The sequence below is a fragment of the Mesorhizobium sp. Z1-4 genome (assembly GCF_004000235.1).
Lineage (GTDB): Bacteria > Pseudomonadota > Alphaproteobacteria > Rhizobiales > Rhizobiaceae > RCIO01.
In genome coordinates this window covers 568,632-625,415 of the sequence record NZ_RCIO01000003.1, presented here as the reverse complement: position 1 = coordinate 625,415, position 56,784 = coordinate 568,632, and the positions used below count along the sequence as shown (strand labels likewise).

At 61.3% G+C, this 56,784-nt stretch carries 54 protein-coding genes and 2 tRNA genes (2 of these 56 running past the window's edge); 16 read left to right on the top strand and 40 right to left on the bottom strand.

Going from position 1 to position 56,784, the window contains the following annotated elements:
* Positions 1-617 carry the 5' portion of a hypothetical protein gene (locus tag EP165_RS14445; RefSeq protein WP_206075913.1) on the bottom strand. 52 nt of this gene lie to the left of the window's left edge, so 617 of the gene's 669 nt are visible here — the first part of the coding sequence; it begins with the start codon at positions 615-617; the stop codon falls past the left edge of the window.
* Between the two features lie 318 nt (positions 618-935).
* Positions 936-1,011: transfer RNA gene (locus tag EP165_RS14440), tRNA-Thr, on the bottom strand.
* Positions 1,012-1,150: 139 nt separating this feature from the next.
* Here EP165_RS14440 and EP165_RS14435 point away from each other — a divergent pair.
* Positions 1,151-1,930: an NAD kinase gene (locus EP165_RS14435; RefSeq protein WP_127523496.1), complete on the top strand. Its 780-nt coding sequence runs from the start codon at positions 1,151-1,153 to the stop codon at positions 1,928-1,930.
* Positions 1,931-2,112: 182 nt separating this feature from the next.
* Entirely contained in the window at positions 2,113-3,591 is a 1,479-nt protein-coding gene (locus tag EP165_RS14430) for a DEAD/DEAH box helicase (RefSeq protein ID WP_501981681.1), read from the top strand.
* 9 nt (positions 3,592-3,600) lie between these two features.
* Here EP165_RS14430 and sufA read toward each other — a convergent pair whose 3' ends face one another.
* The 8 genes from sufA to EP165_RS14395 form a co-directional block, all read right to left on the bottom strand.
* On the bottom strand, positions 3,601-3,987 hold the full coding sequence (gene sufA / locus EP165_RS14425; RefSeq protein WP_127523494.1) for a Fe-S cluster assembly scaffold SufA: 387 nt from the start codon (positions 3,985-3,987) through the stop codon (positions 3,601-3,603).
* Between the two features lie 87 nt (positions 3,988-4,074).
* Positions 4,075-4,452, bottom strand: a complete 378-nt coding sequence (locus EP165_RS14420; RefSeq protein ID WP_127523493.1) for an SUF system Fe-S cluster assembly protein — start codon at positions 4,450-4,452, stop codon at positions 4,075-4,077.
* Between the two features lie 5 nt (positions 4,453-4,457).
* Positions 4,458-5,738, bottom strand: a complete 1,281-nt coding sequence (locus EP165_RS14415; RefSeq protein WP_127523492.1) for a cysteine desulfurase — start codon at positions 5,736-5,738, stop codon at positions 4,458-4,460.
* A gap of 61 nt (positions 5,739-5,799) precedes the next feature.
* On the bottom strand, positions 5,800-7,065 hold the full coding sequence (gene sufD / locus EP165_RS14410; RefSeq protein ID WP_127523491.1) for a Fe-S cluster assembly protein SufD: 1,266 nt from the start codon (positions 7,063-7,065) through the stop codon (positions 5,800-5,802).
* Positions 7,066-7,074: 9 nt separating this feature from the next.
* Positions 7,075-7,830: a Fe-S cluster assembly ATPase SufC gene (gene sufC / locus EP165_RS14405; protein ID WP_127523490.1), complete on the bottom strand. Its 756-nt coding sequence runs from the start codon at positions 7,828-7,830 to the stop codon at positions 7,075-7,077.
* A 52-nt stretch (positions 7,831-7,882) separates the two neighbouring features.
* Positions 7,883-8,041, bottom strand: a complete 159-nt coding sequence (locus EP165_RS20420) for a hypothetical protein (protein WP_164743044.1) — start codon at positions 8,039-8,041, stop codon at positions 7,883-7,885.
* Entirely contained in the window at positions 8,041-9,564 is a 1,524-nt protein-coding gene (gene sufB / locus EP165_RS14400) for a Fe-S cluster assembly protein SufB (protein ID WP_127523489.1), read from the bottom strand. Before sufB ends, EP165_RS20420 begins: the two co-directional genes overlap by 1 nt.
* Before the next feature lie 147 nt (positions 9,565-9,711).
* Complete coding sequence (locus EP165_RS14395) at positions 9,712-10,872, bottom strand: cysteine desulfurase family protein (protein ID WP_127523488.1); 1,161 nt, start codon at positions 10,870-10,872, stop codon at positions 9,712-9,714.
* A gap of 218 nt (positions 10,873-11,090) precedes the next feature.
* Between EP165_RS14395 and EP165_RS14390 the strand changes: the two genes are divergently transcribed.
* Positions 11,091-11,765 (top strand): alpha/beta hydrolase, encoded by a 675-nt coding sequence (locus tag EP165_RS14390; RefSeq protein ID WP_127523487.1) that lies wholly within the window; start codon positions 11,091-11,093, stop codon positions 11,763-11,765.
* Positions 11,766-11,791: 26 nt separating this feature from the next.
* Positions 11,792-13,045, top strand: a complete 1,254-nt coding sequence (gene tyrS, locus EP165_RS14385; RefSeq protein WP_127523486.1) for a tyrosine--tRNA ligase — start codon at positions 11,792-11,794, stop codon at positions 13,043-13,045.
* A gap of 12 nt (positions 13,046-13,057) precedes the next feature.
* Here the strand turns inward: tyrS and folK are convergent, their stop codons facing one another.
* From folK to folP, 3 genes are read right to left on the bottom strand one after another with little or no spacing between them, the layout of a single operon-like run.
* A complete protein-coding gene (gene folK, locus EP165_RS14380; RefSeq protein ID WP_127523485.1) occupies positions 13,058-13,570 on the bottom strand; it encodes a 2-amino-4-hydroxy-6-hydroxymethyldihydropteridine diphosphokinase in 513 nt (170 codons plus the stop codon).
* Positions 13,554-13,919, bottom strand: coding sequence for a dihydroneopterin aldolase (gene folB, locus EP165_RS14375; RefSeq protein WP_127523484.1), 366 nt, complete (start codon positions 13,917-13,919; stop codon positions 13,554-13,556). The genes folK and folB overlap by 17 nt, the downstream gene beginning before the upstream one ends.
* 5 nt (positions 13,920-13,924) lie before the next feature.
* A complete protein-coding gene (gene folP, locus EP165_RS14370; RefSeq protein ID WP_245440152.1) occupies positions 13,925-14,770 on the bottom strand; it encodes a dihydropteroate synthase in 846 nt (281 codons plus the stop codon).
* A gap of 82 nt (positions 14,771-14,852) precedes the next feature.
* Between folP and EP165_RS14365 the strand changes: the two genes are divergently transcribed.
* Positions 14,853-15,458 carry a DUF922 domain-containing Zn-dependent protease gene (locus EP165_RS14365; protein ID WP_245440151.1) on the top strand — a complete coding sequence of 202 codons (606 nt, stop codon included), beginning with the start codon at positions 14,853-14,855 and terminating at the stop codon, positions 15,456-15,458.
* A gap of 2 nt (positions 15,459-15,460) precedes the next feature.
* Here EP165_RS14365 and EP165_RS14360 read toward each other — a convergent pair whose 3' ends face one another.
* Positions 15,461-15,781, bottom strand: coding sequence for a 2Fe-2S iron-sulfur cluster-binding protein (locus tag EP165_RS14360; protein ID WP_127523481.1), 321 nt, complete (start codon positions 15,779-15,781; stop codon positions 15,461-15,463).
* Positions 15,782-15,859: 78 nt separating this feature from the next.
* Positions 15,860-16,240, bottom strand: coding sequence for an Hpt domain-containing protein (locus tag EP165_RS14355; RefSeq protein ID WP_127523480.1), 381 nt, complete (start codon positions 16,238-16,240; stop codon positions 15,860-15,862).
* A gap of 248 nt (positions 16,241-16,488) precedes the next feature.
* On the opposite strand from EP165_RS14355, the gene EP165_RS14350 reads away from it, so the two are divergent.
* The gene (locus EP165_RS14350) at positions 16,489-20,682 is read left to right on the top strand and encodes an apolipoprotein A-IV repeat region-like domain-containing protein (RefSeq protein WP_127523479.1); all 4,194 of its coding nucleotides are present in this window, start codon (positions 16,489-16,491) and stop codon (positions 20,680-20,682) included.
* A 106-nt stretch (positions 20,683-20,788) separates the two neighbouring features.
* Complete coding sequence (locus EP165_RS14345) at positions 20,789-21,274, top strand: hypothetical protein (protein ID WP_127523478.1); 486 nt, start codon at positions 20,789-20,791, stop codon at positions 21,272-21,274.
* Positions 21,275-21,309: 35 nt separating this feature from the next.
* Here EP165_RS14345 and EP165_RS14340 read toward each other — a convergent pair whose 3' ends face one another.
* The 4 genes from EP165_RS14340 to EP165_RS14325 form a co-directional block, all read right to left on the bottom strand.
* Positions 21,310-21,900, bottom strand: coding sequence for an ABC-type transport auxiliary lipoprotein family protein (locus EP165_RS14340; protein WP_127523557.1), 591 nt, complete (start codon positions 21,898-21,900; stop codon positions 21,310-21,312).
* A gap of 113 nt (positions 21,901-22,013) precedes the next feature.
* Positions 22,014-23,387 carry an MlaD family protein gene (locus EP165_RS14335; protein ID WP_127523477.1) on the bottom strand — a complete coding sequence of 458 codons (1,374 nt, stop codon included), beginning with the start codon at positions 23,385-23,387 and terminating at the stop codon, positions 22,014-22,016.
* 11 nt (positions 23,388-23,398) lie between these two features.
* Positions 23,399-24,226 carry an ABC transporter ATP-binding protein gene (locus EP165_RS14330; RefSeq protein ID WP_127523476.1) on the bottom strand — a complete coding sequence of 276 codons (828 nt, stop codon included), beginning with the start codon at positions 24,224-24,226 and terminating at the stop codon, positions 23,399-23,401.
* Between the two features lie 11 nt (positions 24,227-24,237).
* Positions 24,238-25,413 (bottom strand): ABC transporter permease, encoded by a 1,176-nt coding sequence (locus EP165_RS14325; protein ID WP_127523475.1) that lies wholly within the window; start codon positions 25,411-25,413, stop codon positions 24,238-24,240.
* Between the two features lie 56 nt (positions 25,414-25,469).
* On the opposite strand from EP165_RS14325, the gene dgcA reads away from it, so the two are divergent.
* Positions 25,470-26,453: an N-acetyl-D-Glu racemase DgcA gene (gene dgcA, locus EP165_RS14320; protein WP_127523474.1), complete on the top strand. Its 984-nt coding sequence runs from the start codon at positions 25,470-25,472 to the stop codon at positions 26,451-26,453.
* 14 nt (positions 26,454-26,467) lie between these two features.
* On the opposite strand, the gene EP165_RS14315 is transcribed toward dgcA, so the two are convergent.
* A complete protein-coding gene (locus EP165_RS14315) occupies positions 26,468-27,295 on the bottom strand; it encodes a UDP-2,3-diacylglucosamine diphosphatase (protein WP_206075912.1) in 828 nt (275 codons plus the stop codon).
* A 123-nt stretch (positions 27,296-27,418) separates the two neighbouring features.
* On the opposite strand from EP165_RS14315, the gene EP165_RS14310 reads away from it, so the two are divergent.
* The 3 genes from EP165_RS14310 (at position 27,419) to EP165_RS14300 (ending at position 31,796) form a co-directional block, all read left to right on the top strand.
* On the top strand, positions 27,419-28,198 hold the full coding sequence (locus EP165_RS14310) for an SDR family oxidoreductase (protein WP_127523473.1): 780 nt from the start codon (positions 27,419-27,421) through the stop codon (positions 28,196-28,198).
* Positions 28,199-28,242: 44 nt separating this feature from the next.
* Entirely contained in the window at positions 28,243-30,561 is a 2,319-nt protein-coding gene (locus tag EP165_RS14305) for an NADP-dependent malic enzyme (protein ID WP_127523472.1), read from the top strand.
* Positions 30,562-30,641: 80 nt separating this feature from the next.
* On the top strand, positions 30,642-31,796 hold the full coding sequence (locus EP165_RS14300) for a DUF2865 domain-containing protein (RefSeq protein WP_127523471.1): 1,155 nt from the start codon (positions 30,642-30,644) through the stop codon (positions 31,794-31,796).
* On the opposite strand, the gene gltX is transcribed toward EP165_RS14300, so the two are convergent.
* From gltX to EP165_RS14250, 10 genes are all read right to left on the bottom strand, one after another.
* Positions 31,714-33,087 (bottom strand): glutamate--tRNA ligase, encoded by a 1,374-nt coding sequence (gltX, locus tag EP165_RS14295; protein ID WP_127523470.1) that lies wholly within the window; start codon positions 33,085-33,087, stop codon positions 31,714-31,716. The genes EP165_RS14300 and gltX overlap by 83 nt on opposite strands.
* Complete coding sequence (locus tag EP165_RS14290; RefSeq protein WP_127523469.1) at positions 33,084-34,328, bottom strand: MFS transporter; 1,245 nt, start codon at positions 34,326-34,328, stop codon at positions 33,084-33,086. Before EP165_RS14290 ends, gltX begins: the two co-directional genes overlap by 4 nt.
* Positions 34,329-34,399: 71 nt before the next feature.
* The gene (locus tag EP165_RS14285) at positions 34,400-36,073 is read right to left on the bottom strand and encodes an NAD+ synthase (RefSeq protein ID WP_127523468.1); all 1,674 of its coding nucleotides are present in this window, start codon (positions 36,071-36,073) and stop codon (positions 34,400-34,402) included.
* A 66-nt stretch (positions 36,074-36,139) separates the two neighbouring features.
* Positions 36,140-36,859, bottom strand: a complete 720-nt coding sequence (locus tag EP165_RS14280) for a DNA-3-methyladenine glycosylase I (RefSeq protein ID WP_127523467.1) — start codon at positions 36,857-36,859, stop codon at positions 36,140-36,142.
* 51 nt (positions 36,860-36,910) lie between these two features.
* The gene (locus tag EP165_RS14275; RefSeq protein ID WP_245440150.1) at positions 36,911-37,501 is read right to left on the bottom strand and encodes a hemerythrin domain-containing protein; all 591 of its coding nucleotides are present in this window, start codon (positions 37,499-37,501) and stop codon (positions 36,911-36,913) included.
* On the bottom strand, positions 37,491-37,844 hold the full coding sequence (locus EP165_RS14270; protein ID WP_127523466.1) for a diacylglycerol kinase: 354 nt from the start codon (positions 37,842-37,844) through the stop codon (positions 37,491-37,493). The genes EP165_RS14275 and EP165_RS14270 overlap by 11 nt, the downstream gene beginning before the upstream one ends.
* A gap of 75 nt (positions 37,845-37,919) precedes the next feature.
* Positions 37,920-38,315 (bottom strand): GFA family protein, encoded by a 396-nt coding sequence (locus EP165_RS14265; protein ID WP_127523465.1) that lies wholly within the window; start codon positions 38,313-38,315, stop codon positions 37,920-37,922.
* A gap of 92 nt (positions 38,316-38,407) precedes the next feature.
* Positions 38,408-40,993, bottom strand: coding sequence for a PAS domain S-box protein (locus tag EP165_RS14260; protein ID WP_127523464.1), 2,586 nt, complete (start codon positions 40,991-40,993; stop codon positions 38,408-38,410).
* Positions 40,994-41,156: 163 nt separating this feature from the next.
* Positions 41,157-42,530: a class II 3-deoxy-7-phosphoheptulonate synthase gene (locus EP165_RS14255; RefSeq protein WP_127523463.1), complete on the bottom strand. Its 1,374-nt coding sequence runs from the start codon at positions 42,528-42,530 to the stop codon at positions 41,157-41,159.
* A 113-nt stretch (positions 42,531-42,643) separates the two neighbouring features.
* Positions 42,644-43,273: a gamma-glutamylcyclotransferase family protein gene (locus EP165_RS14250; RefSeq protein ID WP_245440149.1), complete on the bottom strand. Its 630-nt coding sequence runs from the start codon at positions 43,271-43,273 to the stop codon at positions 42,644-42,646.
* Between the two features lie 126 nt (positions 43,274-43,399).
* On the opposite strand from EP165_RS14250, the gene EP165_RS14245 reads away from it, so the two are divergent.
* A complete protein-coding gene (locus EP165_RS14245; protein WP_127523462.1) occupies positions 43,400-44,314 on the top strand; it encodes an alpha/beta fold hydrolase in 915 nt (304 codons plus the stop codon).
* A 9-nt stretch (positions 44,315-44,323) separates the two neighbouring features.
* Here EP165_RS14245 and EP165_RS14240 read toward each other — a convergent pair whose 3' ends face one another.
* From EP165_RS14240 to rpiA, 5 genes are all read right to left on the bottom strand, one after another.
* Entirely contained in the window at positions 44,324-45,217 is an 894-nt protein-coding gene (locus tag EP165_RS14240) for an ATP-grasp domain-containing protein (RefSeq protein WP_127523461.1), read from the bottom strand.
* A gap of 3 nt (positions 45,218-45,220) precedes the next feature.
* On the bottom strand, positions 45,221-45,910 hold the full coding sequence (locus EP165_RS14235; RefSeq protein WP_127523460.1) for a hypothetical protein: 690 nt from the start codon (positions 45,908-45,910) through the stop codon (positions 45,221-45,223).
* A 153-nt stretch (positions 45,911-46,063) separates the two neighbouring features.
* Positions 46,064-47,452, bottom strand: coding sequence for a glutathione-disulfide reductase (gene gor / locus EP165_RS14230; RefSeq protein ID WP_127523459.1), 1,389 nt, complete (start codon positions 47,450-47,452; stop codon positions 46,064-46,066).
* A 126-nt stretch (positions 47,453-47,578) separates the two neighbouring features.
* Positions 47,579-48,142 (bottom strand): DUF2059 domain-containing protein, encoded by a 564-nt coding sequence (locus EP165_RS14225; protein ID WP_127523458.1) that lies wholly within the window; start codon positions 48,140-48,142, stop codon positions 47,579-47,581.
* A 15-nt stretch (positions 48,143-48,157) separates the two neighbouring features.
* Positions 48,158-48,859 (bottom strand): ribose-5-phosphate isomerase RpiA, encoded by a 702-nt coding sequence (gene rpiA / locus EP165_RS14220; protein WP_127523457.1) that lies wholly within the window; start codon positions 48,857-48,859, stop codon positions 48,158-48,160.
* 148 nt (positions 48,860-49,007) lie between these two features.
* On the opposite strand from rpiA, the gene EP165_RS14215 reads away from it, so the two are divergent.
* A complete protein-coding gene (locus EP165_RS14215; RefSeq protein ID WP_127523456.1) occupies positions 49,008-49,691 on the top strand; it encodes an HAD family hydrolase in 684 nt (227 codons plus the stop codon).
* Between the two features lie 42 nt (positions 49,692-49,733).
* Here EP165_RS14215 and EP165_RS14210 read toward each other — a convergent pair.
* From EP165_RS14210 to EP165_RS14200, 3 genes are all read right to left on the bottom strand, one after another.
* Positions 49,734-49,808 (bottom strand) — tRNA-Val (locus EP165_RS14210).
* Positions 49,809-49,967: 159 nt separating this feature from the next.
* Positions 49,968-51,893, bottom strand: coding sequence for a L,D-transpeptidase family protein (locus tag EP165_RS14205; protein WP_127523455.1), 1,926 nt, complete (start codon positions 51,891-51,893; stop codon positions 49,968-49,970).
* Between the two features lie 183 nt (positions 51,894-52,076).
* Positions 52,077-52,994, bottom strand: a complete 918-nt coding sequence (locus EP165_RS14200; protein ID WP_127523454.1) for a bile acid:sodium symporter family protein — start codon at positions 52,992-52,994, stop codon at positions 52,077-52,079.
* A 146-nt stretch (positions 52,995-53,140) separates the two neighbouring features.
* Between EP165_RS14200 and EP165_RS14195 the strand changes: the two genes are divergently transcribed.
* A complete protein-coding gene (locus EP165_RS14195; RefSeq protein WP_127523453.1) occupies positions 53,141-54,760 on the top strand; it encodes a fumarate hydratase in 1,620 nt (539 codons plus the stop codon).
* Between the two features lie 9 nt (positions 54,761-54,769).
* Entirely contained in the window at positions 54,770-55,171 is a 402-nt protein-coding gene (locus EP165_RS14190; protein WP_127523452.1) for a rhodanese-like domain-containing protein, read from the top strand.
* Between the two features lie 2 nt (positions 55,172-55,173).
* Here EP165_RS14190 and EP165_RS14185 read toward each other — a convergent pair whose 3' ends face one another.
* A complete protein-coding gene (locus tag EP165_RS14185) occupies positions 55,174-56,094 on the bottom strand; it encodes an alpha/beta fold hydrolase (protein WP_127523451.1) in 921 nt (306 codons plus the stop codon).
* 47 nt (positions 56,095-56,141) lie between these two features.
* On the opposite strand from EP165_RS14185, the gene EP165_RS14180 reads away from it, so the two are divergent.
* Positions 56,142-56,594 (top strand): MarR family winged helix-turn-helix transcriptional regulator, encoded by a 453-nt coding sequence (locus EP165_RS14180; RefSeq protein WP_127523450.1) that lies wholly within the window; start codon positions 56,142-56,144, stop codon positions 56,592-56,594.
* A gap of 18 nt (positions 56,595-56,612) precedes the next feature.
* Here the strand turns inward: EP165_RS14180 and EP165_RS14175 are convergent, their stop codons facing one another.
* Positions 56,613-56,784 carry the 3' portion of a GNAT family N-acetyltransferase gene (locus tag EP165_RS14175; RefSeq protein ID WP_127523449.1) on the bottom strand. 332 nt of this gene lie beyond the right edge of the window, so 172 of the gene's 504 nt are visible here — the last part of the coding sequence; its start codon lies off the right edge, out of view; the stop codon is at positions 56,613-56,615.

Sequence of the window (56,784 nt, the reverse complement as noted above, 5' to 3'; positions counted from 1 at the left end):
GTACTGTTGACCGTCTCGTATCGCCGTCCGTCGAGTTGTTTGCCGTAATACTCCCTCAGCCAACCCAATAGCTTCTCCACCTCGCCCTCAGTCACCGGTTCGTCGGTGATCGTCAGCGTAATGCGCTTCAGCGACACGCCGAGACCGAAGCTGGCAGCTAGATTGTCGGGATCGACGCGCTTCACCGTCGTCGGATCGTTGATGTCGTCGAATGTGACCAGCAGCGGGTAGAGTTTCGGTGGCACCTGAAGAATACGCCTTGTTACGACGACCTCAGAAAAGGCCTCCTTGCCCCAGACACGTTCTGTCGTGTCCGCAAGCACACGGCTTGGCAGGTTCTCGGTATACTCCTGCCGGTTCGCATCGCTGAGAAGCGCGAACAGCATCCCTCGCTCGCCCAAATCGACAACAACGGCCTCGCCCTCAACCTCGGAAAGCCAATCAGGGCCGCCCCACCCTCCGGTACCGAAGAAATTTGGCCACCAGTGGACGCTACTGACCGCAGAAGCTAAGACCAACCGACCGTCGACTTCGACCTCGACTGTCATCTTCTGATGCCAACGCCAGTTATTGAATCCTAATTCGCCGCAGCCACCAAGCAGGATGACGGTTGACATCAGCAAAGTGACGCTGCTGGCTCGTGATAATCGAGCGGGAAGAGACCTAGCGGATGTTCGCCTGCAAGCCCGAGCTAAGAGATGAACGCGCTCCAGCACTGTGAAGAAGCGAGCCACCGCGCGCATTACAGTGGCGAAACGCAAACCTATTCCAGGATATGCTGGGGGCATGCGAACTCCTCGCAATTCTCAGTCTCTACGCGCGCAACGATTACGCCGCCGCACTGATTTGCCCCAGTGGCGCATAGCAACCACATCCGCCCGGCCCTCTCAAGGCCGGAAACGGCAAAAGCAATCCAGGGTGAACGATTGGAAAACTGGTGCCCCCGGCAGGATTTGAACCCGCGACCTTCGGTTTACAAAACCGCTGCTCTACCAACTGAGCTACAAGGGCACTTGGCGCCGCCTAGCACAGAAGATGGCGGCGGGGAAAGTCCGATTTCGCTTCCTACATAGGGTTCGCGTGGCCTTTGCACCAGCGGGTTCAGGTGCTACCCACTCGACGATAGGTCAGCGCCCGCGCCGGAGGAGAAATGGACGCTTCAGCCCTGCCGCAGTCCCTCGCCTTCGTGGCCGCGGACAACAGCGACGCCCGCGACGCGGCGCGGCGGCTCTCCGCGCTCTACGGCCAGTCCGACATCGCCGACGCCGATGTGATCATCGCGCTCGGCGGCGACGGTTTCATGCTGCAGACGCTGCGCGAGAACATCGGCCACCAGCGGCGCATCTACGGCATGAACCGCGGCACCGTCGGTTTCCTGATGAACGAATACCGCGAAGACGGGCTGCGCGAGCGCATCGCGGAGGCAACAGCCGACACGCTGCGCCCGCTGGTCATGAACGCGACGACCGCGGACGGCGAGACGGTGTCGGAATTCGCGATCAACGAGGTGGCCCTGTTCCGCCAGTCCGCCCAGGCGGCCAAGGTCCGCATCACCATCGACGGCCATGTGCGGCTCGACGAGCTGGTCTGCGACGGCGTGATGGTGGCGACCCCGGCCGGCTCGACCGCCTATAATCTGTCCGCCCACGGGCCGATCCTGCCGCTCGATGCGCCACTTCTGGCGCTGACCCCGGTCAGCCCGTTCCGGCCCCGCCGCTGGCGCGGTGCGCTGCTCTCCAATCAGGCCGAGGTGAGGTTCGACATTCTGGAGCCCGACAAACGTCCCGTGAATGCGGTTGCCGACCACTCGGAAGTGCGCTCGGTCGTGAGCGTGTCGGTTGCAGAATCGCACGAGCAGACGCTGCGCATCCTTTTCGACGCCAGCCATTCCTGGAACGAGCGTATCCTGGCCGAACAGTTCCGCTACTGACGATCTCGCGCTGAATTTACCGTTATTTCAAGAAATGCGCCCGATTTGCCGCATTTCCGGCGCCTTCGTGTTGACATGCACCCGTACGCACCGTACGCGACCCATGTTTTGGTGCCTTGCATCGAAGACCCGCCGGGCGAACCTCGTGAACCACGCCGGCCAGCACAAAGACAGCCAATAGAGTGTCAGACAACGACAATAAAGCAGTGGGCACGCCCACCTTTGCAGAGTTAGGCCTTTCGACGAAGGTGCTCGACGCCGTCACGTCGGCCGGCTACGAGACGCCGACGCCGATCCAGGCCGGCGCCATTCCCCATGCACTTGCCGGCAAGGACGTGCTGGGCATCGCCCAGACAGGCACCGGCAAGACCGCCGCCTTCGTGCTGCCGATGATTTCGCGCATCGAAAAGGGCCGTGCCCGGGCGCGCATGCCGCGCACGCTGATCCTCGAACCGACGCGCGAACTCGCTGCGCAGGTCGAAGAGAACTTCATCAAATACGGCAAGAACCACCGCCTCAACATCGCGCTTCTGATCGGCGGTGTGTCGTTCGACGAGCAGGACCGCAAGCTGGAGCGCGGCGCCGATGTGCTGATCGCGACGCCTGGCCGGCTGCTGGACCATTTCGAACGCGGCAAGCTGCTTCTGACCGGTGTCGACATTCTCGTCATCGACGAAGCCGACCGCATGCTCGACATGGGTTTCATTCCCGACATCGAGCGTATCTGCAAACTGATCCCGTTCACGCGCCAGACGCTGTTTTTCTCCGCCACCATGCCGCCGGAGATTACCAAGCTCACCGAGCAGTTCCTGCAGGCGCCGGTGCGCGTCGAGGTTGCCCGTCCGTCGACGACGGCTGCCAATGTCACGCAGCGCATCGTGAAGTCGAAGGGCAAGGCCTGGGACAAGCGCGAGACGCTGCGCAACCTGATCCGCGCCGAAGAGGCCGAACTCAAGAACGCGATTATCTTTTGCAACCGCAAAGTGGATGTGTCGGAGCTGTTCCGCTCGCTCATCAAGCACGAGTTCGACGCCGGTGCGCTGCATGGCGACATGGACCAGCGCGCCCGCATGGCGACGCTCGAAGGGTTCCGCGCCGGCAAGCTGAAGCTGCTGGTGGCGTCGGATGTCGCCGCGCGCGGCCTCGACATCCCCGATGTCAGCCATGTGTTTAATTTCGACGTGCCGATCCACGCCGAGGATTATGTCCACCGCATCGGCCGCACCGGCCGTGCCGGACGTTCCGGCAAGGCATTCACCATCGTCACCAGGTCTGACCAGAAATATCTCGACGCGATCGAGAAGCTGACCGGCCAGGATATCGAATGGCTGGATGGCGATCTGACGTCGCTTTCCACCGATGCCGAAGACGAAGCGCCGGCCCGGGGCCGCGGCCGCTCAGGCAGCAAGACGCGTGGCGGCAAGACCAGGGACGCCAAAGAGGCAAAAGAGACCAGGGAAAAGGCCGAAAAGGCTGCCGACAAGAGCGAACGGACCGAAAAGAGCGAGCGCAAGGACAATATTCGCGAAGCGAATGCCGCGCGCGCCGACAACGCCGACCGGAAGCGCGGTCAGCGCAAGCCGGATAAGGAAGATGGCGATGCCCCGCTCGGTTTTGGCGAGGACATGCCCGATTTCATGAAGATCGCCATTCGCGCCTGACCTCAGCGGTCAGGCGTTGCCAGCCGCGCGGGCTTCGGCCAGCGCCTTGAGGTCAGCCGGCTTCAGTTCCACCGATTCGCCACAACCGCAGGCAGACGACTGGTTCGGATTGTTGAAGACGAAGCCGGTGCGCAGCGTCGTGACTTCGAAATCCATTTCGGTGCCGAGAAGATAGAGCGCCGCCTCCGGCGCCACCCAGACATGCGAACCCGCATGTTCGACATGGTCGTCCTTGGCGTCCGGATCCGTCACCAGATCGACGGTATATTCCATACCGGCGCAGCCGCCCTTCTTGATGCCGACGCGCACGCCTCTGGCGCCGTCGCGCGCGTCGACGATCTCGCGCACGCGCTCCGCTGCCCGGTCGGTCATCGTGATGACTTCAAAACCCATCATTTGCTCCATTCGTCGCCGGTTCAAGGCCGGCGGAATGATTGTACCGTTAGTTGAAAATGGTGAAGAAACAGCGCAATCGCAAGGTCATCAATACCAGCCAACGGCAACCTTGGCTTCTTCCGACATTCGGTCGGGCGTCCAGGGCGGGTCGAAAACCATCTGCACATCAACGCCGGAGACGCCTTCTACTGTGTTTACGGCATCCTGAACCCAGCCGGGCATTTCGCCCGCGACGGGGCAGCCTGGCGCGGTCAGCGTCATGTCGATCTTGACCTCGCGATTGTCTTCCACATCGATCTTGTAGATCAGGCCGAGCTCGTAGATGTCGGCCGGGATCTCGGGATCGTAGACCGTTTTCAGCGCGCTGATGATGTCGTCGCTGAGGCGCGCAAGCTCGTCCGCCGGGATGGAGCTTTGCACCGTCGCCGCGTTTGGCGTTTCCGCGATTGTCTGTTCGTCGCTCATCTCGATCACCCGAAGAATTTGCGCGCCTTGTCGAGCGCCTCGACCAGAATGTCGATCTCGGCCTTGGTATTATACATGGCGAATGAGGCACGGCATGTCGAGGTCACGCCGAAACGCTTGAGCAGCGGCTGCGCGCAATGCGTGCCGGCCCGCACCGCAACGCCGGCGCGGTCGATCACCATGGAGACATCATGCGCATGGATGCCCTGCATCTCGAACGAGATGATGGCGCCCTTGCCCGGAGCGTTGCCGAAAATCCTGAGCGAATTGATACCGGCGAGCCGTTCATGCGCATAGGCGCGCAGCTCGGCCTCGTGCGCGGCGATCGCCTCACGGCCAACCCCTTGCATATATTCGAGCGCGGCACCCAGCCCGATTGCCTGCACGATTGGCGGCGTGCCGGCCTCGAAACGGTGCGGAGGGTCGTTGTAGGTGACGTTGTCTTCCGACACGTCCTCGATCATCTCGCCGCCACCCTGGAACGGGCGCATGGCCTCAAGCATCTCCTTGCGTCCGTAGAGCACGCCGATGCCGGACGGACCGTAGACCTTGTGGCCGGTGAAAACGTAGAAATCCGCGCCGATATCGCGCACGTCGACCGGCATGTGCACAGCCGCCTGGCTGCCGTCGATCAGGACCGGAATGCCACGCTCGTGAGCGATGCGCACGACTTCCTTCACCGGCACCACAGTGCCGAGCACATTCGACATGTGAGCGATCGCGATCAACTTCGTACGGTCGGTCAGGCGCTTTTCGAACTCCGCAAGGTCGAACGCGCCCTCCTCGTCCACCGGCACCCAGACCAGCTTGGCGCCTTGCTGCTCGCGGATGAAATGCCAGGGTACGATGTTGGAATGGTGCTCCATGATGGAGAGCACGATTTCGTCGCCCTCGCCTATGTTCGGCATGCCCCAGCCATAGGCGACCGTGTTGATCGCCTCGGTCGTCGATTTGGTGAAGACGATCTCGTCGACGCTTTCGGCATTCAGAAAGCCGCGGACGGTCTCGCGCGCCTTCTCGTAAGCGTCGGTCGCCGCATTGGAGAGGAAATGCAGCCCGCGATGCACATTCGCGTATTCCTGCGAGTAGGCGTGCGTGACTGCATCGATAACCGCCTGCGGCTTTTGGGCCGATGCACCGTTGTCGAGATAGACCAGCGGCTTGCCGTATACCTCGCGGGCGAGGATTGGGAAGTCGCGCCGAATGGCCTCGACGTCAAAAAAACGGCCGTCATCCTCGGGCTTGTCCCGAGGATCTATTGTCCTCTCACCGACAGATTCGACCATCGCCTTACTCCGCAACGTCGCAGATCCTCGGGACAAGCCCGAGGATGACGCTTTTGCCAATTCACCCGTGCTGCTCGAACCAGTCCTCAAGCCGCTGCTCCAGAACCGCGACGAGCGTTTCGTCGTCCAGTTCCTCGATCACCTCGGCAAGGAAAGCCTTGACCAGAAGGCCCCGGGCCTCCTTTTCAGGAATGCCGCGTGCCATCAGGTAGAACAGATGCGCATGGTCGATTTCGGCAACCGTCGCGCCGTGGCCGCAGGCCACGTCGTCAGCGAAGATTTCGAGCTCGGGCTTGACCGAAAACTCGCCCTCGTCCGACAGCACCAGCGTGTTGCACGCCATCTTGGCATCGGTCTTCTGCGCCTCGCGCGCTACCCTGATCTGCCCCTGGAAGACACCATGAGCCTTATCGGTAACAATGTTGCGGATGAGCTCGGTGGAGGTGGTGTCCAGTGCTGAATGATCGAGCACCATCGTCACGTCATTATGCGTTGAGCCGGCGAGAAGGTTCACGCCCCGCAGTTCGAAATGGCCGCCCTCGCCCGGCATCGTGACGCGCACTTCCTGCCGCACCAGCTTGCCGCCGACATTCATGATGAAGAGCGACAGGTTGGCCTTTTCGCCGATTTCAGCCTGGAACTGACCAAGATAGGAGACGGTGTCGGGTTGTTCGACGAGGATCACGTAGTGCACCTCGGCGCCATCCGCGATCTTCAGGCTGTCTACACATGAGACGAGTGCCCTGCCATTGCCGGTCTGGCGCTCTACGAAGGTCACCTTCGCGCCCTTGCCGACAGTGACGGCGAAGCGTGTATGCGTCTGGCCGCCGGCATGCAGGTTCTGCAGCTCAATCGGCCACTCTATCTTTGCGTCGTCTTCGATCGCAATCGAATAACCGTCGGAAACGAAAGCAGCGTTGATCGCACCCACCGCATCGTCACCACCGTAGGTGGCAAGCGGGCTTGCGAGGTCGCCGCCCGGAAGGAGCTTCGACAGCCGTTCGATGACGACACCCTTGGGTGCTTCCGCAGCCTCAGCGCGGCCATTTGCCGTCACCAGGCGTGATGAACCGTCGATAAGCACAGGCACCGCCTGCGGCGCTGCGGAACGGTCGAATTCAGGCACTGCGTTCAGGAGCCGGCGCAAATCGGTATAATGCCAGCTCTCGACCTTGCGCGTCGGCAGCCCGCGCTTCACAAGTTCCATCGCAGCGTCACGCTGAAGCGTCACATCTTCATTGCCCGGCAGGTCGGAGAGGCGCTTTGCAAACGCCTCGGCCAACGCTGTCTCGGCCGGCGTTAGTTGCGGTTCTGTGTGCACGTTCATCTTCGCCGCCTATGCCGCCTTGCCGATCACGCCGGCATAACCGTTCTGCTCGAGTTCCAGCGCCAGCGACTTGTCGCCCGACTTCACAACCTTGCCGGCTGATAGAATGTGCACGGTATCCGGCACGATATAGTCGAGCAGCCGCTGGTAATGCGTGATGACAACCATGGAGCGGTCAGGCGAGCGCAGCGCGTTCACACCATCGGCGACGATCTTGAGCGCATCGATGTCGAGGCCGGAATCGGTCTCGTCCAGAACGCAGAGCTTCGGCTCCAGAAGCTTCATCTGGAGAATTTCGGCCCGCTTCTTCTCGCCGCCGGAAAAGCCGACATTGAGCGGCCGCTTGAGCATATCGAGGTTCATTTCGAGCGAACCTGCCGCATCCTTCACGAGTTTCATGAACTCGGGGATCTTCAACGGGTCCTGCCCGCGCGCCTTGCGCAGCGAATTCATCGCCACCTTGAGGAATTCCATCGTCGCGACGCCGGGTATCTCCATCGGATACTGGAATGCGAGGAATACGCCCTTTGCAGCACGCTCGGCCGGATCTAGATCGAGGATGGATTCGCCGTTGTAGAGGATGTCGCCGTCGGTGACCTCGTAGTCGTCGCGTCCTGCCAGGATGTAGGAGAGCGTGGACTTGCCGGAGCCGTTCGGCCCCATGATCGCGGCCACCTCGCCATCATTCACGGTCAGGTCGAGCCCGCGGATTATCTCGGTGCCGTCTTCGGCGATACGGGCGTGCAGGTTCTTGATTTCAAGCATGTGCGTTCTTTCAGGTCGTGGCCGCGGGGGCGGCATTCAGTTCTTTCGGGGCCTAGAGCCCGGTCAGGGCGCGCAACGATGGCAGCAGCGATGCGGCAACGAGACCGACACCGACGCCCAGTGCGAAGCGGAAAGCGCGGCTGGCGCTCGGCACGAATGCCGCCAGCAGTCCGCAGACGGCGCCGTAGAAGGCGAGCGTGATCGGATCCATCAGCCGACGCTTCCTTCGAGCGAAATGCCGATCAGCTTCTGCGCCTCGACGGCAAACTCCATCGGCAGTTTCTGGATCACGTCCTTGACGAAGCCGTTGACGATCAGCGCGATCGCTTCTTCTTCCGGTACGCCGCGCTGCATGACGTAAAACAGCTGGTCGTCGGAAATCTTCGACGTCGTCGCTTCGTGCTCTAGCTTGGCCGACGCGTTCTTGGCCTCGATATACGGCACGGTATGCGCGCCGCAATCATTGCCGATCAGCAGCGAGTCGCAATTGGTGAAATTGCGCGCATTCGACGCCTTGCGGTGAACCGAAACCTGGCCGCGATAGGTATTGTTCGAATTGCCGGCCGAGATGCCCTTGGAAATGATCCGGCTCACCGTGTTCTTGCCGAGATGGATCATCTTGGTGCCGCTGTCGATCTGCTGATAACCATTTGACACGGCAATCGAATAGAACTCGCCCTGGCTGTTGTCGCCGCGCAGAATGCATGACGGGTATTTCCAGGTGATCGCCGAACCGGTCTCCACCTGGGTCCAGGAGATCTTGGAGTTCTTGCCGCGGCAATCGCCACGTTTGGTGACGAAGTTGTAGATGCCGCCCTTGCCCTCAGCGTCGCCCGGATACCAGTTCTGGACCGTCGAATATTTGATCTCGGCATCGTCGAGTGCGATCAGCTCCACAACGGCGGCGTGCAGCTGGTTCTCGTCGCGCTGCGGTGCGGTGCAGCCTTCCAGATAGGAAACGTAGGATCCCTCGTCGGCGATGATCAGCGTACGTTCGAACTGGCCTGTGTTCTTTTCGTTGATGCGGAAATAGGTCGAAAGCTCCATCGGGCAGCGAACGCCCTTGGGCACATAAACGAACGAGCCGTCGGTAAAGACCGCAGAGTTGAGCGTGGCGTAATAATTGTCGGAGGTTGGAACCACGGAGCCGAGATATTTCTTCACCAGCTCCGGGTGTTCGCGGATCGCCTCCGAGATCGAGCAGAAGATGACGCCGGCCTTGGCGAGTTCTTCCTTGAAGGTGGTGACGACGGAAACGGAATCGAACACGGCATCGACCGCAACGCGGCCCGACGCGTAGACATTGTCGTTGGCGCTCTCGCTTTCGTCTTCCTCGGCAGACGGCTTCTGCACGCCTGCGAGGATTTCCTGCTCTTTCAGCGGAATGCCGAGTTTCTCGTAGACGCGCAGCAACTCGGGATCGACCTCGTCGAGCGATTTCGGGCCGGACTGCATTTTCGGCGCGGCGTAATAGTGGATGTCCTGAAAATCGATCTTCGGATAGCTGACGCGCGCCCAGTTGGGCTCCTCAAGCGTCAGCCAGCGCCGGAACGCGCCCAGCCGCCATTCGAGCATCCACTCCGGCTCGTCCTTCTTCTCGGAAATGAACCGGATGATGTCTTCGTTGAGGCCTTTGGGAGCCTTATCGGTCTCAATGACGGTCTCGAATCCGTATTTGTACTGATCGACGTCGATCTTACGGACCTGTTCGATCGTCTCCTGCACAGCAGGCATTGGCGTTCTCCATCCTGGCCGGGTTCAAGGTCCGGCAGTCGTAAACGTCATATGCGTCCGCCAACTCGGCGGCATGCACGTAACATAATCACTCAAGGGTCCGTTTTCACGACCCCGTTCGAATTTTCAGCACCGCGAGCGCGCCCGTCATGCTGCTTTCGGCCGGCCACCGCGACGCGCCGCAATATCTGCAAGCGCCGCCTCGAAGCGCCCGATGTCGGCCTGGGTTGTTTCGGGCCCTGTCGACAATCGAATGGCGCCCTCTTCAGCGTCGAAACCCATTGCCTTCAGAACATGGCTCGGACCGACTCGCCCCGAGGAGCAGGCCGATCCCGACGAAACTGCTATACCGGCCAGATCGAATGCGATCAGCGCTGTTTCCGCTTTCAGGCCGGGTATCGTAAACAGCGACGTATTGGCAAGCCGCGCGACGCTCTTTCCGTGGATGATCGCACCTGGAAACTGCTGCAATAAGGCCGCCTCGGCCTTGTCCCGCAAATTCCGCATCGCGTCCATCGCGTCGAACCCGGCTGCGGCAATTTCGGCGGCCGCGCCAAAACCGGCGATCCCGGAAAGGTTCTCAGTACCGGCGCGGTGACCCTTTTCCTGCCCACCGCCGGTGATAAGCGGCACCGGCATCATCAGATCCGAGCGTCCGACAAACGCGCCGACACCTTTCGGGCCACCGATCTTGTGCGCCGACAAGATAAAGAAATCACCGCAGTCATTTGTAATTTCGATAGAAATACGCCCAACGGCCTGCACTGCATCGACAATCAGAACACCACCGGCAGCTTTCACCACCCGCGCAATTTCCTGAACAGGCTGAATGACCCCCGTCTCGTTGTTGGCCGCATGAACCGCCACCAGAGGCAAACCGGCTTCGCGGTCATGTTGGGCGAGAACGCTTTCCAGCCCAGCGAGATCGGCGATGCCGTTTACATCGACACCGAAACGCACCACGTCGCCGGCATCAAAACGCCCGCCGCCCAGCGTGCAGGCGTGATCGGCCTCGCACACATAGAGCTTGGAGAAGCGCAGCGCGCTGCGGCCCATGCGCCAGTCAGGCGAAAGAAGCGTTGCGGCAGCCTCTGTTGCGCCCGACGTAAAGATGACATGCTCGGCCTCGCCGCCCACCAGGGCCGCCACCGAACGCCGTGCGCGATCCGCCATCTGCCGCGCCGCACGGCCCTCCGAGTGGACAGAAGACGGGTTGGCGCTATCAAGTGCCGCGATAGCCGCAGCACGCGCCTCGGCCAGCAGCGGGGCACTGGCATTGTAGTCGAGATATGTCCGCGTCTTCGTCACGCTTTGTCCGTTTCAGCCCGCAATTCAGCGGAGCGGCGTTATTTCCTTGAAATTGAAGGCTTCGCCGTCCTATTTACCCGCCTTGCCAACTGGACACCCGAAGCGTTTCCAGTTTTGAATAATTCTAAACTGGTTTCTAAGAAGCCGACCCCGCCGCGTCAAGGGCAACGCCAAACGGCATCCCGGCCAGCGGAAAAGGGTTCGACACGGAGAATATCATGCCCGAAGTCATTTTCGCCGGACCGGCTGGCCGCCTCGAAGGCCGTTATCAGCCTTCCAGCGAGAAGAACGCGCCGATCGCGATCGTATTGCATCCGCACCCGCAGTTTGGCGGGACGATGAACAACAAGATCGTCTACGACCTGTTCTACATGTTCCAGAAGCGCAATTTCACCACGCTTCGGTTCAATTTCCGCGGCATCGGCCGTTCTCAGGGCGAATTCGATCACGGCACGGGCGAACTCTCGGACGCGGCGGCGGCACTCGACTGGATCCAGTCGCTGCACCCCGATTCCAAGAGCTGCTGGGTGGCCGGTTATTCGTTCGGCGCATGGATCGGCATGCAGCTTCTGATGCGCCGTCCGGAAATCGAAGGTTTCATGTCAATCGCGCCGCAACCCAACATCTATGACTTCGCGTTCCTGGCACCCTGCCCCTCGTCCGGCCTGATCATTCATGGCGACGCCGATCGTGTCGCGCCGCCGAAGGACGTCCAGGTGCTGGTCGACAAGCTGCACACGCAAAAAGGCATCACGATCACCCAGAAGATCATGCCGGGCGCTAACCACTTCTTTTCCAACGATGCCGATCTGCTGATCGAGGAGTGTTCCGACTATCTGGACGCGCGCCTGCGCGGCGAGCTTGCCGAACCGCGCCCCAAACGCATCCGATAGACGACTTACCCTACAGGTTCCGCAAAATGTCCGCCTTCAAATCCGATTTCCTGCGCACACTTTCCGAGCGCGGTTTCATCCACCAGATTTCGGATGAAACCGGCCTCGACGAGCTTTTCGCGAAGGAAACGGTGACCGCCTATATCGGCTTCGACGCTACGGCGAAGAGCCTGCATGCCGGATCGCTTATCCAGATCATGCTGCTGCACTGGATGCAGCAGACCGGCCATCGGCCTATCGCGCTGATGGGCGGCGGCACGTCGATGATCGGCGACCCCTCCTTCAAGGACGAGGCGCGCAAGCTCCTGACAGTCGCCGGTATCGAGGAGAATCTCGCCGGAATTCGGCGGAATTTCGAGCCCTACCTCAAATTTGGCGAGGGTGCGACAGACGCCCTGATGATCAACAATGCCGACTGGCTGCTCAAGCTGAACTACGTCGAGTTCCTGCGCGATGTCGGCCGGCATTTTTCGGTCAACCGCATGCTGTCCTTCGACAGCGTGAAGCTGCGGCTCGACCGGGAACAGTCGCTGTCGTTCCTGGAATTCAACTACATGATCCTCCAGGCCTATGACTTCGTGGAGCTGAACCGGCGTCACGACTGCCGGCTGCAGATGGGCGGCTCCGACCAGTGGGGCAATATCGTCAACGGCATTGATCTCGGCCACCGGCTGGGCTCGCCGCAGCTCTACGCCCTGACATCTCCGCTTCTGACCACGTCATCCGGGGCCAAGATGGGCAAGACCGCGGAAGGCGCGGTCTGGCTCGACGCAGACATGATGAGCCCGTGGGACTTCTGGCAGTACTGGCGCAACACCGAAGATGCCGATGTCGGCCGCTTCCTGAAGCTCTACACCACCCTGCCGCTCGATGAAGTCGCAAGGCTTACAGCGCTTGGCGGCGCCGAGATCAACGACGCAAAAAAGGTTCTGGCAACCGAGGTGACGGCGTTGCTGCATGGCCGTGAAGCGGCGGAGGCGGCAGCCGAGACGGCGCGCAAAACCTTTGAGGAAGGCGCATTGGCCGACGATCTGCCGTCGATCGATGTGGCGGCGGCGGAGCTGAAGGCGGGTGCCGGGCTGCTGAACCTGCTCGTTCAGGCTGGTCTTGCTGGTTCCAACAGCGAAGCAAGACGGCATGTGCAAGGCGGCGCGGTGCGCGTCAACGACACGCAGGTAACCGACCCGCGCGCTTCGGTTTCCGATGCCGATGTCAGCCCGGAAGGCGTGATCAAGCTCTCGCTCGGCAAGAAAAAGCACATTCTGGTCCGCCCGGCCTGACCGGTCGCGCAGTCAGTCCAGCCACCATTCGGGACCGGCCGCCAAGGTGATGCCTTCGCGGCCGATTTCGTTCAGCCGGCTTTCAAGCCGCGCCCCCCGAACCACAAGCTCCGGCGCCAGCTCAAACAGCGGCACCAGTACGAAAGCCCGGTCCATCATGCGCGGATGCGGCAGCTCCAGTCCGGGTTCGTCGATTTCCCGGTCGCCATAGGTGAGCACATCGAGATCGACACTGCGCGGGCCCCAGCGTTTGTCGCGTACCCGATGAAGCTTGGCTTCCGTCTCCAGGCACCGCTCAAGCAGCACCCGTGGTTCGACTTTCGTTTCGAGCAAGGCCGCGGCGTTCAGGAAGTCGGGCTGGTCGGTTATTCCCCACGGCGGGGTTGCATAAAGCGAAGATACCCGAGCGACACGAATATCGGCATCTCCGTCGAGTAGCCGCAGCGCCGCCGCCATCGTCGCACGCGGGTCGCCGATATTGCCGCCGAGCCCGACATAGGCGCGCACCTCATTGCGGCCAGACAAGCGTGACCTCTGCGTGATCGAGAACGCCCGGGACGGGTGCGTTGGGTTTGCGGACGGTAATTTCGGCGCGGTGGATCTGGGGAAACTGTTCACACAGCGCTTTGGCAACGTCGAGCGCCAGCGCTTCGATGAGAAAACGGCGCTTTCCCGTCACGATCTGCTCGATCACCGCGAATGCGGCCCCATAATCGACAGTGCCGTCAATGTCGTCCTGATCGAGCGGGTTTTGCGAAGTGATCGCCAGCACCGCGTCGACATAAAAGCGCTGGCCAAGCGCCTCCTCCGCGTCGTGAACGCCGTGGCGGGCAAAAAAAGCACAGTTCTGCAGCCGGATCGTGTAATCGGTCATCGCCTCTAGCCGTTCTGATGCTGAAGCACGGCATCCGCCATATCGAGCGCCGCCCTGTTCATTGCGACATTATGTACACGGAATATGGCCGCGCCTTTCATTCGCAATACGACGCTTGTCGCCGCAGTGCCGATATCGCGTTCATCGCCGTCGCGGCCGGTCACAGCGCCGATGAAGCGCTTGCGCGACGTTCCCACCATCCATGGAAAGCCGAAATCGCCCAGTTCCCGGAACCGAGCGATCAGCGTAAGGTTTTCATTCGCATCCTTGGCAAAGCCGAAGCCAGGATCGATCACGATCTGCTCTCCCTTCACGCCGGCCTGCGAGGCCGTCTGCAACGCGTTTTGCAGGAACAGCCTTTGGTCTTCGATCACATCCGGCAGCTTGTCGCGCTCGCGGCCTGTATGCATGATTGCAAGCCCGGCGCCGGTCGCAGCCGCCAGATCCGCAATCGTCCGGTCCCGCGCAAGGCCCCAGACGTCATTGACGATATGAGCGCCGGCATCGAGTGCAAGACGGGCGGTTTCGGCCCGGTAAGTATCGACCGAAACGATCGAACCGGGCATGTCGGCCACCTTTTCGATGACCGGCAGGATCCGCTTCTGCTCCTCCTGCGCCGTGATCGGTTCGGCGCCAGGCCGGGTGGATTCACCGCCAATGTCGATGATATCGGCCCCTTCCCCGATCATTTGAGCTGCATGAGCGATCGCGCGGTCCGCCGCAGCGTACCTGCCGCCGTCGGAAAAGCTGTCCGGCGTGACATTGAGAACGCCCATGATGAGAGACCGCGCGCCCAATTCGAGGCTCCGGCCATGCGCGAGCGTCCAGCTCTTCGTCGATTCGATGGTCAATGAGATGTCCGCTAGCGCACCAAGAATTCCGTTGCGCTCGGCTTGCACCTCGCGCAAAGTCACGTCAACCGGAGAAGCGCCCGTGAAATTCATTTTGGCCCTGGTAGCCATATCCGCATTGCTGGCCTGGCCCGCACACAGCGCTTCGCTTTCCAAGACCTACAGCTATTTCAGCATCGGCGGGCGCAATCTCGACGAAATCCAGACCGAACTGGACCGTCGCGGCCCCAAGCTGAACAGCACGGGGCGCCGGCATCCGGGTGCTACCGAAATGGAATTCAACACCAGAATTCAGTACGGCGAGAGCAACGGCCGATGCCGCGTCATCAATGCGGAAGTCAGAGTAAACGCCAAAGTGATATTGCCACGGTGGCGGGCACGCCGCCGGTCGGATCAGGACACGCAGCTGATATGGGATACACTCGCGGCCGACATCAAGCGTCATGAGGAGAGCCACGTCGTCATCGCCAAGAACCATGCGCGGGAGCTGGAAAACGCATTGAAGAAGCTCTACCCGGAGCGGAACTGCGAAGTGACTGCGGCGAAGGCGAAAAGCACCACCGACCGCATCATGGCCAAACATGACGCCGCGCAGGCAAAGTTCGACCGTGTTGAAGGCATCAATTTCGAACGCCGTATTATGCGCCTGCTGAACTACCGCATCGAGCGGGCAGCGAAAGGGAACTGAATTCAGCCCTGCCGCTCGGGAACGCTGACCACAAGCCCGTCGAGCTCGTCGGTGACCTGAATCTGGCACGAAAGCCGCGAATTCGGCCGAACGTCGTAGCCGAAATCGAGCATGTCTTCTTCCATAGCCTCGGGCGGCCCGACTTTTTCGGTCCAGGCCTCGTCGACATAGACATGGCACGTGGCGCAGGCGCATGCCCCGCCGCATTCCGCCTCAATGCCGGGCACGCCGTTACGCACGGCATTCTCCATGACGGTGGAGCCGGTGGGCGCGTCGATTTCGTGGCGCGTGCCATCAAACGCGACGTAGGTGATAGTGGGCATTGACGAACCTGGAGGAAGAAGTCGAGGAATAGTCAGCCGAGATAGTCGCTATGTGCGCCTTGTCAACCCGCAGCGGCGTCAGCGGCGACCTTGCAGCGACAGGATGTAGCGCTCGATATCGCCAGCCCGGCCGTTAAAATCATCCACATGGCTGCCGTCTTTCGGCGCATCCTCTATCCTGGCCGCGATTTCAGCCAGGCCGAACGCTCCCACCGCCCGCGCAGCGCCCTTGATGCGATGCGCAACCGCGCGCAACTCGGCTTCCTCGCCGCCGCGAACCACTTCCCGCGCCGAGCGCATCTCGATCAGAAACAGATCCAGAACCTCGCGCGCAATCTCTTCGTCCCCAAGCGTATGCCGGGTCAAATGCGCCATATCGATGGGAGGCGCCTCGACGAACTTCCTGCCCGAATGATCTCCACCGCCGTCGTTTTCGAGCCTGCTTTCGTCTTCTTTCATTCCGCTCCCCAGCTTGATCCTGCGCCGGAGCGTATGTGCTTATCGGTACACGGGCGGTTAACGGGCACACGCCCGCGCGGGTCGCCCCGCATTAACCTTATGTTTAAACTTTTACTCATCGCCCGGAATGAATGTTCCCTTTGCCGGCGTTGCCCACTACGATGCATGCAGGCATTTTATGTCCTTTTCCGCGCGGGATACGGGGGTCGCCAATGACTTCCCGCGCCAGATCAAGGAATTAGAGCGGCATGGCGCGCAAAGCATCGATAAAGAAGACGGACGAGGCAGTTGCGAAGGAGCTGGAAGAAGCTCTGGACTTCGACCTGACGGGTGAAGATTTCGCCTCCGAGGGCGACCTGGATATCGCGGCCTCGATGGAGGACCTGGAAGCCCAGATCGCCAAGGCCGCCGACGATCTCGCCCGCGAAGGCCGCGTTGCCGAGGCAAAACCTCTCGCCAAACAGCCCGCACCGTCATCGTCGGAACTACGCCCGATCGAACCGGAAAAGAAGGCGGAGACGGCATTCCAGCCGGCCAATGACGACAGGCAGCGTGACAGTCGCGCAAGCCTGCAGAGCCTGAACCGCAACCCCTCACGCGGCATCTATTGGGCAACGCTCTTCCTGTCCGCCGCATGGGTTGCCGGCGGCCTCATGCTCGGCCACATACTGTTTGCGCCGCAGATCTGGCAGATCCGCTCGGTCGAGCAGCTTCTGGCTGCACCGCAGGTAATCGGTCTCGGCATCGGCATTCTCGTTCCGATCATACTGTTCTGGGGCTTTGCGGTCATGATCCGCCGCGCCCAGGAAATGCGCCATGCCGCGCGTTCGCTGACCGAGGCCGCAATCCGCCTGGCCGAACCGGAAAGCATCGCACAGGATCGCGTCATGACCGTCGGACAGGCGGTCCGCCGCGAGGTGATGGCGATGGGCGACGGCATCGAACGAACGCTTGCGCGGGCGGTCGAGCTGGAAACGCTTGTGCATTCCGAAGTGACGGAGCTGGAGCGCGCTTATTCCGACAACGAGGTGCGTATCCGCACTCTTGTCGACGGCCTGAGCACCGAGCGCGAGGCCGTGATTGGCCACGCTGAGCGCGTGCGCGCCTCGATTTCTGGTGCACGCGAGACGCTGAAGGAAGAAATGGACCAGGCGACCGACACGCTGCGTGACAGCATCGTCAGCGCGTCGGGCCAGCTCCTGAATACGGTCACCGAGTCCGGCGATTCGCTCGTCGATCGGATCAACCTGTCGAGCAGCGCGATCTACGACGCCATCGACCAGCGGCTCGATGTGGTATCCGACCGCATCACGACCTCCGGCAACGCCTTTGCCAGCCAGCTCGACACGCGAATTGCGACGCTGACGCAGAGCGCGGACGATCTCACGAGCTCGCTTTCGAGCATGCTCGACGACCGCACGTCGGGCATGGTGTCGATGCTGAACGATGCCACGTCGTCGCTGACGTCGGAGTTCGATTCCCGCCTTTCCGGCGTGGAGAACATTCTGTCCGAGCACAGCCAGGCATTGATCGGCGAGTTCGAAACCCGTGCCCAGGCGCTGGACGCCGGTGCCGAGCGCCTGAACACCGCACTTGAAGCGCGCGCAAAGCAGATCAACGAGACGCTGGTGGAGCGCGCCCGTGAGATCGCCACCACCTTCACGGACGCCAGACAGGACATCGCGGCAGTTATCGACGAGGGCAAGGCCAAGATCGGCACCGATATGGCCGAACTCGTCATGTCCACGTCTTCGCTCCTCGACGAGCGCGCCGGCGATTTCGCAGCACGCCTGATGGCGAGCCGCGATCAGGTTTCGGCCGCACTCGAGCAGGATTACGCGCAGCTCGCGGACCGCGCGAACCAGTTCGCCGGCATCCTGACCGCCAATCGCGAGCAGATTTCGGCAACGCTGGAGCAGGATCTGTCCAAGCTTGCGGAACGGACCACTGAGTTCGCCGGCATCCTGACAGCCAATCACGAGCAGATTTCGGCGACGCTGGAGCAGGATCTGTCCAAGCTTGCAGACCGGACGACGGAGTTTGCCGGCATCCTGGCCGAAAACCGTGACCAGGTTTCCGCAGCGCTCGAACGCGACCTTGCTCATCTCACGGACCGCGCTGGCCAGTTCTCGGAGACCCTGAGTGCAAATCGCGAGCAGGTATCTGCAGCCCTCGAACGTGACCTCACCCACCTTGCCGAGCGTCGCGCCGAACTCGACAACGCAGTCGCCAACCACGTCATGTCGCTTGCGGATCGTCAGAAGGAGATCAGCGAGGACGTCTCCGCCAACATCGGCAGGATCGAAGAAGCGTTCAGCCGTCAGTCGGGCGTTATCGAAGAGCGGACGCAGACCATGGAAACGGCGCTCAGCTCCGGCGTCGACAATGTGCGGCGCGCACTGGAAAACAGCGCCGGCGTGGTTGCAGGTTCGCTCCGCGACAAGGTGCTGGAAATCACCGCCTCGATCAGCCAGCAGGCGGAGAGAACGTTCGACGATGTGGATCAGCGCATCATCGCACGCACCCACCAGACCTCCGCAGAACTGGAAGAACGCGCACGCCTGATCACCGAAACGCTTGCCGACGCCGACAAACGTATTGCCGGCGGCGCCGACGCCCTGGTCAACCGTATCTCGACCGGCATCGACGAAGCCGAATCGCGGCTCACTGCCGGCACCGAGAACATCGGCGAAAAGTTGCACGAGCAGGTGCTGCAGACCGAGGCGCGGCTCATTTCGCGCGCCAACTCGATCACCGAGACGTTCCAGGGCGCCAGCGACGAAATTTCCGCCAGGACCGAAAACGCGACCCTCACGATCGCAGAACGGACTCGCGAGCTCAACGAACTGCTTTCGGCGCGCTCGGCGGAAATCGCGGAGATCCTCGACAAGACTGCGCGTCCGCTGGTCGAGCGTTTCGCCGCCAGCGGGGGCGAGCTCCAGCGCAATCTGGAGAATGCCACCCAGATGGCCACGGAGCGCCTGCGCTCCGAAAGCGTCGCGCTGGTGAATGCCCTCGCCAACCGCACAGCCGAAACATTGACTGCCGTCGAAGGCGCCAAGACCGGTCTGGTCGATGGCGTGTCGGAGCTAATCGATCGCCTGTCGGCATCCAATTCCAAGCTCGGCGAACTGATCGACATGGCGACCGTCAATCTGAACGCCGTGGACACCAAGCTTGCAGATTCTACCCAGGGCTTCGCCGCGACGGCCGAAAAGGCATCGCAGTCCTTCGCTAGCTCGGCGCGCCTGATCGACACCAACACCGGCAAGCTGACCGAACTGTCGTCGCACACGCTGAAAGACGTCTCGGCGATTGCCTCCAAGTTCGACGAACATGGCAAACTGCTTGCGTCGGCCTCCAGTCTGCTCGGTTCGGCTCAGGCAAACCTGGCATCCACGCTCGACGAGCGCCAGCAGGCGCTTGAGGAGCTTTCGGTCGGCCTGGTCAAAAAGTCCGAGGATATCGAGCGCGTGATGCGCAGCTTCGAAAACCTCATCGAAGGCACGATCGAGCGGGCCGAAGGCCGCACCCGTTCCTCCACGGAGGAACTCCGCGGCATGATCTCGGATGTCGTGGAATCGGCGTCCACCCGCTTCAGCGACGCCACCGCCGAGCTTCGCCGCACCGCGGAGGTCATCCGTTCGGAGCTCGAAAGCACTCGTGCCGAAATCAAGCGCGGTGTCTTCGAATTGCCCGAGGAAACGCGCGAGTCCACATCCGCTATGCGGCGTGCCGTCAGCGAGCAGATCAACGCGCTGAAGGAGCTTTCCGACATCGTGTCCCGGTCGGGGCGCATGCTCGACATTTCCGACAGCAGTTCCGAAGCACCTGCCCGGCCGCAGCGCGCCGTACAGCCGCGGCCCGCTCCGCAGCCGCGCCCGGCAGAGCCGGCGCGCACGGCAAGCCAGCCGAAGCCGGAATACCGTCCGGTGGAGCCGGGCCATGGCTCCGCAACGGCGACCAAGCGCCGCGAGAGCGCAGCCGCACAGCCCGCCACCGGCGGCTGGGTCAGCGACCTCCTCCGCGGTGCATCGCGCGAAGAGGCCGCAGAAGCCCCTGCTCCGCGTCAGCCAAACGGCAACCGCTCACCGCTGCATGTGGTCGAATCCCTCAATTCGCTGTCGGTCGACATCGCTCGCGCGATTGACCATGAGGCGGCGATCGATCTCTGGGACCGCTACCGCCGCGGCGAACGCAACGTCTTCACGCGTCGGCTCTACACACTGAAGGGTCAGCAGACCTTCGACGAAATCCGCCGCAAGTATCAAAGCGACGGCGACTTCCGCGCAGCTGTGGAGCGCTACTGCGTGGATTTCGAGAAGCTGCTCGAGGATGTCTCGGCCAACGACCGCGACAACCTGATGGTGCAGACCTATCTGTCGTCAGACACCGGCAAGGTCTACACCATGCTGGCTCACGCCGCCGGACGCCTTCGCTAAACCCGGAAACCTGCGCAATTTGAGCTAATTGCGCAGGTTCTTCTGAGCCCCATCGAAATCTCTTGCTGTTAGTACCGGCTTCGACAACAGGCTGGGGAACAGACAGATGATCATCGGTAATTCGGTGGCCGCGGGCCCGCTGGGCAATCTGCGGCCAGGCAATTCGGCACCGCCTTCAAATGGCGGGGGCGATTCGTCGTCCGGTGCGGATAGCGCAAACAGCTCGCGCCCCGATGCGGGCGGCGGCGCTGCGCCTGCGACCCGGAGTGCGACGTCCAGCGGCCAGGGCGGCGGCTCTTACGCTGGCGGCAGTGGATACGATGGCCCGGCCAGAGCCGGCGGATACTCGGCATCTGTCACAGCCGAAAGCCGCCCGGCGGCAGGCATGGGCGATTATTCGCCGCCCTCCTCCAACATCGATGCTGATCGCGAAGCGGCGATGAAAATGCATGCTACCGCGCGCATCATGGCACAGGTTGCAACCATTCGGCAGGTGGACGATGTCAGCGCCTATGCGCTGTTCGACCGTCCCAGTGACGATACCGACGCTTACCGTCATGCGGCCGCGGCCTACTCGGAAAACTCGGAATAGCCTCCTTGGGGCCGCAACCTCGATAGTGCGGCCGCTCAGATGACCGTCATCGTCCAATCGACGATATCGCGCGCGGCAATGCCGAAAGCGCGATCCAGCGCGTCGACAAAAGCGTCGTTGCCGCTGCCTGACACAGGTGCATTCGCGGTGAACAGGCGCCCTGCCCGCACCACGCCGTTCCGGTCGTTGAGAACCTTGACGTAAAGGCTGACCTCTGCGCGGTCGTCGCCATAGAGCCGTATCTCGAACGACCTGATATCGACGATGATCTGATAGTCGATGGCAAGGCCTTCGCCGGGCTTGCCGACACCGCCAACCCTGCCGGAAAGTTGCAGAGTCTCGACCAGGCGCGCCTGGACGACGCGCGGCAGCCTGTCCGCCCACTGGGCCCCGGCCAGATATTCGATCGTGCCCGCGGCGGGTTTGATGACGATGTTCTCGCTGTCCAGCGATTTGAGCGCACTCGGCTCGGCAACCAGTATCTGACGGCGCGTCATCCGCCCGCCCGAGGCAGAAGGGAGCGCCGCACTCAATTCGAAAGTATCGAGCGGCTCCGAACTGCTACCGAGCAGCGCGCAGCCCGAAGCAAGGCTCACAATCGTGGCAGCAGCCAGAAAGCTCCGCAATGCACTCAATGGTTTCCTCGCCCCCGCCAAACGCCCATACTCCTGGCGCAATCCGGCTGATCGCCGGAATTACTTGACTTGCATATGTTTCTTGGTGCCGGACGCAGCCAAAGTCAACGCCGCGCGCGGCCGTCAAATTGCCGGACGGTGCCGTCGCCGCCGGTAATGATACGCTGCGGATTGCGGCTGAGTTCGCTGATTGCGCCTTCAATCCGTTGGATCGCGCGGCGTCCGTCCTGGATCAGTGCTTCGACATCACGCAGCCCCTGACCCGAGAAGCGCGCCAGCCCGTCGGTGATCGTGCCGATACGCGAGTTCAGCGTGTCGGCGACCTCGCGGAACGACTTCAACGTAGCGCTCGCATCGGCCACCAAAGTGCCGGTTTCGTCCGATCCCAGCAGCGTATCGATCTTCTGCAGCACGCCATCGACACGAACCGATGCCTGATTGAGCCGGCTCGCCAGCTCCTGCGCATCGGTGATGAACTGGTCGACATCCTCGGCCCTTGCTCCGATCCGCTCCGTCACCTTGGCCACGTCGTTGACGGCGTTGTTCACGGTGGTGCTGGCCTGCTCGAAATTGGTGAGCGCCGTACGCACTGTTGCAGGATCGACACCATCGAGAACTTTGTTGGCTTTGTCGATCATACCGGCGGCATCCGAAGCAAACACCTCGATCGAAGCCACTGCCTGCTCGACCCCTTTCACCACCTTGTCGATCTCGCCGGTGGCCTGGCGGATACTCTTTGTCGATTCATCGACATTCTCGACGATCGATGCCACCCGGTCGCGATCGACTGCGCCAATCAGCTCCTCGGCGGCTGCCAGCGTGCTCGACAGCTGATCGGACACGCCTCCGATCGTATCGGACAGTTTGCTGACATTGGCCAGGAATGCCTCGACACCTTCGGAATTCGCCGCAAGTGCGTCGCTGAAGTCGCGCACATTCTCGACGGTTTCGATAAGCGGTTCGCGAGCTTCGCCTACAAACTCTTCGAGCTGCCCGACAACGCTGTCGGCGCGCTCAAGGATCGACTGCGCCGATTGCAGCAGATTGGTCACGGCCGAGGGGTCAGCCGTAATCTGTGCCATTTCGCCCTTGTCTTCCGCTTCCTGAAGGATGTTGGGCTCGTCGACCCTGCCGCCGGCCAGTTCGATATTGGCCTGCCCGGTCAGGCCCGCCAGGCCGATATCGGCCTTGGTCGAACGGGTGATCGGCGTCAGCCGGTCAACCTCGGCATCTGCAATCGCAACGGCCGGATTGTTGATGTCGATGTAAACACGGCGCACATCACCGACCTTGACGCCGTTGAACAACACCGCGCTGCCACGTCCGAGACCCGATGCGGACCCGGGGATGCGAACACGCAGCTGGACAGTATCGCCGCGCTCGATGCCGCCGGCTGTCCAGTAAACGAAGCCGAATGCGGCCAATATGGCCACGAGAGTGAAAAAGCCGACCGCAATATAGTTGGCACGGGTTTCCATGCAGCTTGCCCTTAGCCTCGTTTCTGTGCCGTCGTATCGATCTGTCGCGCACGCTTGCCGCGAAAATATGACCGCACCCACGGGTCGTCACTTGCGAGCATGTCCTCGATCGTTCCCGCCACCAGAACCCGCTTCTGTCCAAGTACCGCGATTCGGTCGCAAACGGAGAACAGGCTGTCGAGATCGTGCGTGACCATGTAGACGGTCAGCCCCATCGTGTCGCGCAGCTTGCCGACCAGCTCGTCGAACTCGGCAGCACCTATCGGGTCGAGGCCGGATGTCGGCTCGTCGAGGAACACGACATCCGGGTCGAGTGCCAGCGCGCGCGCCAGGGCGGCCCGCTTAATCATACCGCCGGAGAGCTGATAAGGCATCTTGCCCGCAGCATCGCGTGGCAGGCCGACCAGCTCGATCTTCAGCATTGCGAGCTCGTCCATGAGCTTGCGCGGAAGATCCAGATACTCCCGCATCGGTACCTGGATATTCTCCAATACGCTCAGCGAGGAAAACAGCGCACCATGCTGGAACAGCACCCCCATACGCATGTCCATCGCCAGCCGGGCATCTTCTGACGCCCCGTCAACGTCGACACCGAAGATTTCGATACTGCCGGACCGCTTTTTCACGAGGCCGAGAACGGCCCTCAGCAAGACGGATTTACCGGCGCCCGAAGCGCCGACGAAGCCGAGGATTTCGCCGCGGTGAACGTCGAGCGAAAGGTTCTCCAGCACCAGCTTGCTGCCGAAGCCAACGGTAACGTCGCGAGCCGAGATCAGAACCTCGTGCTGCTGGAAGCCGGTGCCGTTCGATCTTGCCTGAACAGTCGAATTCGTCGTCATGCCCGGGCCGATCAGAAGTCGATCGCTGCGTAGAAGATGGCAAAAAAGCCATCGACGACGATCACGACAAAAATGGCTTTGACGACGGAGGCGGTGACATGGCGTCCCAGCGATTCGGCGCTGCCTTCCACCTTCATGCCCTCCACCGACGCAATGATGCCAATGATCAATGCCATGAACGGAGCCTTGATCAGACCGGCAAACACGGTCGTCAGGTCGATACCCGACTGCAGCCGGTCGATAAACGCATATGGCGTGATCCCGGAGTAATACTGCGCGATCAGCATGGCGCCTGCGAGCGCGGCGAAATTGGCGATAATTGTCAGGCAGGGTATGGCGACGATCAGCGCCACCAGCCTGGGAAACACAAGAACGCCGATCGGATTGAGCCCGATCACCGTCAGCGCATCGACCTCTTCGCGCATCTTCATGGAGCCGATTTCAGCGGTTATCGCGCTGCCCGAACGGCCGGCAATCATGATCGCCGTCATCAGCACACCGAGCTCACGCAGGACCAGAATACCGACGAGATCGACAACGAATATTTCGGCGCCGAAGAAACGCAGCTGAAACGCGCCCTGTTGGGCGATGATAGCGCCCACGATAAAGGACATGAGGATGATCACCGGCACCGCACGGATGCCCATACGGTCGATGTGAGTAGCCACTGCCGCCGGGTTGACCGCATGCCTGCGGCCGAGCTTCATTTGCGCCCCGCGAATGGTGGCGCCGAGAATATTCAGGCTCGCAAACATGTCGTCGCGCAGGCCGTAGACCGCGCGTCCGATCGTCTCCGCGAAATCGTAAGGCGACCAGCCCCGAGGCTGCTCAACCGACGAATTGTCACGCTCAGACGCATCGCCGATCGCCTGGAGAAGCACCCTCGCATCCTCACCGACGCCATCGAGATCAACCTTCACGCGGCCCGCCTGCGCATTTGCCAGCCGGTGAACGAGCCACGCACCCGCGGTATCGATCCGTTCGATCCCCGAAAGGTCGATGCGCATCGTTGCGGTCGCCTCGTTCTCCAGCGCGCGCAGATCGTCGTCGACCGTTCCGACAGTGGCGGTCGTCCATGCCCCCGAAAGGCGCACGTCGACTGCGCCTCCGGCCCTGCTGACATCCACTGTGGGCGGGCTAAGATCGGGCAACACCGTACTTGCGCCGTTTTGTCCGTTGTTGAACATGGGCTGTTCTCTTAGAGCAAGCGCGAACACTTGAAAACGAATTACAAGGCACTCTGATGGCACGAGATCTGTCTGTCGATGTCGACAGCTTTCCGATCCGGGGAAGTTTTACGATCTCGCGTGGCGCGAAAACGAGCGCCGAAGTCGTGTGCTGCACGATTCGCGACACCGGCGCGAGCGGACGCGGCGAATGTGTGCCTTATCGGCGATATGGCGAGACGCTGGAGAGTGTCGCCGACCAGATCGCGGACATGCGCAGCGATATCGCAAACGCCATCGGCCGCAAGGAACTCTTGAGTTCAATGCCGCCAGGTGCAGCGCGCAACGCGATCGACTGTGCCTTGTGGGACCTGGAAGCCAAACTCGCCAACCGCCCCGCGTATCATGAAGCCTGCAAGATGCCGCCGCGTCCCGTGACCACGGCCTATACTATTTCGCTTGGCGATCCGGACGCGATGGCCGTGCAAGCGCGGGCGCATGCCGACAAGCCGCTTCTTAAGGTCAAGGTGGGCGCTGAGGACGACATTGCACGTATCCGTGCCGTTGCCGGATCCGCACCGCACAGCAGGATCATACTCGACGCGAACGAAGCATGGACCGAAGCCACCATCCACGACAACCTTCTCGCGGCGGCCGAATACCACATCGACCTCGTCGAACAGCCGTTGCCCGCCGGCAACGATGAACTGTTGCGCAACATCCCCCACCCGGTACCCATATGCGCAGACGAAAGCGTGCATACCGCCGATGACCTGGACCGTCTGGCCGGCCTCTACGACGCCGTCAATATCAAGCTCGACAAGTCCGGCGGGCTGACGGCGGCGCTCGAACTGCGCGATCGTGCCCATGAAATGGGCTTCAGTGTCATGGTCGGATGTATGGTCGGCACGTCGCTTGCCATGGCGCCGGCCGTGCTGCTGGCCCAGGAGGCAGACTATGTCGACCTCGACGGGCCGCTGCTGCTGGCCCGCGATCGCACGCCCGGATTGACCTATGCGGGCTCACTCGTCTCACCGCCGCACCGAAGCCTTTGGGGCTGACCGCGGGCGTCGGCTCAGGCCGCCTCATACTCCTCGATTGACGTGCCGACCGGCACCATGCGGTTTTCGCCGGTAGCGGCTTGTTCAGCGCCGGTAATGCGCCGCCAGTGGAGAATTTCCATCCTGCCGTCGTCATGCTCGGCAACAGCGGTGCAGCTTTCGACCCAGTCGCCGGTGTTGATGTAGTGTATGCCGTCGATCGTCTCCATCGTAGCATGATGGATATGCCCGCAGATGACGCCATCGACGTCGCTGCGCCGCGCCTCGTCGGCAACGAGGTTCTGGAATGCGCTGATGAAATTGACCGCGTTCTTCACCCGCACCTTCGCCCAGGACGAGAACGACCAGTAGGGCATGCCCAACAGACGCCGTGCCCTTGCGACAATGCGATTGACGACGATCGAGGCGTCATAGGCGAAGTCGCCCAGATAGGCGAGCCAGCGCACCGAATGCACGATGGAATCGAACTGGTCGCCGTGAATGATCAGATAACGTTTGCCATCCGCTGCTTCGTGCACAGCTCGATCCATGACCACCACGCCGCCGAAATGCACCCCCTGAAAACCGCGCAGAAATTCATCGTGGTTGCCGGCAACATAGTTGATCGTCGTGCCCTTGCGGGCCTGCCGAAGCAGCTTCTGAACCACGTCGTTGTGCTTTTGCGGCCAGTGCCAGGAGCGTTTCAGGCGCCAGCCGTCGACGATATCGCCGACCAGGTAGATCGTCTCGGCCTCGTTATGGCGCAGAAAATCGATGAGGTAGTCCGCTTTTGCCGGCTTCGAGCCGAGATGCACGTCGGAAATGAACAATGTTCTGAAGCGGCGCGGCTTGTCTGCGCTCATATTGCGGCCCCGTTGCTAGCGGTCGGCGCCTCTATGCGTCGATTCATGCAACAGGCTTATGACGGCTGTTGTCATCGAGAACGCCGCCGCGCTAGAGCAAAGGGGTACTAGGGAGGAACTCCATTGGATTACGGCATCAAGGGTCGGAAGGCGATCGTCTGCGCTTCCAGCCGCGGACTTGGGCGCGGCTGCGCGCTGGCACTGGCTGAGGCAGGTTGCGACATGGTGATCAATGGGCGCGACGCGGCCAGGCTTGCAGAAACGGCGGCCGAGATTCGCGACCGGTTTGGCGTCCGCGTCACGGAAGTGGCTGCCGATGTGGGAACTGTAGAGGGTCAGCGCGCTCTGCTGGAAGCAGCGCCGCAGCCCGACATTCTGGTCAACAACAACGCAGGGCCGCCCTTGCGCGACTTCCGCGACCTCAGCCGGCAATCGATGATCGATGGCGTCGTGAACAACATGGTGACGCCGATCGAGCTGATCCAGGCGGTGATAGACGGCATGGCTGAGCGGGGCTTCGGGCGTATCGTCAACATTACTTCGCTGTCTGTCTATATGCCGATCACCGGCCTCGACCTTTCCTCCGGCGCACGCGCCGGCCTGACAGCGTTTCTGGCCGGCGTTGCACGGCCGGTCGCACACCGCAACGTGACGATCAACAGCATCCTGCCCGGCAAGTTCGACACCGACCGGATACGCGCCAACATCGAGCATGGCGCCAAAAAGGCCGGCGTATCGGTCGAGGAGCGCAGAAAGCAGCAAATCGCCGAAATTCCCGCAAAGCGTTTCGGTACGGCCGAAGAATTCGGCCAGGCTTGCGCGTTTTTGTGTTCCGCGTACGCGGGTTACATCACCGGTCAGAATCTGAGGCTGGACGGCGGTCTGTTTCCGGCGGCATTCTGACACAACCGCCACAGCGGACAACAAGACCCGAAAGGCATTGCCGCATGAGCGCGAAGAACAAGACAACGCAGCACAGCTCCGATCTGGACGAGGCCGCGCTCTTTTTCCATCGTCACCCCGTGCCCGGCAAACTGGCCATTCACGCGACGAAGCCGCTTGGCAACCAGCGCGACCTGGCGCTGGCTTATTCGCCCGGCGTCGCAGCGCCCTGCCTGGCCATCGAAGCCAATCCGCAGGCGGCCGCCGACTATACCGCGCGCGGCAACCTCGTCGCTGTGATTTCCAACGGCTCGGCCGTTCTTGGCCTCGGCAATATCGGTCCCCTCGCCTCCAAGCCGGTGATGGAAGGCAAGGCGGTTCTGTTCAAGAAGTTCTCCGGCATCGACGTGTTCGACATCGAGATCGACGCGCCGACCGTTGAGCGCATGGTCGAAACCGTTGCCGCGCTCGAGCCGACCTTCGGCGGCATCAACCTGGAGGATATCAAGGCGCCGGAGTGTTTCGAGGTCGAGGAGCAGCTCAAGGCGCGCATGGCAATCCCGGTATTCCATGACGACCAGCACGGCACCGCGATCATCGTCGCGGCCTGCGTGATCAACGCGCTGGAACTCGCCGGCAAGGACATTGCGGCGGTAAAGATCGTTACTTCCGGAGCGGGCGCGGCGGCACTTGCCTGCATCAACCTCCTGGTGTCGCTGGGCGCCAAGCCAGACAACATCTGGCTCACCGACCGTCACGGCGTAGTGTGGCGCGGGCGCAAGGAGGAGATGGACCGCTGGAAGGAGCCCTACCTCAAGGATACGAAGGCCCGTTCGCTTGCCGATGTGATCGGCGGCGCAGACGTGTTTCTCGGACTTTCGGCAGCCGGCGTTCTGAAACCCGAATTGCTTAAGGAGATGGCGGAAAAACCGCTTGTGCTGGCGCTTGCCAATCCGACGCCGGAGATCATGCCTGCCCTCGCACGCGAGGCGCGCCCGGACGCGATGATCTGCACAGGCAGGTCCGATTTTCCTAATCAAGTCAATAACGTATTGTGCTTTCCTTACATATTTCGCGGGGCATTGGACGTCGGCGCGTCGGCAATCAACGAAGAAATGAAAATGGCGGCGGTACATGCGATCGCGTCGCTGGCACGCGAGGAGCCGTCCGATGTCGCTGCACGCGCATATTCGGGTGAAACTCCGATCTTCGGGCCCGATTTCCTGATCCCGTCACCGTTCGATCCCCGCCTTATCCTGCGCATTGCGCCGGCAGTGGCCAAGGCTGCCTGCGAAACGGGCGTTGCCGCGCGCCCGATCGCCGACATGGACGCCTATGTCGACCGGCTGACGCGTTTCGTTTTCCGTTCCGGCCTGGTGATGAAGCCGGTCTTTTCCGCCGCCAGGCAGGCCGGCGGAAAGCGCGTGGTATATGCCGACGGCGAGGATGAACGCGTGCTGCGCGCGGCCCAGGTGGTGATTGAGGAAGGTATTGCAAACCCGATCCTCATCGGCCGCCCGAATGTCGTGGAGACCCGCCTCAAGCGCTACGGCCTCAAGATCAGGGCCGGCACCGATTTCGAGCTCGTCAATCCCGAAGACGATCCGCGCTACCGTGACTATGTCGACCTGTTGGTCGACCTGACCGGCCGCCGCGGCATTACCCCGGAAGCCGCGCGTACGCTGGTGCGCACCAACAGCACGGTGATTGCCGCGCTGGCCCTCGTGCGCGGCGAAGCGGATGCCATGATATGCGGCCTGGAAGGACGTTTCGAGCGCCATCTGCGCAATGTCGACGTGATCGTCGGCCGGCGCAGCGACGCGACAGACCTTTCCGCCCTTTCGATGCTGATCTCGGACCGCGGCGCAACCTTCCTGACCGACACCTATGTAACGGTCGATCCGACGGCCGAGGAAATCGCCGAGATGACCATTCTCGCCGCCGAAGAGATCCGTCGCTTCGGTCTCGAACCCAAGGCGGCGCTGCTGTCACACTCCAATTTCGGGTCCCGCGATTCGGCATCCGCGCTGAAGATGCGCCGCGCCGCTGGGCTGATCCAGGAACTGGCGCCGCAACTGCAGGCAGATGGCGAGATGCATGGCGATTCCGCCCTGTCCATCGAGTTGCGCAATCGCGTCTACCCGCATTCCGCCCTCGACGGGGAAGCCAATCTGCTGGTTTTTCCAAACCTTGATGCGGCCAACATCACGCTGACAACGATCAAGACCATGACCGAGGCGCTTCACGTCGGCCCCATCCTGCTCGGAACGCGACTGCCGGCGCATATTCTGACACCGTCGGTCACCTCGCGCGGCGTCGTCAACATGACGGCGCTGGCTGTCGTCGAAGCCGCTCAGCGCGCTGCCGCGCACCAGGGTCAATGAAAGGTTAACCCGCCTGCGATACTCAAATGCTTGCGGTCATGCGCTCGTCGAGCGCGATTCGACCATGAGCGACAGGCGATATGCGGCGGTTTGCGAATTTCATCAGGCTGATTGCGGTGGTGGGCATCATCCTCCCCTTCGCCGCATTTCAGGCGTCCGCCAGTTCGGCGGAATGCCGCGACCTTGAGGCACGCCTGGCATCGGTCTCGCACGGCGGAGACAGAACCAAGCTGCGCCGCTATGAACGGGCGGTCATCTCTCAGAAACAACAGCTTGAGCGCGCCCGGAACCGGCAGGCAAACAATGGCTGCTCATCGTTCCTGGCATCCATCAAGTCGCATTGCGGCGAAATCCGCGCAACGGTCGCCAAGATGGAGCGCAACCTGCTCCAGCTGGAACGAACAAAAAACCAGCTTGCGGGCGGCAACGCGCCGAACGAGAAAGCGCGCATCCGGTCCGAAATGGCGCGCAAGCGTTGCGGCGTAACCGAAGCCGCCAACAACTCCGGCCAGCCCGCTACGTTATTTACGCGGCTCTTCGGTACTCGCGGCCAGGGCGCACGCGAAGAGACGCCGGATGAGCAAGAGAACGTGCGGAGCAGCGCCTCGTCCGGCCCGGGGTATCGCCGCGGCAACCATCGTACTTTGTGCGTGCGCACTTGCGACGGCTATTTCTTCCCGATTGCTTATGCTTCCTCGCCGCAGAATTTCGACAACGACACCAAGGCCTGCATGGCGATGTGTCCGGGAACCGAGGTCGAGCTCTATTCGCACACGGTGCCAGACGAAGAGACCGATGCCATGGTATCCACCGTCACCGGCAAACCCTACACCGACCTTGCGACCGCGTTCCGCTACCGCGACCCGGACTACCAGCGGCCCAAGACGTGCGGCTGCAATCAGCCGAAAGCGTTCAGCATCATCGCCGGCGAAGCGCCGGATGCGGATGTCACAGACACGGTAACGGAAGAGAGCCAGGTATTCCTTCCAGAGCCGCAGTGGCGCCCCGACCCGGCAGAGGATCCCGAGACCCGTGCGAACCGCGAAGGCGGACTGACGGCCTCGGCCGTGGCAAAGCTGCTGGCTCCGCATATCTCCGTAAACGAGGTGGTAGCGACCGCTGCCAGCGATGCGGAAGCGGAGGAGAAACGCATCAGGGTCGTCGGGCCAGCGTTCCTTCCCGACCCAGAAGCGGCAATAGATCTGCGAGCTCCGGGCCGGACGGAACTCCGGTAAGCGCAAGCCTGAGCGGCGCGAACAGCGCTTTGCCCTTGCGCCCCGTCCGTACCTTCACAAGGTCGGTCCATTCCTTCCAGGTGGTACCGTCCCACGGTTCGGGCGGAAGAAGGTCGAACGCGTCACGCACGAATTGACGATCATCGTCACCGAGCTCCGCCGGCCGCGCGGGCCCGGACGTGACGATGCCCCACCATTCGGCGGCATCGTTCATCTTTTCGATATTGCCGCGAATGGCGAGCCAGAACGGCTCCGCGCGAGCGTCTGAGATACCGAGCGCAACAAGCCGGGCCTGAGCTTCGCCGAATGGCCTGTCGCGCAGCAAGGCGCGATTGAGCACTATGAGCTCCGCAGGGTCGAACTTTGCCGCGCTGCGCGAGCTGCGCCCGATATCGAAGCCACTCGCGAGCCCGGCCATATCCGCAACGGCAGTCACCGCTTCCGACGTGCCGATCAGCGTGGCAAGAGAGGCAATAGCCATCGGCTCAAGCCCCTCCTCGCGCAGGCTTTTGATCGACAGCGCGCCGGTACGCTTCGAAAGCCCCGCACCCGACGCCGTGGTCAACAGATTGTGGTGGCCGAATGCCGGAGGCTTCGCGCCAAGCGCCTCGAACAGGGCGATCTGTGCACCTGTATTGGTGATGTGATCGTCACCCCGGATGACATGGGTAACGCCGAGATCGATATCGTCCACGACGGAGGGCAGCGTGTAGAGATAGCTACAGTCTTCACGGATCAGTACAGGGTCGGACAACGAGGCAAGATCGACGGTTTCTTCACCCCGCACGATATCGTTCCAGCGAGCCTCGGTTCGATGCGTGGAAAACGGATCGTTCTCGAAATTGGGAAGAAGGAACCGCCAGTGTGGCTTGCGCCCCTGTGCCTCCAGTTCGGCCTTCTCAGCCTCCGTCAGCTTAAGGGCCTCGCGCCCGTAAACCGGCGGAAGCCGCCGCTGCAGCCTAATGCGCCGCCGCCGCTCCAGCTCCTCCGCCGTCTCGTAGCAGGCATATAGAAGCCCTGATTTTCTCAGACGTTCTGCGGCGGCGTCATAAGCGCCGAAGCGTTCCGATTGCCGTTCGACCGCATCGGGCGTTATGCCGAGCCATGCGAGATCGGTCTCGATCTGGTCAGCATATTCGCGCTTTGAGCGCCCGATATCCGTATCGTCGAAGCGCAGGATAAAACGGCCGCCCTGCTGCTTGGCAAAAAGCCAGTTGAACAGCGCCGTGCGCGAATTGCCGATGTGGATGAAGCCCGTCGGAGACGGCGCAAAGCGTACTGTAGTCGTCATGGCTGCGGGGTAGCCGAAGCCCGGGATGCTTGCAAGCTGCGCGCGGTGAGGCCGCGCGAGACGAAATACATCAGCACCGAGGCGCAGAAACAGTAGATCCCCATCGCGCCGATCTGAAGCGGATAAGGCACACCGAGGTCGATCAGGAACCCGGTGATGCCCGGTCCCATCGCAGTGGCGAACACCATGATGGCCACCGTCACAGCGCGGATCGCACCAAGATATCTGGTGCCATAGACCTCGGGCCACAACGCGCCGAACAGCGTCGACGAAACACCGTAGGAGAGACCCATGAAGCCCATAAACGCAAATGCGCTCCATTGCGCCTCCACCGCACTCAGGATCAGGCACGCAATGCCCAGCGGGATCAGAAAAGCCGGCAACAGCCTGACGGCCGAATAGCGGTCGACGAGGCCGCCGGCAATCAGCGCGGAGATGACTGTCAAAGTGGAAGACAGCATGAAAGTGGTGGCGAACACCTCGATCGACCAGCCCCGCAACTCCACCAGGTAAACCTGATGGAAGAAAACGGTGGTGCCGATGAACCCCGGTGCCATAACTCCGAGCAGGATGAGGTAGAAGTACGGGTCACGCAGCGCTTCGCCGCGTGTCCAATCTCGAACCGCCGGCAGCTGACCGCCCTCCTCACTGGAGCGCGGCGCACGTTCAACGGCTACCAGCGACGAAATCAGCGGCAGGGCAATCACGATCAGCGAAGCTGCGACCAGTAGCCAGCTGTTGCGCCAGCCGATGGCAATGGCGGCGAAAACGAACAGCGTCGGGAACAGCGCCTCACCGGCATTGACCCCGATCGCGGTCACCGACAGCGCCTTGCCGCGCTGCGCGGCAAACCAGCGGCCGACCGCGGTGAAGGCATTCTGCGACATCATCCCCTGGCCGAACAGGCGCAGGAGGTAGATCGTGATCACAAGCAGCAAGATGTGCTGTGAAAGCGCCATCATCACGCAGGCCAACGCCAGTACCGGCACGATGATCAGTGTCACGGTGTGGGCAGACCAGCGGTCTACGATCTGCCCGAATTTCGGCAAGGTCAGCGCGCTCGCAAGCGTCGCCAGCATGTAGAGCATACCCCACTGGCCATGGCTCAAGCCGTATTCGGCGCGGATATCGCCAGCCGAAAGCGCAATAAAGAACGTCTGCCCGTAGGATGAAAAGAACGTGAGCAGGAACCCGCCCGCGATCCATCGGGCGTTGTCACGCAGGAAAGTAAGAAACGACATTCTTGAAGTGCTCGCACCTAAAGCCGAGCACTGAACCAGCCCGTGGGCAAGGTCAAGCCGTCAAGGCGCCGCTAGCTCCGATCCCGGAACCGGTTGGTGATCGGATAACGGCGGTCGCGGCCGAAGTTCTTTTTCGTGATCTTCACACCCGGTGCCGCCTGCCGGCGTTTGTATTCTGCGACATAAAGCAGGTGCTCGATCCTGTGCACGATCTCGCGGTCGTGACCGCGTCCGACAATCTCGTCGACGCCCATTTCCTTTTCCACGAGGCATTCCAGAATGTCGTCGAGCACCGGATATGGGGGGAGCGAGTCCTGGTCGGTCTGGTCGGGCCGAAGCTCGGCCGAAGGCGCCTTGTCGATGATGTTTTGCGGGATGACTTCGCCCGATGGCCCCAGCGCGCCCGGCGGCACCGTACCGTTGCGCCAGCGCGACAGCGCGTAGACCTGCATCTTGTAGAGGTCCTTGATCGGATTGAAGCCACCATTCATGTCGCCGTAAAGCGTGGCATAGCCGACCGACATTTCCGACTTGTTGCCGGTCGTCACCACCATCGAGCCGAATTTGTTGGAGATCGCCATCAGGATGGTGCCGCGTGCACGGCTCTGCAGGTTCTCTTCGGTGATGCCCTCATTGGTCCCTTCGAAGAGATCCGAAAGCGCGTTACCGAACCCTTCCACCGGTTCGAAGATCGGCACGGTGTCATAACGGCAGCCAAGCGCACGTGCGCATGCTTCGGCGTCCTTGAGTGAATCCTCCGACGTATAGCGATAGGGCATCATCACCGCCCTCACCCGCTCTTCGCCCAGCGCATCGACAGCAAGCGCCGCACAGATGGCCGAATCGATGCCGCCCGAAAGCCCGAGAACCACGTTCTTGAAGCCGTTCTTGTTCACATAATCGCGCAGACCGAACATGCAGGCGCGGTAATCCGCCTCTTCGGCTTCCGGTATCTGCGACATCGGGCCGGCGTCGCACACCCAAACGTCGTCTTTGCGCTTCCAGGTGGTAACGACGACGCTTTCTTCGAACTGGCTCATCTGGAAGGCCAGCGAATGATCGTGTTCGATGGCAAAGGACGCACCGTCGAACACGAGCTCGTCCTGCCCGCCAAGCTGGTTGGCGTAGATCAGCGGCAGGCCGCTTTCGATGACCTGCTTCAGCACGATCTGGTGTCGGATATCTACCTTGCCGCGGTAGTAAGGTGAGCCGTTGGGAACGAGCAGCATTTCGGCGCCGCTCTCGGCAAGCGTTTCGCAGACCGCCTCGTCGCCCCAGATATCCTCGCAGATTGGAATGCCAAGCCTGACGCCGCGGAAATTCACAGGCCCGGGCAAGTCGGGCGCGCGCGCGAAAACACGCTTCTCGTCGAACTCTCCGTAATTCGGCAGATCGACCTTGAAGCGCTCGCCGATCACCTTGCCACCGTCGGCTATGACAACGGCGTTGTGCACCCCGCTCTTGCGCTTCAGCGGCACACCCATGATGACGCCGGGCCCGCCATCCGCGGTGTCAGCGGCAAAGCCGTCCATCGCCTGCTCGCAAGCTGCAAGAAAGGCCGGTTTGAGCACCAGATCCTCCGGCGGATAGCCGGAAAGAAACAGCTCGGTGTAGAGGACGAGATCGGCACCGTGGCGAGCTGCATCCGCGCGCGCCTCGCGGGCCTTGGCCAGATTGCCGTTGATGTCGCCGACCGTCGGGTTGAGCTGGGCAATGGCGATGCGGAGAACGTCTGGTGCTTTCATGCCGGATCGTCTAGCGCGGGCTGTGCCGGGTGGCAATTGGGGCATGTGGTACGCCTATGAGGCCACTCACTCGCCATCATCCATGTAGGCCCGCAATTCCTCCGCCGTTCGGTTCGGTCCGGTCGACATCGCCAGAATGCGCGACAGATGCACGTAAGGCAGGCCGGTTTCGGCCGCCCAGACATTCAACTGGCCCTGGATTTTCTCGCGGTCCTTTTTCGACGTCGCCTTTTCGGAGATATCGAGCCCGGCATCGCGCAGTGCTGCCACCATGTCGGATGACACGATGTAGCTGTCCCAGCCCACCCAGCGCAGAAAATACTGCCCCGTATTGCCGCCCAGCCGGCTGCCATGTTTGCCGAGAAATTCGATCAGCCCCGCCTGATCGTCCGCCGGCCAGTCGGCCAGGAATTTTCCGAACGAGCCATGCTCGCCGGAGATACGATCGACAAAGGCCGCGTTCTCGCGCACCGATTTGATCTTCTGAGGGTTGCGCACGATGCGCTGGTCGGATGCGAGATCGTGCCAGAAATCCTCCGGCTGGAAGAGCAGCCGCTTCGGCTCGAAGCCGAGAAACGCTTCTTCGAAACCCGGCCATTTCTGCTCGATCACCCGCCACACGAAACCGGCCGCAAACACCCGCTCGGCCATGGTCGACAGGAACCGGTCATCCGGCACGTCGCTCAGCTTCTTGTTGTCGAGTGGCGGTGCAAGCAGCGACATCAGCACATCGTCGCCGCCTTTGCGCTCCGCGGCGCGTTTCCTGATCGTCTCGAAGCTCTTCATTGACGCCTCCATGCGACGCGATCTAGGCGCAGAAACGACCGCCCGGCAAGCTCATCCCTCGAACATGCTGTCACCGCGATCCAGGATGAGCGGAATAATGAGATCCTCTTCGTCATCGAGGTGCCGCGCCAGCATGTGGATGAGCCGCTCATTGGCAGAGCCATAAGCATCGGCTGCGAAACGCTGTCGGTCGATGGCTCCGTCAAGCGTCTGCAAGAACGCATTCGCGGTTTCGGCGTTCTGCACCAGCGCTTCGTGGATCAGATGATGATCGGCGTCCAGAATGTCGAAACCGTGCTTCAGCCGGCTTTCGGCGTGGACGAAGGCGGGGAAATAGACGTCGTCCTCGATGCGGTGGTGCCCGTCGAGGTTACTCAGAAAGAAGTTGAGCCGCGGCGCGAAGAACTGTGCGAATTCCTGCGGCGTCGTGCGTCCCTCGCGATATTCGACGATCGCATTTGTGAGCATAACGCCCAACTCGCGAAACATGTCGTGTCGCTGCAACCAGAACGACGCCATGCCTTCAAGGTTCGTATGCCCGACCCATTCTGAACGTGGAAAACGGTTTAGCAGAAACTTCAGATCGTCCGGCAGGCCATGTCGTTTCAAAAGCCCTTCACCATCGCGGTTCTTATCCGACAATGAAACGCTCCCACAGCGCCACCGCCCAGACTGCCGCTGCGATGATCATCGTCAGTGCCACGGCCAGAGACCCGCAATCCTTCGCAAGCCGGATATCGGCGTTGAACTCGCGCGAAAACGCATCGCAAGCCGCTTCGATCGCCGTGTTGAGTGCCTCCACGATCATCAGCGCCAGGATAACGCCGATTAGAAGCAGGTAGCCGCCAAGCGTGGGCGCTACAAACCACCCGACCGGCAAGGCAAGCGAAAGCGCGACGACCTCGCTTTTGAAGGCAGCCTCATCGCGCATGAGCACATGCAATGCGCGCAGTGAATTGCGCGTCGCGCTCACCAGCCGTTCCATCATCCACTCCCGTATTTCGACAGGTGCCTGTTTAGCGGATGAATGCCCGGTGCGTTAGCAATGACGCGCAAACAATCAATCATACTGCGGATATTGAGGCAGGCCGTCGTCGATAGAGTAATAGTCGCCCTTGTCGGCCACGAAAATATGATTTCCCCCGGCAAGTCCGGTTGGTCCATCGAGGCTGCCGGCAAGAATGGACGTGCGCTCGCTGTCATTGGCGCGCCAGAAGAGAGCCGAACCGCAGGTCTTGCAGAATGCTCGGCGCGCGGTGTCCGAAGCACTGTACCAGGTCAGGTGTTGTTCGCCCTCGACCGCCAGATCACTCGTTTGGCACTGTGTCGCCGCGTAAAAGTGGCCGCTTTGCTTGCGGCATTGGCTGCAATGGCAATAGCTCACGGGCCGCAAGGCACCGCTCACCCGATAGTGGACAGCGCCACAGTGGCAACTGCCCCGATATGGTTCGCTCATCCGGCTGCTCCGTCGCTTGGTCCCGAACGGTATGCCTGCATCCACGCGCAAACCAGTGATTATCGTTGTGCCAGCTCCGCCAACGGCAAGCCTTACGCCGCTTCCGGCCTGAACACTGACACGGTTCCACGGCCGGAAGACTTGGCGTCGTAGCAACTGCGGTCGGCCCTGGCGAGAATCTCGTCGACGGCGCCCGCGCCATGGTTGATGGGCGCGATGCCGATGCTTGCGCCAACGTTGAAACGCTGGACTTCCCACTCGAAATCGAGGCCGGCGATCGACGAAACGATATTTTCGGCATGGCGAACCGCAGTTTCGACATTGCAGTATTTCAGGATCAGCGCAAACTCGTCGCCGCCAAGCCGCGCAACGAAATCCGACCTGCGTACCGATTCAAGCAAGGCGCCCGAAATCTTCTTCAAGAGCGCATCGCCGGCACCATGTCCGGCCGTGTCGTTCACTTCCTTGAAGCGATCAAGATCGACGAACAGAAGCTGGTGTTCGATCTTCTCGTCCTTGCCCACCTCTTCGACCATTTCCCGCATTGTGGAATGGAAGTTCGCGCGGTTTGCGAGACCGGTGAGCGAGTCGTGGCTGGCCGCATATGCCAACTGACGCTGCAGCGTGCGCGCGTCCGTAACATCCTGGAAAACGATCACAGAACCGTTCATCACCTCGCCTTCGGTGATGATCGGCGAAACCACCTGCCGGATCGACGAACGCCTTCCATCCGGCCGCACTATGGCGGCACGATTGTGGGAGCGCGTACCTTCGGAGGCTTCCCCTCTCAATACGGAAATCTCCTCGTTGGTTTCTTCGTCACGCGGGCAATAGATCTGCGAAAGCGGTTTTCCGATGGAACTGTCGGCCGTGTGGCCTGTCAGCGCTTCGGCGGCAGCATTCACGAACGTGACCTTGCCTTCAGCGTCGGCGCAGATAACCGCATCGCCAATCGAGTGAAGCGTGACGCGCAGGCGCTCTTTTTCCGCCTTGAGGGCGGCGGCCGTCTCGGCCAGCCGGGATTGTGCCTTCTTCTGGGCGGTAATGTCGGTGTGGGTGCCGATCGCCCTCACAACCTGACCGTTTTCATCCCGCTCGACCGTCTTGCCGCGGTCGAGCACCCAGATCCAGCTACCGTCCTTGCAGCGCATGCGGAACTCTGCCTCGAAGAACGACGTACGCCCTTCAAGGAGTTGCTTGTCGAGCTGCAGCGCCCGCGGGCGGTCTTCGGGATGGATGAGCCTCAGCCACAAGTCCGGCTCGTTTCCGAGTTCGTCGGGCTCATAACCGAGCATCTCTTTCCACATAGGAGAATAATAGGTCTGACTGTCGCGCAGATTGAAATCCCAAACACCCTGGCGCGCACTGTTCAGTGCGAAATTCCAGCGGTTTTCGGCCTCCATCACTGCCTGCTGCGCCTTGATACGCTCATCGACATTGGCGAATTGCGCGACCGTGAAAGATGCTTTGCCGGTCGTGTCGTCAATTACGACCGAACAGGACAGGTCGATCCATATCGGCTGCCCATCCTTCGTCAGATACCTCTTTTCGAAACGGAACCTGTTCTCGCCACCATCGACGATATCGCGGACCATGCTGAGCCCGATATGCCTGTCGTCGGGATACGAAAGCTCGAAAAGGGTTTTGCCGACCAGTTCTTCGATTGAATAGCCCAGCATATCTGCAAGCGACTCGTTCGCCCGCGAAATCCTGCCATTGAGTTCGACAATTGCCATACCGACCGCGGAATCTTCCAAAGCGGCCCGAAACAGCGCTTCGCTCTTGATCAACTCACGCCTCTGAGAGCGCATGCGCCAGACCAGTAGCGATACAAAGATTGGGGTAATCAGAGCCGCTGAAAGCGGTATCTGAAACGCGCCGGGAAAGGCAATCAGGCCGTATTCAGACGCACGCGCAAGCCCAAAAGCAGCATCGAGGATGGCCACCATGCCGCAGATGGCTGCGAGAAGCGAAACCTCGATACGCCCCACAAACGGTGTTGTCGCCAGCAGATAAAGCCCGATAACGAAGAACGGATAGACTTGCAGCCACAATGCAAACGACGACGAAATCAGCGCGCCGGCGGCAGCAACGGTGAACATCATGAGGCGCCGCTGCGAAAATACCGCGTCACTGTGCCTGGAGCCGGCCAGGATGACCGGCGGGATGATGAGCGTTCCACCAAGTACTGCACCGCCAACCCAGGTAACAAAGGCAGCTTCCGCCGACCAACCCATGAAATAGGCGGTAAGCGGGGCTCCAATCAAAGCCGCCGCAACCGGCGCAACGCCGACGGCGACAACGAAATAGGCAATGAGCTGCGACGGTGTCTTCGGCTTGCTTGCATGTGGGCCGAGCCACCATGAGAGGAGCCCGACGGCCAGCCCGATTTCAAACAGGTTGATCGCACTCAGCAGCAAGGCCGGACCTGCCGGCTGCCCGAACATCAAGTTTACGCCGTAACTGGATACCGCGACTGCGCTCAGTGCGAAGCCAACCGGCAAGCGCATCGTCATTATCATGGCAATTGCCATGGCATTTGCCAGCCAAACAGCCGCGATGCCGTCGGCTCCGGCCTTCGAGATAAGAATGGAAATGCTCGCAACCGCGAAGTAGCTCGAGCCGAGCGTCAGCAGTGCGGCCGGGATATAGCCCTGTTTTCTACTCAGTATTTCCATTCGCGCACCATCCCAATCATGGAACGGTTATGCGCCTTGGACCTTAAAGACCGCTTTCCATGGTGGCAGCGCGGTCAGCAGGGTTAGCAGACGGTAAAAAACCCGGCAGCGCGGGCGGCTGCCGGGTCGATGCAACTTCGTGATCCGTCTCGCTGCGCGGCACTCAGCCGTTGGCCGCCTTCCTGCTTACGTCAGGCTGCTTCGTCTTGAGCAGGTCCGAGATCAGAAAAGCCAGTTCGAGCGCCTGATCGGAGTTCAGGCGTGGGTCGCAGTGCGTGTGGTAGCGGTCGTGCAGATCATCGGCGGAGATCGCACGCGCGCCGCCGGTGCACTCGGTGACGTTCTTGCCGGTCATCTCGACATGAATACCGCCCGGGTGCGTTCCTTCTGAACGATGTACATCAAAAAACGCCTGTACCTCTTTGAGAATACGATCAAAAGGCCGCGTCTTGTAGCTGTTCAGGGTGATTGTGTTGCCATGCATGGGATCGCAAGACCAGACGACCTTGCGGCCTTCCGCCTTCACAGCTCGAACGAGCCCCGGAAGATGCTCCCCGACCTTGTCGGCACCGAAGCGGGCGATCAGCGTCAGCCTGCCCGGCTCGTTCTCCGGATTGAGCAGGTCAATCAGCTCGATCAGACCTTCCGGCGTCATCGAGGGTCCGCATTTCAGGCCGAGCGGGTTCTTGATACCGCGGCAATACTCGACATGCGCATGATCTGGCTGGCGGGTTCGGTCGCCGATCCAGATCATATGGCCGGAGGTTGCGTACCAGTCGCCCGAGGTCGAATCGACACGGGTGAGCGCTTCTTCGTATCCAAGCAGAAGCGCTTCATGGCTGGTGTAGAAATCCGTCTCGCGCAGCGCAAAATTGGTGTCCGAGGTGATGCCCATGGCGCGCATGAACTCAACCGTCTCGGTGATACGGCTCGCCAGCGCCTCATAACGCTCGGACTGCGGGCTGTCGGAGACGAAACCGAGCATCCACCGATGTACGTTCTCGAGGCTTGCAAAACCGCCCTGCGCGAAAGCGCGCAAAAGATTAAGCGTAGCGGCGGACTGCCGGTACGCCATCTCCTGCCGCGCTGGATCCGGAATACGCGACTTTTCGTCGAAATCGATCCCGTTGATGATATCGCCGCGGTAGCTCGGCAGCGTCTTGCCGTCCTTTTCCTCATTGTCGGAAGACCGGGGTTTCGCAAACTGACCCGCGATGCGCCCGACTTTGACCACCGGTTGAGTGCCAGCAAAGGTCAATACGGCAGCCATCTGCAGGAAAACGCGGAAGAAGTCGCGAATATTGTCCGCGCCGTGTTCAGCGAAGCTCTCAGCGCAATCACCACCCTGGAGCAGAAAAGACTTGCCCTCCGCGACCGCGGCCAGCTGGCTTTTCAGCTTGCGCGCCTCACCTGCAAAAACGAGCGGCGGATAGCTTGCCAGGTGCTTTTCCGTTTCGACCAACGCATCCGGGTCCGGATAGACCGGTACCTGCTTGATCGGCATGCCGCGCCAGGAATTCGGAGACCACTTCTTCATATCGACACCATTACTCACTTTTTATCGCGGGCGGTAAACGGAAACCGCCCACGGAATGCGGCTCTATACAGGAAGCACTGCGGGCGTTCCAGACGCTAATCTGCCGAATTGGATCACGCGCTGTCGCGGAATTCGGCCCCGTTCCGGCCAAGCAGATCGTCAAAAAGCGATCGCTGAAACTCTGTCAGCTCAACGCTGCGCGGATAGCGCGGCGCTGCCCGGTCGCGCAGGACAGGAAAGTCGAAGCTTCCCGTCTCACGCACGAACCGGACCAAACCGGCTTCTCCGTGCTCGGCAAGGAAACCCTGCATCACCGCATCGAGATAGGATTGCAGGATCATCGTCGGTTGCGGGTGCTGCGGCAAATCGGTGTGTGCAACATATACATAGGCCTCGAAGTCCTGCGGCAGCGGGGCCTCCGTCTCGATCGCCCCGCGTCCGATTGTGACGCGACGGTAGCGGGCTTCGCGCGCGTCGACTGCGGCCAGGTTTTCCGCCCGGTCGAATAGCAGAAGCCCGTCGCACCCCGCGCCATCCGCCGCTTCCACCGTCAGCAATGCCGCGGGAAAGCCGGGCATGTCCGGCCGCGTGCGCCACAGCCGCCGCCAGCCATGAAGACGCGCGGGAACTGCTGAGACGATTTGGGTGCGCAAGGTCGCCCGGTTGACCAGCGAGCCGTAGCCGAAATAGGCCACGAGAGGCCCGTCCGGCACGCGCATTTCGATCGGTGGCTTCTCGTCCATCGCAGCCAAGCTAGCCCCTTGGCGGACACGCGCAAGCACCTGCCATAACGCAGCGCAGATGGATATTGACTTTGACGTTCACGTAAATGGTATGATTCTCATAGATACCGATCCCAGGGTTTTCGTATGCTCGATCAGCCGCAAAGGGCCGCCTCCGAACGCGAGGAAAGCGAAGCCGGTACCGAAATCATCGTGGAAGCGCCTGACGGCTTCCCTTTGGCCGCGACCATCTTCCAGGGCGCCGGCCACGGGCCTTTGGTTCTTGTTTCGGGGGCGACGGCGGTTCCGCGCGGGCTTTATGTGAATTTTGCCAAGGCATGCGTTGCGTCCGGCGCGCGGGCCGCAATGGTCTACGATTATCGCGGCGTTGGCGGTTCGAAGCGACCGCGCGAATGGCGCAAACGCCTCAATTATCGTGACTGGGCCCTGCTCGACCTTCCGGCGGCGGCGGCGAGGCTGGACGAAGTCGCCCCGGGACATCCAATGGTCGGTGTGGGCCAATCATTCGGCGGCCAGGCGCTCGGCTTGAGCGGCATAGCGGACCGCTTCGAACGCTACGGCATGGTCGCAACGATGTCCGGCTATCATGCATTGCTCGACGATCCGACAGTCTGGGCGCGCATGAACCTTATCGGCGTTCCGGTCTCTTACCTTTATTCCAGCATGCCGCGCTGGATGGCGCTTGGCGAGCCGATACCCTCCTCCTGTTTTCGCGACTGGGCCAGATGGTGCAGGCATCCGGAATATTTCTTCGGCGATCCGCAGGTTCCGGAAGTTTCGCGCATAGCGGCGGTGACAACGCCGATCCTAACCCTCGGTATGAGTGACGATCCGTGGGGAAATCCGCGCGCAACAGCCAAGCTCATGAGCTACTACAGCAATGCACCCGTCGAAACGCGATGGCTCGCGCCGCAAGACGGCGGAGCCGACAGGATCGGACACCTGGGCTTCTTTCGCTCGCGCTTTGCCGAAACGCTGTGGCCGCAATTCATCGCCTGGCTGCTCGAGGGCAAACAAATGACGATGGGCCAGGCTGGTTAGGCTGCTTGTTCAAGACCGCCATAGATGACGGACCATCATGTCGGTGAGCCTGCCCCGAGAAACGGCATCGTGGGCGGCAAACATTGGGCCTGAATTCACTTCCAGAAAACAGACTTCTCCATCCCGGGCGCGCGTCTTGAGGTCGAAGGCGCAAAAATCCATCCTCAGCATGTCCGATACCTTGCTTAGACCGTTCATCAGAGGACGGATGGAGCCTATGTCATCGAGCACGACCATGCGCGACGCAGGATCGACGCGATAGTCGAGAAATCGGCTTTCAAGCTTGAATGCCAGAAATTCTGTTCCAATCCGGTAGATTCTGTATTCCGGATAAGAAAGGCGCTCCTGAAGAAATGCCGGTAATGCAGTTCGCTCATCCTGCCAATCTGCGGCTTCAAGCGACTTTGCAGCATCATGGCAGTAGCCGCCACCGGCCACAGGTTTTGCGACGGCATCGGGATATCGTCCCAGAAACGCCTCAATGTGCGCTCGCGAATTCGACAATACGGTCTCGGGTACCTGTAGTCCGGCAGCGATAGCTATCGCCAGATCCCCTGGCTTGTTGCCTGCATCGGCCAGTTGACCGGAATTGAACGACCGAACTTCCGGCAAGGCAAGCAGCCCGGTGGCAAGTGCGAACCAAGCCGGCGATTTTGGCAAACCGGCCGTGATCTCCCCGTTCGGACTTGAAAAGACATCGTACCGACAGAAACCAGCAGAAACGATGAACTGCTGCCCATCCGCTTCGATCTCGCGCGAGCCGGGCCGAAAAAGGACCGCTGGTTCTGCGTCATGGTCATGCAGCAATTGTGCAACAGGAACTTCCGCGCGGATGCACGCCTCTCGCAGCGCGGCGAGCGAAGGGTCGCTCCGCCCGCCGGCCAGAAAAAAATGCCCCCGCATTGCCTAGCGGTTGCGGCGACCGAAGGGTCCGGGATCTACGTCGAAACCGGGATCGAAATCTTCCGCCACCGGACCGGTTCCGGGCCCCTCCACTCGCGGGTCGGACTCGCCAAAGAACGGCTTCGGCCCTTCTTCGCCGATGGCCAGCGTTTTCGGTCCTTCCTCGCCAAAGGCAAATGTAGTTGGCCAGTTTTCGCCGGTCGGCCAGCTTCTTCCCTCTTCTCCAACCCTGAGCGTGGTCGGGCCCTCCTCGCCGAACCGGAACGTCTTGGGAAACTCTTCCCCGATATGGAACGTTTTCGGCGTTTCTTCGCCAACTGCGAACGTAGTCAGGCCGGCGGCGGCCTCCGCGCCCGGCTGGGACTGCCCGCGGCCGCTAACGAGTGCCGTCATGTCGTTGCTGCGCGCATGAACCTTCACGCCAACGAGTCTGTCGACGTCCTTGTCGACCACGTAATCCGCAAAGACCGGGGTCAACACCTGTATGACAATGCCATCCGGCGGCTTACCAACGAGCTCGAGATCAAGAATACCGTCCGGCGACAGAACTTTCTCCAGCGGGGCAAGGTGTACATCCTTGTACCCGGGCGTACTCGCGGTTCCCGCTACCATGATAACTGCCTGCGGCGGGTTACTCTTCTGGACGATGATCTCGATATTGTCGACTGAGAGTATGCGTACTTGCTTTGCCATTTGAGGCTCCCATTGATGATTGAGCCCCATACGAACATTTTTTCTTACAGCATAAATTTACACAACCGCCTCAGTCAATCGAACTCGAATACACAAGCAATGCAGCTTGAATTGATCCGGTCATTTATTGACGGGAAGAAGACACCGAGCAAACTACACTCGCTGGCCGTCTTTCACGCGATAGGTCGGCTGATACATCGTCACCAGTTCCTCGGCGGCCGAGGGATGCAAAGCCATCGTCCGGTCGAAATCGTCCTTGGTCAGGCCCGCTTTGATCGGGATACCGAGAAGCTGTGCCATCTCGCCTGCGTCGGGCCCAAGAACATGCGCGCCGAGCACCTTGCGGGTCTCGCCGTCGACGACAAGCTTCATCACCATTCTCTCGTCGCGGCCCGAAAGGGTGTGCCGCATCGGCCGGAAGCGCGCGAGATAGATTTCGAGTTCGCCATACTGTGCTGCGGCGGCGTCTTCCGACAGCCCGACCGTGCCGATTTCCGGCTGCGAAAACACCGCTGTGGGGATTGCCTCATGGTCCGGACTGGTCGGCTTGCCGCGATAGAGCGTATCGATGAGACACATGGCTTCGTGGATCGCGACCGGTGTGAGCTGCACGCGGTTTGTCACGTCGCCGATCGCATAGATGTTGGCGACATTCGTGCGCGAATATTCGTCGACCAGGATTTCGCCGGTCCGGCCGGTCTCCACGCCGGCCGCCTCAAGGCCGAGGCCTTCCGTATTCGGCAAGCGGCCGATGGCGAGCATCATCTGCCCGACCTGCAACGTGTTGCCTGTGTTGAGATGTACCGCCAGCGTGCCGTCCGCCTGCTTGTCGACCCCGATGGCGACCGACTGGCACAGGATGCGGATACCCTTCTTCTCCATCTCCTCGTGCAGCGCCCGCCGCACATCCATATCGAAGCGGCCGAGGATTTCCTTCCCGCGATATATAAGTGTCGTTTCCACCCCGAGGCCATGAAAGATGTTGGCGAACTCGACCGCGATGTAGCCTCCACCTTCGATGGCGATGCTGCGCGGCAGCTCCGTAAGGTGGAACGCCTCGTTCGAGCTGATGCAGTTTTCGCGGCCGGGAAGCGCCTCATGCGGATTGGGACGCCCGCCAGTTGCGATCAGAATCGTTTCCGCGCTCACCACCCGGTCTTCGGCAACGATCCGCACGTGGTGATCGTCGACCAGCACCGCGCGGCTGTCGATCATCTCGGCCTTGGCGTTGTCGAGGCCGGAACGGTAGGCAGCCTCCAGCCGGGCAATTTCCCTGTCCTTGTTGGCTATGAGTGTTGCCCAGTCGAATGTCGGCTTCTCAACCGACCAGCCATAACCCGCCGAATCCTCGAAATGTTCGGCAAACTGCGACGCATAAACAAAGAGCTTCTTCGGTACGCAGCCGCGAATGACACAGGTGCCGCCAAAGCGGTATTCCTCCGCAACCGCAACGCGCTTGCCGAGCGAGGCCGCCACGCGCCCTGCCCGCACGCCGCCCGAGCCTCCGCCAATGACAAAGAGATCGTAGTCGTAACTGGCCATCAGGGCCTCCCGTGGACGCGGCGAAGGGATGGTGGAGCGCACGATCTAGGCACGCGGGCAGCAAAAAGAAAGCCCGGCGCGCGCGCCGGGCTTTCGGTTTCGAAAAATTGAACGGCGGCTGGTACGCTAGTTCGAACCTTCAGGTGCAGCCGGAGCTTCGCCGCCGGCGGGTGCCTTGTCGGCGTTCGCCGCGATGATCGCCTGGACCTTCGAGCCCACACTCTGCGCCAGATCGCGGGCAAGGCCGCGCTGCCAGATACCGGCGGCTTCATGAACCTGACGCGCCACCAGCGCACCGTCCTCCAGCAGCTTTTTGCCTGTTTCCGACTCGTAGAATGCCGTCATTTCCTGAAGCTGCTGCTCGGTGAAAATCTTGGCATAAATCTGCGCCGCCTCGCGCTCAAGGTCGCCCCGGCGCGGGGCAAGGGCCAGCGTTTCCTCATCAACGACATTGCTGATCATGGAGCCGAGATCGGGGTTCTTCTGGATCAGCTCCTGTTTCAGCGCCTGCGCGGCCTGAGGCAACACGCTGTCATATTGCTGCGTCGAGGTCAGCGCTTCGATCGCCGTGCGAGCGGCTTTCAGATGGCTTTCCGAAATGTCCTGCGAAGATGCCGGTGTCGCAATTGCGAACATTGCCGTGGCGGCAACAGCTGCGACAACGGTACGGGCGCGAATGGCCAGATACATAGTTGCGAATACTCCCTAGTGACGGTTTGCCGTGATCGTCTCGATGCCGCTTTCGGCGGCGACGATCGCCACATCCGCCAGCCCCAGAAAAAGACCATGCTCCACCACACCCGGTATGGCGTGGAGGGCTTCGGAAAGCGCTCTTGCATCCCGAATGCGGCCAAAAGATGCGTCTATAATCAAGTGGCCGCCGTCTGTAACAAAAGGCTCATCGCCAGTCATCCGCAAACCGAAGTCACAGTTAAGGCCAAGGCCCGCAACAGCCGCAGAAATCGCCAGTTCGGTCGCCTTCAAGCCAAAGCGATTGACTTCGACGGGCAGCGGAAATGCGCCAAGTTCGGAAACCAGCTTGCTCTTGTCCGCGATGACGATCATCCGCCGTGATGCGGCGGCGACGATCTTTTCGCGCAGAAGGGCGCCGCCGCCGCCCTTGATCAGCGAAAGCTGCGGGTCGATCTCGTCGGCACCGTCAATCACAAGGTCGAGTGCCGGTTCGTCGTCGAGCGTCGTCAGCGGTACACCGAGTTCGTTGCAAAGCGCCGCGGTGCGTTCGGAGGTCGGCACGCCGATGACCTTGAGCCCCGCACCCACGCGCACCGCCAGCAGGCGCACGAACTCTTCCGCCGTCGAGCCGGTTCCGATGCCGAGCTTCATTCCGTCTTCGACATAAGCCAGCGCGGCGCGCGCGGCTTCGATCTTGAGCGTTTTGGGATCCATGGCTGCCTGTCGTGAAAAATGTGATTCGCGCGGCGCGCTGGTAACATCTTTGGCGGCAAGCGCCAAAACATTCCACGCTAACGCCCCGCAATCTTGCCCGGCGCTAAAAGCCGCGCTATCGCCTTGGCGGCATGGAATGGGAGCAGAAATGGTAGCGCCGATCATCGTATTCGACCTCGACGGAACCCTGGTTGATACCGCCCCGGACCTGCTCGACAGCCTCAATCACACCTTGGGGACGATCGATATGGAACCGGTCGACGGCGCCGATATCAGGCGCCTGGTCGGCATGGGCGCCAAGGTGATGATCGAACGCGCTTTCGAGGCACGGCAGCTTGAGCTGACCAAACCCACGCTCGCAAAGCTCTTCGACGTGTTCCTCGAGCATTATTCGGCACACATGCCCGGAAAGTCGCTGCCTTATCCGGGTGTGCCGGAGGCGTTGGACCGGTTTGCGGATGCCGGGTTTTCCTTCGCCGTCTGCACCAACAAATATGAGGGCATGTCGGTCGAACTGCTGGAGAGCCTCGGCTTAAGCGAGCGCTTTAAGGCGATCTGCGGCCAGGATACATTTGCTCACCGCAAGCCGGACCCCCGCCATCTGACCCTCACCATAGAAGCGGCGGGTGGCTCCCCCGGCAACGCAATCATGGTCGGCGATTCCGAAACCGACATCAAAACCGCCATCGCGGCCGGCATCCCGGTGGTTGCCGTCGACTTCGGCTACACCGACCGCCATGTCAGCAATTTCGACCCCTCGCATGTCATTTCGCATTTCGACGAATTGACTGAGCAACTGGTGGGCAGGCTTCTGCGCTCGGTCGCGAACTGACATGTTCGGCGCAGCCGCTGTCCTGAATTGCCGAAAAGGGAATGGTGGGCGATGCTGGGATTGAACCAGCGACCCCACCCGTGTGAAGGGTGTGCTCTCCCGCTGAGCTAATCGCCCCGAAGCCGCTTCTGCGACCGGAAGCGGGATATAAAGTGCGGCCCCGGACCAAGTCAAGCGCGCGAAGCGGCAACGACGATTGCGCCATAGACGCCGGCGGACCGCAAAGAAAAACCCGGCACGATGCCGGGTTTTTCTTTGAGCCGGATGCGGTGCGCGTCAGGTGCTCGGAACGCGCGTTTCGTCGATCTTGCTCATCGCTTTCAGCATATAGCTGTCGCGATCGTAGACGTCGGGCACGTAGTTCACATGACCGGTCGAATCCGGCCAGGCCGTAAAGTAAGAGACATAGACCGGTATCTTGCTGGTCAGCTCCTCCTTGCCGCGCCCGCTCTTCAAGCGGTCGATAACCTGGTCGCGGTCCCAGCTCAACACCGCCGCAGCCATCGCGCGCGGGTCTTCCAGCCGCACACAGCCGCTGGAATAGGCACGGCTTTCGCGATCGAACAGATATTTCTCTGGCGTGTCGTGCATGTAGATCGCGTGTTTGTTGGGGAACATGATCTTCATCTCGCCGAGCGCGTTTTTCGGCCCCGGCGGCTGCCTGACATCGAATGGCGGCCGCGAACCATAAGCGGCCCAGTTGACCGACGAGGACGACACGCGCCGCCCGGAACCATCGGAGACCTCATAGCCTATCCGGTCGAGATAACCCGGATCGTTGACCAGCTTCGGCAGATATTTGTTGACGAGGATCGAGCGCGGCACGCCCCAATAAGGGTGGAACTCAACATATTCGATCTCGTCGTGGAAAAAGTTCGTTTGCTTTCCCCGCTGGCCGACGACCGTCTTCATCGCCAGCTTCTCCGCGCCGTCTTCAAAATAGCGCGCCTTGAATTCCGCTACGTTGATGAAGACGTGACGGTCACCGAACCGGGACGGAAGCCAGCGCAGCTGCTCCATTGCAACCTGAACCTTCTCGACCCGGTCGGCCTTGGAGTCGCCCGCAATTGCTCCGACGGTCCGCGGGCCGATCACGCCATCGGCGCCGACGCCAGCCTTTTTCTGTGCCGCCTTGATCAGAGGCACCAGCTCCGGCGAATAGGTCTCGGTATCGATGTTCGCTGCAAGCAGTTCGCCGAACTCGGCCCTGAACGCCTCATCGGCATCGCGATCGATGACCTTGAGCAATTTGGTGAATTCGGGCGAAGACTGTCCGGCGCGCAGCATCAGGTCGGGCGACACGACGATGGCTTTTTCCTGACTCGACCGAAGCTCAGCCAGTTCCGCCTTGAGTGCGGCGTAGGCGCCGTTTTCCGGATGTACCGCTTCCATGTAGGTGCGAACGGCGAATGTATCGCCAAGCACGTCGAGCACATGGCCCAGATCCAGCGTCTTCAGCTCAAAGTCGTGATAGCCGGAGATCCGGTTGGGGTCGACGCGACCGCCATTGGCGTCACGCATATAGCGCAGCACACGGGCCGACAGCGTCATCTCGAACTGTGCCAGGCGCAGTGCCGGGTCGATCGCCTCGCCCTCACCAGCCGGCCTGTGGATCGCAGGCACCAGATACTCTTCGGCTACAAGCCCGTGTTCCGGCGCTTCAGCGAGCACCGCAAGCGCCTCTTCCGCACGATGATTGGGTTTGCCGTCACGCACCCAGATGAAGTCCGGATCGGCTCCGTAATGGGCAAGTATCGCGTCGGCGATTTCTTTCTCCGCCATCAGGTCGAAGGCCTGCAGGCTGCTGATCGCATCGGCGAACTTGCCCGCACCGCCATCCACCTCCGGCAATATGATTGCCGGCGCTGCCTCGGAAGGGTCCGAAACGGAGGCAAGGACCACTTCACGTGCAGCGGCACGTTCGGTTGTCGCGTCGCCATCCTCGAGCTTGCTGATCAGGGCGGCAAAGTCCACGCGGACGAGCGGATCGACCTTGTAATTGTAATACTGAGGCGACGAAACCCGCGCGATGACGACCTTCTTAGGGGGTTCCGGTTCGACCTGCTCGACCCGTTTGATCCGCTTTCCGCCGAACAGGCGATCAAAAAGCGTTTCAGCGGATGCCTGCTGCGTCCCCAGCAGAACCATTCCGGAAAAGACAGCCGTCGCAGCCATCAATCCGCGTTTGGCGAATAGTCTCATCGATCACCCAATCCGACCGTAAATCCGGCCCATAAAGTCCGTTGCCTGAATATGCGAAGCAGATACGCAACAATCATACGTGCCGATTGCCGGAGCGTTAAGGTCGAATATGCCCGCACGGCGGATTTGATGCGTTTTTCGCGAAAACGTGATGCAATTTCGCCTCGGTGAGGCCTTTCGTGCTCAGGCTGTCGCGCCACGGGTGCTGGCCGGGCGGCGGCTGAACCAGGCAGCCAGGGCCAGACCCGAGAGTATGTGCCACACACCCCACCAGGCCGCCACGATTGCCATGCCGCCGAGGCCGCCGAAGAAATTGAAGATGAGAATCAGCCCCAAACCGGAATTCTGGATGCCGGTTTCGATCGATACGGCCCTGCGGTCGTACTCCGTCAGCCCGCCGGCCCAGGCAATGCCGTAACCGCCGGCAAGCGCGATGGCGTTGTGAAGCAGCACCAGCCCTGCCACCAGGCTCACATAATTGAGGAAATGCTGCCAGTTTGCTGCCAGCGCGCCGAGAACGAAGCCGGCGAAGATAACCATCGAAAGAACCCGCATTGTGCCGCGAATACGCGCCGAGAACGCAGGGAAGCGTGCATTGATCGTCATGCCGATAATGAGCGGGAAGACAAGCAGGATGGCCACCGTCCAGGCCATCTCGAAGGGCGAAACGCTGGTTTCGTTCAACAGCGGCAACGTCGGCGCGTAGAGACTGCCCCAGAATGCCAGGTTGAACGGTGTCATGATCGTCGCACAGACCGTTGCGACCGCCGTCAGGCTCACCGAAAGTGCGGTATTGCCCCCTGCCCGGTGCGTGATGAAATTCGAGATGTTGCCGCCCGGACATGCGGCGACCAGCATCATGCCCAGCGCCATGCTGGGTGCCGGCCGAAGCAGTAGCACCAGCAGAAATGTCGCGGCGGGCAAAAACAGGAACTGCGAGAAAAAGCCCAGCAGCAGCGCGCGCGGCGTGTCGAGCAGGCGCCGGAAATCGCCCAATGTCAGATCGAGCGCCACTCCGAACATCACGATGGCGAGGATTCCGTTGAGAAGCATCAGGCTTCCGGGGCTGAAATTCAGCATCACAGAATCGACTTCGCTCATTACCGGCTTTCTCCATGCATCGCGCGTTCGGCTGCGGGCGACACTAGCAGCCGATTGACCGAATGCGAAACCCGGCAGGCAGTGGACATTCGCCGCGCCAGGACTAAAACGGCGGGAACCGCAGCCATCCACCTGGAACGCTAAAAATGTCCAATCCTTCCGCCATGGAAATGTTTCCGCTCGCCGCCGATGAGACGCCCTACCGCAAGCTCACCTCCGACTTCGTTTCGGTGGACACATTCCGCGGAGAAGACATTCTCACCGTCGAACAGGAAGGGCTCAGGCTTCTTTCTGAAACCGCGTTCGCCGACATCAATCACTTGCTGCGGCCGGGGCACCTGAAACAGCTGGCATCGATCCTGGAAGACAGCGAAGCGACCGACAATGACCGCTTCGTTGCTTATGACCTGCTCAAGAACGCCAATATCGCGGCGGGTGGCGTGCTGCCGATGTGCCAGGACACCGGCACCGCGATCGTGATGGGCAAGAAGGGCCGGCGCGTGTGGACCGATGGCGGCGATGCCGATGCGCTGGGCCGCGGCGTGCTCGACGCCTACGAGAAGAAGAACCTGCGTTATTCGCAGCTGGCGCCGCTGGCGATGTTTGAGGAAAAGAACACGAAGAACAACCTGCCGGCGCAGATCGACATCTACGAGGAAGGCGAAGACGCCTACAAATTCCTCTTTGTCGCCAAGGGCGGCGGCTCGGCCAACAAGACGTTCCTTTATCAGGGCACGCCGTCACTGCTGACGCATGACCGCATGATCGAGTTCCTGAGGGAGAAAATCCTCACGCTCGGCACCGCAGCCTGCCCGCCCTATCACCTGGCGATCGTGATCGGCGGCACTTCCGCCGAGATGAACCTGAAGACGGTCAAGCTCGCTTCTACGCGTTATCTCGACACATTGCCGACCTCGGGCAGCGAGGCCGGTCACGCCTTCCGCGATCTCGAAATGGAAGCCGAGGTTCACAAGCTCACACAACAGATGGGCGTCGGCGCACAGTTCGGCGGCAAATATTTCTGCCACGACGTGCGGGTGATCCGTCTGCCGCGCCACGGCGCCTCGCTGCCGATCGGGCTTGGCGTATCCTGTTCGGCCGACCGTCAGGCAATGGGCAAGATCACCCGCGATGGCATCTTCGTGGAACAGCTGGAAACCAACCCGGCGAAATACATGCCCGACATCGACGAGAGCTCGCTGACCGACCACGTGGTGCGCGTCGATCTCAACAAGCCGATGACTCAGATTCTGAGCGAGCTCAGCCAACACCCTGTGAAGACTCGCCTTTCGCTTTCCGGCCCGATCATCGTCGCGCGCGATCTGGCGCATGCGAAGATCCGCGCTCGGCTGGAAGCCGGCGAGCCGATGCCCGACTATTTCAAGAACCACCCGATCTATTACGCCGGGCCGGCGAAGACACCGGCAGGTTACGCTTCGGGCTCGTTCGGCCCCACGACCGCAGGCCGCATGGACTCGTTCGTGGACCAGTTCCAGTCTTTCGGCGGCTCCATGGTGATGCTTGCCAAGGGCAACCGTTCGCGCCAGGTGCGCGAAGCCTGCGGGCGCCATGGCGGCTTTTATCTTGGTTCGATCGGCGGGCCGGCGGCGCGCCTGGCGCAGGATTGCATCAAGAAGGTCGAAGTGGTCGAGTACCCCGAACTCGGCATGGAAGCGATCTGGCGTATCGAGGTCGAGGATTTTCCGGCCTTCATCGTTATCGATGACAAGGGCAACGACTTCTTCAAGGAACTCAATCTCGGCTGAGGTGAGACGATGAAAAAGGGCTACAAGGCGCTGGTCGACGAGGCCAATGCCGAAATCGAAACGATCTCTCCGCAGGAAGCCGCAAAGCGGGCGGAAGGCGGCGACACGCTTCTGATCGACATTCGAGACATCCGCGAATTGCAGCGCGAAGGTCGCGTGCCCGGAGCCAACCATTGCCCGCGCGGCATGCTGGAATTCTGGATCGACCCCGAAAGCCCGTACCACAAGGAGATATTCTCCTCTGGCAAGAGTTTTGTCTTTTTCTGCGCGGCAGGCTGGCGCTCCGCTCTAGCCACCAAGACCGCGCAGGATATGGGCCTCGGGAAGGTCGCGCACATCGAAGGCGGCTTCGGCGCATGGCGCGATGCGGGACTTGCGGTCGAAGTCCCGCCGGAACGCGCCAAGAGCTGATATCAGGCGACTGCCGCGCGCGCCGCCGTGATGTCGGGGTCAGTCAGGAATTCGACGATGCGGTTCTTCACGTCGCAATCGCTCAGGATGCGGCGATGTCCCAACCCTGGCGCCCAAACAAGCCGCACATGCGGCCCGGCTTTGGCCATCGATTCGGCCTCGCTCGCCGGCACTTCCTTGTCGTCGGGCGCGTGCACCACCAGCGCAGGCAGCGGATGTTCGGCGAGCTGCCGTGCAACCACGAACTCCTCCAGCGGCCGCCCGGTGATCTTGAGTACGAGGGCGGCAAGCGCAGTCTGGGCGCGCACGCCAAGATTGAGAAACCGCCCGAACTCGCGAAATATCGCCGGCATGGAACTGGGGGCTGAAACCGTGACCAGCCTGCCGGCCGCGACCGCGGGAATACCGTTGACCGACCCGACAATCGCATTCGCGGCGACCGCACCGCCGAAGGAATGGCCGACAATCGCGGAAAACGGCCCGAACCACTGGTCGGCTGCGTGAACCGAAGCTACGGCATTTGCCATGTTCAGGTTTCGGCCGCCCGATTCGCCGTGCCCTGGAAGGTCCAGCGCGATGACCCGGAAACCACCTTTCACCAGCGCGTCGACAATGCCCGACATATGCGCCGCCCGCGAGCGCCAGCCATGCAGCACAAGAACGGTGGGCGCGCGCCGACCCTGCGGCGAAGCAAAATCATAAGCCGTGATCCAGCCCCCGCCGTCGAGATTGAGACGGTGCCGCCGCCCCTCCCGCATAACGTGCTCGGCCTTTTCCAGTGCCGCACGTTCCTTGTCGGACACCTTGCCAGGTCTGGGAACCCGGCTGAACAGCTGAAAAGCCGCACGACCCGTTGCTGCTGGCGACACATGTTCCGCAACGGCAAACAGCCCGCGGATGACCATGAAGCCGAATGATGCCATAGTGGGATTCCTTGAAATAGTTCAAACATGAACATATTAGTTCAACCATGAACAAACTACAAGACCTGCCCTGGGACAATCCGCGTTTTAAAAACTGGATTGCCGTCATCCGAGCTGAGAAGGCGATCGTGCGCGAATTGAGCAAGTCGCTCGCGCCGCTCGGCCTCAAGCTCGTTCAGCTCGACATACTGATGAACCTGCATCGGCATCCGGGCATGTCGCAGCATGAACTGGCGCGAAAGCTGCTAGTTGGCCGCTCCAACATCACGATGCTTCTGCCGCAGCTGGAATCGCAGGGGCTGTTGCGGCGCGAGGGCGACGCCAAGGACAAAAGGGTTATGAGGCTCTATTTGACCGACGCAGGAGAGACCCTGCTTACAGAAGCGCTGGCAATTTACACTGCGCTGATCGACCGGGTGATGGCTCAATCCACCCCGGCCGAATGCGAAGCGCTGGGCGAACAGATGCATCGCATTGCCGAAATGCTGAAAGAGGATTAGCGCCGCATAGCGCGGGAGTTAGCGTTCCTCCAACAACCGCATCAAATACCGGACAGACTTGGCGCCATGCTGCAGGTCGGCCCGACCGACTTCCTCAAAACCCAGCCGCGCATGAAAGGCATCCGATTCCGGATTGGGAGGCTGGCTGTTGACCTCGCATACGACCCGGTCGTGACCGGCCGCCTGCGCT

Coding starts and splice junctions, on each gene's coding strand:
- EP165_RS14435 (WP_127523496.1), top strand. CDS start 1,151: ATGGACGCTTCAGCCCTGCCGCAGTCCCTCGCCTTCGTGGCCGCGGAC.
- sufA (WP_127523494.1), bottom strand. CDS start 3,987: ATGATGGGTTTTGAAGTCATCACGATGACCGACCGGGCAGCGGAGCGC.
- EP165_RS14420 (WP_127523493.1), bottom strand. CDS start 4,452: ATGAGCGACGAACAGACAATCGCGGAAACGCCAAACGCGGCGACGGTG.
- EP165_RS14415 (WP_127523492.1), bottom strand. CDS start 5,738: ATGGTCGAATCTGTCGGTGAGAGGACAATAGATCCTCGGGACAAGCCC.
- sufD (WP_127523491.1), bottom strand. CDS start 7,065: ATGAACGTGCACACAGAACCGCAACTAACGCCGGCCGAGACAGCGTTG.
- sufC (WP_127523490.1), bottom strand. CDS start 7,830: ATGCTTGAAATCAAGAACCTGCACGCCCGTATCGCCGAAGACGGCACC.
- EP165_RS20420 (WP_164743044.1), bottom strand. CDS start 8,041: ATGGATCCGATCACGCTCGCCTTCTACGGCGCCGTCTGCGGACTGCTG.
- sufB (WP_127523489.1), bottom strand. CDS start 9,564: ATGCCTGCTGTGCAGGAGACGATCGAACAGGTCCGTAAGATCGACGTC.
- EP165_RS14390 (WP_127523487.1), top strand. CDS start 11,091: ATGCCCGAAGTCATTTTCGCCGGACCGGCTGGCCGCCTCGAAGGCCGT.
- tyrS (WP_127523486.1), top strand. CDS start 11,792: ATGTCCGCCTTCAAATCCGATTTCCTGCGCACACTTTCCGAGCGCGGT.
- folB (WP_127523484.1), bottom strand. CDS start 13,919: ATGACCGATTACACGATCCGGCTGCAGAACTGTGCTTTTTTTGCCCGC.
- EP165_RS14360 (WP_127523481.1), bottom strand. CDS start 15,781: ATGCCCACTATCACCTACGTCGCGTTTGATGGCACGCGCCACGAAATC.
- EP165_RS14355 (WP_127523480.1), bottom strand. CDS start 16,240: ATGAAAGAAGACGAAAGCAGGCTCGAAAACGACGGCGGTGGAGATCAT.
- EP165_RS14350 (WP_127523479.1), top strand. CDS start 16,489: ATGGCGCGCAAAGCATCGATAAAGAAGACGGACGAGGCAGTTGCGAAG.
- EP165_RS14345 (WP_127523478.1), top strand. CDS start 20,789: ATGATCATCGGTAATTCGGTGGCCGCGGGCCCGCTGGGCAATCTGCGG.
- EP165_RS14335 (WP_127523477.1), bottom strand. CDS start 23,387: ATGGAAACCCGTGCCAACTATATTGCGGTCGGCTTTTTCACTCTCGTG.
- EP165_RS14330 (WP_127523476.1), bottom strand. CDS start 24,226: ATGACGACGAATTCGACTGTTCAGGCAAGATCGAACGGCACCGGCTTC.
- EP165_RS14325 (WP_127523475.1), bottom strand. CDS start 25,413: ATGTTCAACAACGGACAAAACGGCGCAAGTACGGTGTTGCCCGATCTT.
- dgcA (WP_127523474.1), top strand. CDS start 25,470: ATGGCACGAGATCTGTCTGTCGATGTCGACAGCTTTCCGATCCGGGGA.
- EP165_RS14315 (WP_206075912.1), bottom strand. CDS start 27,295: ATGAGCGCAGACAAGCCGCGCCGCTTCAGAACATTGTTCATTTCCGAC.
- EP165_RS14305 (WP_127523472.1), top strand. CDS start 28,243: ATGAGCGCGAAGAACAAGACAACGCAGCACAGCTCCGATCTGGACGAG.
- EP165_RS14300 (WP_127523471.1), top strand. CDS start 30,642: ATGCGGCGGTTTGCGAATTTCATCAGGCTGATTGCGGTGGTGGGCATC.
- gltX (WP_127523470.1), bottom strand. CDS start 33,087: ATGACGACTACAGTACGCTTTGCGCCGTCTCCGACGGGCTTCATCCAC.
- EP165_RS14290 (WP_127523469.1), bottom strand. CDS start 34,328: ATGTCGTTTCTTACTTTCCTGCGTGACAACGCCCGATGGATCGCGGGC.
- EP165_RS14285 (WP_127523468.1), bottom strand. CDS start 36,073: ATGAAAGCACCAGACGTTCTCCGCATCGCCATTGCCCAGCTCAACCCG.
- EP165_RS14280 (WP_127523467.1), bottom strand. CDS start 36,859: ATGAAGAGCTTCGAGACGATCAGGAAACGCGCCGCGGAGCGCAAAGGC.
- EP165_RS14270 (WP_127523466.1), bottom strand. CDS start 37,844: ATGGAACGGCTGGTGAGCGCGACGCGCAATTCACTGCGCGCATTGCAT.
- EP165_RS14265 (WP_127523465.1), bottom strand. CDS start 38,315: ATGAGCGAACCATATCGGGGCAGTTGCCACTGTGGCGCTGTCCACTAT.
- EP165_RS14260 (WP_127523464.1), bottom strand. CDS start 40,993: ATGGAAATACTGAGTAGAAAACAGGGCTATATCCCGGCCGCACTGCTG.
- EP165_RS14255 (WP_127523463.1), bottom strand. CDS start 42,530: ATGAAGAAGTGGTCTCCGAATTCCTGGCGCGGCATGCCGATCAAGCAG.
- EP165_RS14250 (WP_245440149.1), bottom strand. CDS start 43,273: ATGGACGAGAAGCCACCGATCGAAATGCGCGTGCCGGACGGGCCTCTC.
- EP165_RS14245 (WP_127523462.1), top strand. CDS start 43,400: ATGCTCGATCAGCCGCAAAGGGCCGCCTCCGAACGCGAGGAAAGCGAA.
- EP165_RS14240 (WP_127523461.1), bottom strand. CDS start 45,217: ATGCGGGGGCATTTTTTTCTGGCCGGCGGGCGGAGCGACCCTTCGCTC.
- EP165_RS14235 (WP_127523460.1), bottom strand. CDS start 45,910: ATGGCAAAGCAAGTACGCATACTCTCAGTCGACAATATCGAGATCATC.
- gor (WP_127523459.1), bottom strand. CDS start 47,452: ATGGCCAGTTACGACTACGATCTCTTTGTCATTGGCGGAGGCTCGGGC.
- EP165_RS14225 (WP_127523458.1), bottom strand. CDS start 48,142: ATGTATCTGGCCATTCGCGCCCGTACCGTTGTCGCAGCTGTTGCCGCC.
- rpiA (WP_127523457.1), bottom strand. CDS start 48,859: ATGGATCCCAAAACGCTCAAGATCGAAGCCGCGCGCGCCGCGCTGGCT.
- EP165_RS14215 (WP_127523456.1), top strand. CDS start 49,008: ATGGTAGCGCCGATCATCGTATTCGACCTCGACGGAACCCTGGTTGAT.
- EP165_RS14205 (WP_127523455.1), bottom strand. CDS start 51,893: ATGAGACTATTCGCCAAACGCGGATTGATGGCTGCGACGGCTGTCTTT.
- EP165_RS14200 (WP_127523454.1), bottom strand. CDS start 52,994: ATGAGCGAAGTCGATTCTGTGATGCTGAATTTCAGCCCCGGAAGCCTG.
- EP165_RS14195 (WP_127523453.1), top strand. CDS start 53,141: ATGTCCAATCCTTCCGCCATGGAAATGTTTCCGCTCGCCGCCGATGAG.
- EP165_RS14190 (WP_127523452.1), top strand. CDS start 54,770: ATGAAAAAGGGCTACAAGGCGCTGGTCGACGAGGCCAATGCCGAAATC.
- EP165_RS14185 (WP_127523451.1), bottom strand. CDS start 56,094: ATGGCATCATTCGGCTTCATGGTCATCCGCGGGCTGTTTGCCGTTGCG.
- EP165_RS14180 (WP_127523450.1), top strand. CDS start 56,142: ATGAACAAACTACAAGACCTGCCCTGGGACAATCCGCGTTTTAAAAAC.